The organism is Blautia sp. AF17-9LB, from assembly GCF_003479185.1.
GTDB classification, from domain to species: domain Bacteria; phylum Bacillota; class Clostridia; order Lachnospirales; family Lachnospiraceae; genus Fusicatenibacter; species Fusicatenibacter saccharivorans.
This window is the reverse complement of record NZ_QUGU01000013.1, coordinates 1-57,671: the sequence shown is the minus strand read 5'-3', so window position 1 is coordinate 57,671 and position 57,671 is coordinate 1. Positions and strand designations below refer to the sequence as shown.

At 49.2% G+C, this 57,671-nt stretch carries 44 protein-coding genes (1 of these 44 running past the window's edge); 10 read left to right on the top strand and 34 right to left on the bottom strand.

Features of this window, described 5'->3' with window-relative positions:
- Positions 1-928, bottom strand: the 5' portion of a protein-coding gene (locus DWX00_RS13940) for a cell wall hydrolase (protein WP_118595561.1). Its footprint begins 47 nt before the window's first position; 928 of the gene's 975 nt are visible here — the first part of the coding sequence; its start codon is at positions 926-928; the stop codon falls past the left edge of the window.
- A 562-nt stretch (positions 929-1,490) separates the two neighbouring features.
- Between DWX00_RS13940 and DWX00_RS13935 the strand changes: the two genes are divergently transcribed.
- Positions 1,491-2,618: a hypothetical protein gene (locus DWX00_RS13935; protein WP_118595560.1), complete on the top strand. Its 1,128-nt coding sequence runs from the start codon at positions 1,491-1,493 to the stop codon at positions 2,616-2,618.
- Positions 2,619-2,707: 89 nt separating this feature from the next.
- Here the strand turns inward: DWX00_RS13935 and DWX00_RS13930 are convergent, their stop codons facing one another.
- The 6 genes from DWX00_RS13930 to DWX00_RS13905 form a co-directional block, all read right to left on the bottom strand.
- Positions 2,708-3,433, bottom strand: coding sequence for a glycosyltransferase family 2 protein (locus DWX00_RS13930; RefSeq protein WP_118595559.1), 726 nt, complete (start codon positions 3,431-3,433; stop codon positions 2,708-2,710).
- A gap of 98 nt (positions 3,434-3,531) precedes the next feature.
- Positions 3,532-4,461, bottom strand: coding sequence for a nucleotidyltransferase family protein (locus tag DWX00_RS13925; protein WP_055220899.1), 930 nt, complete (start codon positions 4,459-4,461; stop codon positions 3,532-3,534).
- 15 nt (positions 4,462-4,476) lie between these two features.
- Positions 4,477-5,736: a M20/M25/M40 family metallo-hydrolase gene (locus DWX00_RS13920; protein ID WP_118595558.1), complete on the bottom strand. Its 1,260-nt coding sequence runs from the start codon at positions 5,734-5,736 to the stop codon at positions 4,477-4,479.
- Between the two features lie 38 nt (positions 5,737-5,774).
- Positions 5,775-6,521 carry a copper homeostasis protein CutC gene (locus tag DWX00_RS13915; RefSeq protein ID WP_118595576.1) on the bottom strand — a complete coding sequence of 249 codons (747 nt, stop codon included), beginning with the start codon at positions 6,519-6,521 and terminating at the stop codon, positions 5,775-5,777.
- Between the two features lie 86 nt (positions 6,522-6,607).
- Complete coding sequence (gene spoIIID, locus DWX00_RS13910) at positions 6,608-6,865, bottom strand: sporulation transcriptional regulator SpoIIID (protein ID WP_055220903.1); 258 nt, start codon at positions 6,863-6,865, stop codon at positions 6,608-6,610.
- A 68-nt stretch (positions 6,866-6,933) separates the two neighbouring features.
- Complete coding sequence (locus DWX00_RS13905; protein WP_118595557.1) at positions 6,934-7,773, bottom strand: C39 family peptidase; 840 nt, start codon at positions 7,771-7,773, stop codon at positions 6,934-6,936.
- Between the two features lie 314 nt (positions 7,774-8,087).
- Between DWX00_RS13905 and DWX00_RS13895 the strand changes: the two genes are divergently transcribed.
- Positions 8,088-8,468, top strand: coding sequence for a 4Fe-4S binding protein (locus tag DWX00_RS13895; RefSeq protein WP_022463049.1), 381 nt, complete (start codon positions 8,088-8,090; stop codon positions 8,466-8,468).
- A 221-nt stretch (positions 8,469-8,689) separates the two neighbouring features.
- On the opposite strand, the gene pulA is transcribed toward DWX00_RS13895, so the two are convergent.
- The 9 genes from pulA to DWX00_RS13840 all read right to left on the bottom strand — a co-directional run bounded on the left by pulA (position 8,690) and on the right by DWX00_RS13840 (position 25,624).
- Positions 8,690-12,655 carry a type I pullulanase gene (gene pulA, locus DWX00_RS19720; protein WP_158578870.1) on the bottom strand — a complete coding sequence of 1,322 codons (3,966 nt, stop codon included), beginning with the start codon at positions 12,653-12,655 and terminating at the stop codon, positions 8,690-8,692.
- Between the two features lie 512 nt (positions 12,656-13,167).
- Entirely contained in the window at positions 13,168-14,046 is an 879-nt protein-coding gene (locus DWX00_RS13880) for a sugar ABC transporter permease (protein ID WP_243038022.1), read from the bottom strand.
- On the bottom strand, positions 14,046-15,419 hold the full coding sequence (locus tag DWX00_RS13875) for a carbohydrate ABC transporter permease (RefSeq protein WP_117510162.1): 1,374 nt from the start codon (positions 15,417-15,419) through the stop codon (positions 14,046-14,048). The genes DWX00_RS13880 and DWX00_RS13875 overlap by 1 nt, the downstream gene beginning before the upstream one ends.
- Before the next feature lie 101 nt (positions 15,420-15,520).
- Positions 15,521-16,834 (bottom strand): extracellular solute-binding protein, encoded by a 1,314-nt coding sequence (locus tag DWX00_RS13870; RefSeq protein ID WP_117510163.1) that lies wholly within the window; start codon positions 16,832-16,834, stop codon positions 15,521-15,523.
- Positions 16,835-17,111: 277 nt separating this feature from the next.
- Positions 17,112-18,857 carry an extracellular solute-binding protein gene (locus DWX00_RS13860; RefSeq protein ID WP_117761303.1) on the bottom strand — a complete coding sequence of 582 codons (1,746 nt, stop codon included), beginning with the start codon at positions 18,855-18,857 and terminating at the stop codon, positions 17,112-17,114.
- Positions 18,854-20,584, bottom strand: coding sequence for a sensor histidine kinase (locus tag DWX00_RS13855; RefSeq protein ID WP_158568552.1), 1,731 nt, complete (start codon positions 20,582-20,584; stop codon positions 18,854-18,856). The genes DWX00_RS13860 and DWX00_RS13855 overlap by 4 nt, the downstream gene beginning before the upstream one ends.
- A gap of 1 nt (position 20,585) precedes the next feature.
- The gene (locus DWX00_RS20325; protein WP_117761307.1) at positions 20,586-22,109 is read right to left on the bottom strand and encodes a response regulator; all 1,524 of its coding nucleotides are present in this window, start codon (positions 22,107-22,109) and stop codon (positions 20,586-20,588) included.
- A 220-nt stretch (positions 22,110-22,329) separates the two neighbouring features.
- Positions 22,330-23,901: an AAA family ATPase gene (locus DWX00_RS13845; protein WP_117761311.1), complete on the bottom strand. Its 1,572-nt coding sequence runs from the start codon at positions 23,899-23,901 to the stop codon at positions 22,330-22,332.
- A gap of 148 nt (positions 23,902-24,049) precedes the next feature.
- Positions 24,050-25,624: a carboxylesterase/lipase family protein gene (locus tag DWX00_RS13840; RefSeq protein WP_117510899.1), complete on the bottom strand. Its 1,575-nt coding sequence runs from the start codon at positions 25,622-25,624 to the stop codon at positions 24,050-24,052.
- A 299-nt stretch (positions 25,625-25,923) separates the two neighbouring features.
- On the opposite strand from DWX00_RS13840, the gene DWX00_RS13835 reads away from it, so the two are divergent.
- Positions 25,924-27,285 carry an MATE family efflux transporter gene (locus DWX00_RS13835; RefSeq protein WP_118595555.1) on the top strand — a complete coding sequence of 454 codons (1,362 nt, stop codon included), beginning with the start codon at positions 25,924-25,926 and terminating at the stop codon, positions 27,283-27,285.
- A 114-nt stretch (positions 27,286-27,399) separates the two neighbouring features.
- On the opposite strand, the gene DWX00_RS13830 is transcribed toward DWX00_RS13835, so the two are convergent.
- The 8 genes from DWX00_RS13830 to DWX00_RS13790 form a co-directional block, all read right to left on the bottom strand.
- Positions 27,400-28,110 carry an HAD family hydrolase gene (locus DWX00_RS13830; RefSeq protein ID WP_117801642.1) on the bottom strand — a complete coding sequence of 237 codons (711 nt, stop codon included), beginning with the start codon at positions 28,108-28,110 and terminating at the stop codon, positions 27,400-27,402.
- 311 nt (positions 28,111-28,421) lie between these two features.
- Entirely contained in the window at positions 28,422-29,306 is an 885-nt protein-coding gene (locus DWX00_RS13820; RefSeq protein WP_055220913.1) for a homocysteine S-methyltransferase family protein, read from the bottom strand.
- A gap of 215 nt (positions 29,307-29,521) precedes the next feature.
- Positions 29,522-29,809: a hypothetical protein gene (locus tag DWX00_RS13815; RefSeq protein WP_055220917.1), complete on the bottom strand. Its 288-nt coding sequence runs from the start codon at positions 29,807-29,809 to the stop codon at positions 29,522-29,524.
- 247 nt (positions 29,810-30,056) lie between these two features.
- Positions 30,057-31,466 (bottom strand): SurA N-terminal domain-containing protein, encoded by a 1,410-nt coding sequence (locus tag DWX00_RS13810; RefSeq protein WP_118595553.1) that lies wholly within the window; start codon positions 31,464-31,466, stop codon positions 30,057-30,059.
- A gap of 187 nt (positions 31,467-31,653) precedes the next feature.
- Positions 31,654-35,178, bottom strand: a complete 3,525-nt coding sequence (mfd, locus tag DWX00_RS13805; protein ID WP_118595552.1) for a transcription-repair coupling factor — start codon at positions 35,176-35,178, stop codon at positions 31,654-31,656.
- Between the two features lie 5 nt (positions 35,179-35,183).
- The gene (gene pth / locus DWX00_RS13800) at positions 35,184-35,768 is read right to left on the bottom strand and encodes an aminoacyl-tRNA hydrolase (protein ID WP_022462621.1); all 585 of its coding nucleotides are present in this window, start codon (positions 35,766-35,768) and stop codon (positions 35,184-35,186) included.
- A gap of 220 nt (positions 35,769-35,988) precedes the next feature.
- The gene (locus DWX00_RS13795) at positions 35,989-36,948 is read right to left on the bottom strand and encodes a TIGR03943 family putative permease subunit (protein WP_022462622.1); all 960 of its coding nucleotides are present in this window, start codon (positions 36,946-36,948) and stop codon (positions 35,989-35,991) included.
- 198 nt (positions 36,949-37,146) lie between these two features.
- The gene (locus DWX00_RS13790; RefSeq protein ID WP_118595551.1) at positions 37,147-38,352 is read right to left on the bottom strand and encodes a CobW family GTP-binding protein; all 1,206 of its coding nucleotides are present in this window, start codon (positions 38,350-38,352) and stop codon (positions 37,147-37,149) included.
- A gap of 226 nt (positions 38,353-38,578) precedes the next feature.
- On the opposite strand from DWX00_RS13790, the gene nhaC reads away from it, so the two are divergent.
- From nhaC to DWX00_RS13775, 3 genes are all read left to right on the top strand, one after another.
- Positions 38,579-39,994 (top strand): Na+/H+ antiporter NhaC, encoded by a 1,416-nt coding sequence (gene nhaC, locus DWX00_RS13785; RefSeq protein WP_117761327.1) that lies wholly within the window; start codon positions 38,579-38,581, stop codon positions 39,992-39,994.
- A gap of 73 nt (positions 39,995-40,067) precedes the next feature.
- Positions 40,068-40,943, top strand: coding sequence for an MBL fold metallo-hydrolase (locus tag DWX00_RS13780; protein WP_117510903.1), 876 nt, complete (start codon positions 40,068-40,070; stop codon positions 40,941-40,943).
- A 294-nt stretch (positions 40,944-41,237) separates the two neighbouring features.
- Positions 41,238-42,077: a TraX family protein gene (locus tag DWX00_RS13775; protein ID WP_022462626.1), complete on the top strand. Its 840-nt coding sequence runs from the start codon at positions 41,238-41,240 to the stop codon at positions 42,075-42,077.
- A 143-nt stretch (positions 42,078-42,220) separates the two neighbouring features.
- On the opposite strand, the gene DWX00_RS13770 is transcribed toward DWX00_RS13775, so the two are convergent.
- Positions 42,221-42,724: a GNAT family N-acetyltransferase gene (locus DWX00_RS13770; protein WP_117761329.1), complete on the bottom strand. Its 504-nt coding sequence runs from the start codon at positions 42,722-42,724 to the stop codon at positions 42,221-42,223.
- 215 nt (positions 42,725-42,939) lie between these two features.
- Here DWX00_RS13770 and DWX00_RS13765 point away from each other — a divergent pair, with 215 nt between their 5' ends.
- The gene (locus tag DWX00_RS13765) at positions 42,940-43,401 is read left to right on the top strand and encodes a hypothetical protein (RefSeq protein WP_117805284.1); all 462 of its coding nucleotides are present in this window, start codon (positions 42,940-42,942) and stop codon (positions 43,399-43,401) included.
- Positions 43,402-43,423: 22 nt separating this feature from the next.
- Here DWX00_RS13765 and DWX00_RS13760 read toward each other — a convergent pair whose 3' ends face one another.
- The 5 genes from DWX00_RS13760 to DWX00_RS13740 all read right to left on the bottom strand — a co-directional run bounded on the left by DWX00_RS13760 (position 43,424) and on the right by DWX00_RS13740 (position 48,899).
- Entirely contained in the window at positions 43,424-44,089 is a 666-nt protein-coding gene (locus tag DWX00_RS13760) for an MBL fold metallo-hydrolase (protein WP_179962789.1), read from the bottom strand.
- A gap of 113 nt (positions 44,090-44,202) precedes the next feature.
- Entirely contained in the window at positions 44,203-46,161 is a 1,959-nt protein-coding gene (glgB, locus tag DWX00_RS13755) for a 1,4-alpha-glucan branching protein GlgB (RefSeq protein ID WP_117510883.1), read from the bottom strand.
- 14 nt (positions 46,162-46,175) lie between these two features.
- Complete coding sequence (locus DWX00_RS13750; RefSeq protein ID WP_118595550.1) at positions 46,176-47,537, bottom strand: alpha-amylase family glycosyl hydrolase; 1,362 nt, start codon at positions 47,535-47,537, stop codon at positions 46,176-46,178.
- A 25-nt stretch (positions 47,538-47,562) separates the two neighbouring features.
- A complete protein-coding gene (locus tag DWX00_RS13745; RefSeq protein WP_022461597.1) occupies positions 47,563-48,144 on the bottom strand; it encodes a TetR/AcrR family transcriptional regulator in 582 nt (193 codons plus the stop codon).
- Between the two features lie 551 nt (positions 48,145-48,695).
- Entirely contained in the window at positions 48,696-48,899 is a 204-nt protein-coding gene (locus DWX00_RS13740) for a hypothetical protein (protein ID WP_055220935.1), read from the bottom strand.
- 93 nt (positions 48,900-48,992) lie between these two features.
- Here DWX00_RS13740 and DWX00_RS13735 point away from each other — a divergent pair, with 93 nt between their 5' ends.
- Positions 48,993-50,027, top strand: a complete 1,035-nt coding sequence (locus DWX00_RS13735; protein WP_118595549.1) for a threonine aldolase family protein — start codon at positions 48,993-48,995, stop codon at positions 50,025-50,027.
- Between the two features lie 132 nt (positions 50,028-50,159).
- Positions 50,160-51,008, top strand: coding sequence for an LD-carboxypeptidase (locus tag DWX00_RS13730; protein WP_118595548.1), 849 nt, complete (start codon positions 50,160-50,162; stop codon positions 51,006-51,008).
- Here the strand turns inward: DWX00_RS13730 and DWX00_RS13725 are convergent.
- The 3 genes from DWX00_RS13725 to coaBC form a co-directional block, all read right to left on the bottom strand.
- Positions 50,990-52,993, bottom strand: a complete 2,004-nt coding sequence (locus tag DWX00_RS13725) for an NlpC/P60 family protein (RefSeq protein ID WP_118595547.1) — start codon at positions 52,991-52,993, stop codon at positions 50,990-50,992. The two genes, DWX00_RS13730 and DWX00_RS13725, sit on opposite strands and share 19 nt — an antisense overlap.
- An 85-nt stretch (positions 52,994-53,078) precedes the next feature.
- Positions 53,079-53,849: a TatD family hydrolase gene (locus DWX00_RS13720; RefSeq protein WP_022461123.1), complete on the bottom strand. Its 771-nt coding sequence runs from the start codon at positions 53,847-53,849 to the stop codon at positions 53,079-53,081.
- Positions 53,850-54,052: 203 nt separating this feature from the next.
- Positions 54,053-55,249: a bifunctional phosphopantothenoylcysteine decarboxylase/phosphopantothenate--cysteine ligase CoaBC gene (gene coaBC, locus DWX00_RS13715; RefSeq protein WP_117813435.1), complete on the bottom strand. Its 1,197-nt coding sequence runs from the start codon at positions 55,247-55,249 to the stop codon at positions 54,053-54,055.
- 166 nt (positions 55,250-55,415) lie between these two features.
- Here coaBC and DWX00_RS13710 point away from each other — a divergent pair, with 166 nt between their 5' ends.
- A complete protein-coding gene (locus DWX00_RS13710) occupies positions 55,416-56,201 on the top strand; it encodes a type III pantothenate kinase (protein WP_022461121.1) in 786 nt (261 codons plus the stop codon).
- A gap of 488 nt (positions 56,202-56,689) precedes the next feature.
- Here DWX00_RS13710 and DWX00_RS13705 read toward each other — a convergent pair whose 3' ends face one another.
- A complete protein-coding gene (locus DWX00_RS13705; RefSeq protein WP_118595546.1) occupies positions 56,690-57,400 on the bottom strand; it encodes a hypothetical protein in 711 nt (236 codons plus the stop codon).
- Positions 57,401-57,671: the final 271 nt, after the last annotated feature.

The following is a 57,671-nucleotide window of genomic DNA, read 5'->3' as shown; positions in this document are numbered from 1 at the left end:
TGTTAAAATACAGGCATCCGCCAACCGGGCTCTCGCCGGAAAGTGCTGCCTGTGCAGCTGCATAACAGTCACTTCTTGCTCCGCGGGAAAGCACGCTCTGGAAGGTTCCGGTCGCAACCGGTGTAAACTGTCCACCCTGATAAATAACGTCGGAAACACTGTTCGGAAAAGAACCGCTGTTGACACGGTTTACTACAACCGCTCCGACTGCCACCATTCCTGTGTAGCTCTCGCCGCCTGCCTCGCACTCGATCAGTGCTGCAAGCATTGCCACATCATTGCTGTCTGCGGAAATTACCGATGCACTGCCTGCTGTGGAGGCTGCTGCTGCGCTGCTTGCCGCACAGGCCTGTGATGCCTGGTATTCCTCCATGGAAACAGCACCTTTTAACTCCTCTGAAAGTGTCACATAGTCTCCATGAACGTATGCGCTGCTTCCGCTGTACTGGATCTGATACCAGTCAGCCTCTTCGCCGAATATGCTGACTTCACCATTCTGTGTCAGTGTTCCAACCTGCGCGGAATCTGTGGATGCTGCCTCACGGACACGAAGGCTGTCCGCCTGAACAACTCCGGTGATACCGCACATATTGCGGTAATGTGCTTTTGCCTCTTCCCCAAATACCAGATATTCATTCTTTATGTAGCCTTCTACACCATTGGAAGAGATCTTGCTCCACTCGTCTCCTTTTTCTGTTACAGTAACCGCATAGCCCGGCATCAGAACTCCGACGATCTCGGAATCTGCGTTTGCCTCGCTGCGGATGTTGACATATCCTTCTACGTTTGCTGCAGCCATTGTGCTCCAGTCTGTTTTATTTAAAATGGTTTCTTCCTTTGTCTCTGCTTTTACGGGTGCAGCCATGATGACAGTCAGTGTGAGCACGCTCCCCAGGATGCCCGGCACATAACTTTTTTTGAATGTCATACTTACCTCCTGAACAATTATTACGTTTTTGTTACATCTTGTTACAAACCGATTCTACCAGTGTTACATCTTTTTGTCAACTGGAACATTTCGACAACATTCCTGTCTTTTTCCATCGTTTTTTTCATAGAACCCACAATTTTTCACCACTTTTCCGCTTTTTTGACGAATTGGATCGGTTTTTATTCCCACTTTTTCTTCTGCATGCGGCCTGCCTGGAATACTTTTCCGTGTCTTGTTTCCTTCTTTTTATTTTGCTTTTGTTTCACATTCTGCCCTTTCTGCCCTCTTTTTCCGCAAATATTTTTTAAGAAATTGTGACAGTTCTTTTTCTATTTTTCGACATGCATTACAAACCTTTTCCACTTTTGACGCATTTTCAAATTTTCTTTTAACTTTTTATTTTTACATGATATTTCTTTCTACATATGGTATAATCTTTAAAAAGAAAGAAAATTTATATTTTATCAATTATTTTTCTTTCAATTTATACGTGAAACTTACCGCAGGAAAATAAAACAGACCGACATTAGAAACCGATCAGGTGAAAGGAGGATGTCATATGTTACACAGCACACAGACAACGAAAAAACACACAGGAAATTTGATTCTGAGATTCGGAATGGCAGGCCTCCTGGCGGCCGGATTATTTTTTTCCGCTCCGTATTCGGCAGCAGCCGAGACAGTTCCAAGTGCAGAAAATACAGACGCCGGTGAAATTACCATTCACTTCACCCATTACGATGCACAGGACCTGGAATTCTATCTGAACACCGATCAGGCGGCTCTTGCTTTTACCGATGCTGCCCTGACATTTCAGGATTCCACAATGGATGCGCCGGTCACCATGTCATATCTTTCCGATGATGGTTCCTATGTCCTGTATCAGAACAGCGAACCGGTCGAGGAAGTAAACGGAACGTTCTCCGTATCGATGGTTACGGAACCTGGCTACACACTGGATATGGATCAGATTTCCTTCTATGTTAATGGACAGGCCGTTTCCAATGGCGGTTCCGTTGTGATTACGGATTCTTCGGCGGCGATGACTTCTCTTGTTTACTGTACCGCAATCCCGAAAACACCGGCAACTGACCCGGAGCCATCTCTTCCAGAAGAGCCATCTGCACCGGAAGTTCCGGAAGAACCGGCCGCTCCAGAACCATCCGTTCCGGAACAGCCATCCGCACCGGCAGAAACCCCGACCGTGGTACAGCCATCTGCTTCGGAACAGCCGGCACAGGAAAATATTCTTCCGGAAACCGCAGCTCCTGCATCCAAAACCGCACCGGAACAGGTTCCTGCATCCGAACCGATCGCAGCAGAACCGATTGCCAGCGCAGTTGTTACAGAAGACGAAGAAGTTGATCTTTCCACCATCCACCCGGAAGTTACCGCATCCGCTGTTACTTCTTCCAGCCAGCTTCCAGCTGCAACGCAGATTGTACCATCTGGCAGAACAACAGACCCGGATGCACAGATTCTTACTTCGGAAACTGCAGCTCTTGAAAATGCCGCACAGGCCGAGAATACACAGACTGCACACACAGGAATCGGCTCCTGGTTCCATCAGCGAACAAATCAGATCCTCGCAGTCATGATTGCTGTGATCCTGCTTCTGATCCTGATCGAATCACTTCTGGCACTAAAGGATTCCATGAATCAGGAAAGATCGCATCGCTTCTATTAAAAATAAGGTCCATAATAAAAAATAAGCATACAAAAAGAAGGAACGTATCTCATGAAACATGGGATACGTTCCTTCTCTTATATTATTTTTTATCCTCTTTTTTTCGCAGCCGCTTTCTGAATCTCACAGAAATCGTGCAGCGCCTGACGGCCGATTTTTACGATTTTACGGATGTTGATGGAATTTGTTCCGCCCTGACGCGGCTTGAAGCTGATCGGGATGAAACGGATTTTCCGGTGAAAATACGCTCCGAAGGCAGTCATCAGTGCGTTCGGCAGATTGTAGTTTTCCGGCATCAGCGGCAGATACTCGGCCACGTAGTCTGCTTTCATCAGACGGAACGGGGCATTTGCATCCGGCACGGATACGTGGAAATAGGTCCAGAGCACCGCGCACAGCACTTTTTCCACGACAGCGCGGGAAAAGCCGTCGCCGCGGCTTGTGCGGTTTCCGAAAATGGCGTCGTAGCCCTCGCGGATCTGCCAGAACTTTTCGAACTCCGCCGGATCGGTCTGACCGTCGGAATCGGTCTGGAAGATATAGTCCGCACCGTTTTCAAGTGCATAGCGGTAACCGTACAGAACGGTGGAACCGTGGCCGCCGTTTGGCTTCGTCAGCACGGTGAGCAACGGGCGGGTTTCACACTCTGCTGAAGCAATTTCATACGTATCGTCGCGGCTTCCGTCGTTGATGATCACAAGACGGGACGCACCGCCGCCGTTATGCTTCTCCACGACGGGACACCATTCCTCGATCGTTCTTTTGATATTTTCCGACTCATTATAGGCTGGTATTACAATATATAAGGTATCCATTGGTATTCTCCTTGCATTTCCTTCCATCCATTATACAGGATTTCTTTTCATTGCGAAAGATGCGCTCATGGAGAAAATTTCCCAGTACCGTTCGTTTGTTATTCTTCCCACAGTTTCTGCGGATAACGGCCCTCGTCTTTTAATTTCTGCAGTGCTGCCATGACATTTTCTTTGTCTTCTTTGTATGTTACGCCGTACCAGTTATCATAGGAGCGGAGTACGGTGACTTCCGCTTTTTTCTCCTGCAGCAGTTCATCGACAACGAACGGCAGGAAGTATTCGCCTTTTAACGGGTTGGTTTTGTATACATTCTCGAGGAACGGCAGGAAGCGGCGTTTCAGCTCTATCAGAATGCTCGGTGTGAAGCCCCAGAGGTTCATGGAAACGATGGTTCCCTGCGGCAGTCCGGTCCAGGTTGCGCCGTCATCCTCGGTGTATTCGGCCTGTCCGCCGTGGTTTTCGATTCTTGTGCGCTCATGAATGCCGACAAGGTGGTTCTGGTCGTCTGCGGTGCAGATGCCGCGGGCTACGTGGCCATTGTCGGTCAGGGTTTTGTACAGGTCGTAGGCAACCATCGCGTACTGATAGGTCGCGCCGTCCTGCTCGGTTGTCAGCTGGCGGTAGATCTCCTCGAATGCCGTTCTTCCATAATAATCATCGGAATTGATGACGGCGAACGGTGCGCCGTCGATGGCTTCTGCCGCACAGAGAATCGCATGACCGGTTCCCCACGGTTTGACGCGGCCTTCCGGCACTTCGTAGCCTTTCGGGAGAACGTCGAGTTCCTGGTAAACATACTCTACATCCATGTATTTCTCAATTCGCTTGCCGATGCCCTCGCGGAATGCCTCGTCGATGGCTTTTTTGATGATAAAGATGACTTTCTCAAAGCCTGCCTGTTTTGCATCATAAATGGAAAAGTCGATAATCATATTTCCGTACGGGTCAACCGGATCAATCTGTTTTAATCCGCCGTAACGGCTTCCCATTCCTGCTGCCATGATGACTAATACTGGTTTTTTGCTCATGATGTTCTCTCCTTTTTATTCTCCAAAATAAGCTTTTAATCTCTCCGCAAAGTCTGCCGGGATTTCTCTTTCAAATGGAAATGGTTCTGCATCCGCCAGATACTCGGCAATTTCGCCCAGGACACCGGCGCTCCGGTTCAGTGACCAGGCGGAGATCCAGTCGATCGTATCGTGGCAGGTATGCATGCCGAAACCATCGCGGTTCAGCGTCATCGCCGGGATGCCCTTCCATGCGAAGGTGTTGGAATCGCTGCTCCAGATGTTGTTGATGAGCGATACGCCTTTGTCCGCCTGTTTTAAGTGCTCCATGATCACGTCGCATGCCTCTTTCGTTGCTGCCACGCCAAGCACGGTTCCGCCGATGGCCTGTCCGGCGAGGTCGACGTTCATGTTGAAGCGGTGCTGCGCCAGCTCGGCCTCATGCGCTTTCACATACGCCCGGCTTCCGCAGAGACCCAGCTCCTCCGCGCCGAACCAGATGCATTCCAGTGTCCGTTTCGGGCGGTTTTCGGCGAAGTAGTGTGCCAGCTCCATGATGATCGCTGCGCCCGCCATGTTGTCGTATGCACCAGGTCCCTGCGGAACGGAATCGTAATGAGCCGTCAGCGTCAGGATTTCCTCTGGCTGCTCGGTTCCCGGGATGCGCAGGATGATATTTTTCGACGTTCTCCTGATTTTTTTCTGCTGTAAAACGAGGCGTGCACGGCTCGCTCCCCGTTCTACCAGTTCCATCGCATCAAGATAATGAATGACGGCGCACGGCAGTTTCGGATTTTTTACGCCGCGCAGGGTGCGGTAGTCCGGCAGACGGTCCTCATCTTTGTCCAGCGGCGTTCCGGTCAGGATCAGAAATCCGACGGCTCCTGCTTTTTCCAGTTTTTCATAGTTTTCTGCATTGGCACCGCCGTTGATCAGGACGATTTTCCCTTCTGCATGGGAAAGGCTGACCGGGTCGCCGTTTTCTACGTAGAGGAATGGTGCCTCCACGCCTTCCGGAGCGGTATTGGCTGCCGCGAAGCAGCCGCGGACGGTGTATGTTTTCTCATATGGCTCTGTGACCGTAAAGACAGCTTCGTCAACCTGCCATGTCTCAATCTCGAACGGCTCGCGGCGGATCTGCAATTCGCCCTGCCCCCATTTTTCTGCGATTTCAGAAAGTTCTTTTTCGATCCGGCAGGCTGCTTTTTCTTCGCCTTCCGTTCCGGCTTCGCGGATGTAGTTAAACTGGCTGACGAACGCATACTGCCGCTGGCCGCTGATGGTATTTGCTTTCATAATAATGTTATGTCCTTTTCTTTTCTTTTTTTATTTTCTTAAAGTTCTTCCAGTACCACTCTCGCGCTGCGTACGGCTTTGACGTCCGTGCGGTAGAGGGTGTATTCGCTTAAGGATGGAAGTCCCATGTTCACATTTTCTTTCCGGTACTGCATCGGGCTCGCCAGTTCGATTTTTCCGGACATATGGTAGGCGGTCACGCCGGTTTTCGGATACAGCTCGCGGATCGCATCCGCGCAGATACCGCCGCCCGCCTGAATACGGATGCGTCCCGCCGCCTGGCGCTGCAGTTCGGCGAGAAGCTCTGCTCCTTTTACCGCACTGTCCTGCTGACCGGAGGTGAGAATGGTGTTCATACCAAGCGATACCGCCTGCTCAAGCGCTTCTTTGGGATCGCGGCAGACATCAAACGCGCGGTGCAGCGTCACGGACATGCCGTCGGCTGCCTCCATCAGCTGTTCCATTGCCGCCATATTCATCGTTCCATCCTCTTTCAGTACACCGACCACAACGCCCTCTGCACCAAGTTCGCGGTACATCGCGACTTCCTCGCGGATTTCTTCTAATTCATATGGGGTGTAGCAGAAATCCCCGAACCGCGGGCGGATCAATGCATGAATCGGAATGGTTGTCTGTCTGCGGATCACCTCAAACAGCTTCGGACTCGGCGTTGTTCCGCCGATCACCAGATTTTGACACAGCTCCAGCCGGCTTGCCCCGCCTTTTGCCGCCGCAAGCGCCGACTCCGCCGAGTCCACGCAGACTTCCAGGATATAATCGTTCATAAAATTCCCTCTGTTTTCGTAATTTTCTTTCTCTATCATACCCTATTTGAGGCAATTAGGAAAGAGCTTCTTTGGTTCACTTTCGTTCACTTCTGCTTCTGATGCAGATATTTTTCTCTCGTTGCCATGCCGCCGCGAATGTGGCGTTCAGACTTGTTCACATCCAGAATTTTCCTTGCCTCTGCCGCCAGACCCGGATTCACTTGTACCAGACGTGATGTCAGATCCTTATGCACGGTACTTTTGCTCACTCCGAATTTTTTCGCCGTCTGCCGTACGGTCGCTTTCGTCTCAATCATGTAAATTGCTGTCTCCACAGCACGCTCTTCGATATAGTCCCTCACAAAAAGCCTCCGAAGACGCTGTTTTTACAGTGTATTCGGAGGCTTTGATGGGTATGTCTTCTATTTTATTATTTGTAATATACCCATACCGCTTTTGTCTGTTCCAGCACCTGATCGATATCCCAGGTTTTTTCGGAATTTTTTCTGCTGTTTGGGTCGTTGATTTTCAGTCTGCCATTCTGCAATCCGGTAAGAACGATAAAATGACCGTTGCTGGTAAACTCCCCGGGTCCCATCAGGGCAATGATGGGGTTTCCGGCCTGCAGGTTGTTTTCCACCCGTTCCCGTTCCACAGGGATTTCTTTGCTGGAAAGGCCGATCTGCCGGGCTCCTTCCAGCATCAGGGACCAGGCGGTTCCGCTGCCGTCTACGGCATAGCCGTTCTGTGAGGCAAAATCGGCGACCCAGCGCGGATTTTTTGTGATATCGCCAGTCATGAAAATGGCAACCATGGAAAGTGCTGTCGGTCCGCAGCCGCTTAATCCCATCACTTCACCGGCATATCGGTGATAGCCCCATCTCTGATCCCACTGCAAGAGAAGCGGAACCTCCGATGCGGATGACAGGTCGCTCAGGTCAATCTCCGGCTCCTCCTCTTTTTTCAACGGATATTCTTCGACGAACGTCTCCGTCTCATTGTTTCTCTCGTAAAGCGACAACAGCTCCTCCGGGTACCGATCCATTGAAATGCCGTTTGCTTTCGCATACCGTTGGATCGGATTCTGCCGGAAGCGCCGCACACCGCCCAAAAACAGAAGACAGCCGAACAGCAATAGCAGCCCGCGGATCCGCCATACCTTTCTTTTTCGTCTCCGTGCTCTTTCTCTTCTTTGTATTATCCTTCTTTGTGTCATTCTTTTTTGTTCTGCTATCTCTTGCCATTCCAGTGTATTGTTTTCACGGATCATGAAAAATCCCCCTCCCGATCTTATGGTGTACTCCCAAAATCTTTCTGTGCCTGATTTTGTGAGATGATTGAGAGTACATTCTTCCTTTTCATCATAACAAATTTCCGATTTTTCTTTTTGTATATTTTCCGAAGAAAAACTGCTTTTTTTCCGTCTGCTTTCTTAAGATTTTTTGTATCTGTGCAAAGCCATGCGAAACGGAAGCAAAACCGCAAGCAGGAAAAAGATGGCAAATTCCGGAAATATCATTGAGAAAAAAGTTCAAAAATGGTAAAATAGGAAAAACAACATCTTTAAGCGGAGGATAAAACAAAATGAAAAAACTGAAAGTAAAAAAAGGCAGCACCTGTATGGCTTGTCTTGCCTGTGTGGGAGCATGTTCTGAGGCATTTTATAAGGTATTTGATCCGGACAAGGCATGTCTGCAGATCGTAGAGAAAAAGGCTGTCCGCCCGATCGCCTGTCCGCAGTGCGGTAAATGTGCCGAGGCCTGTCCGGAAGGCGCCATTACCCAGAACCCGAAGGGCGTTTACATGATCAACAAGAAAAAATGTACGGGATGCGGAGCCTGTGCGAAGGCCTGTCCATTTGGCCTGATCGTAAAAACCGAGGGAAATCCGGCTTCCAAATGTATCGCCTGCGGTATCTGCGCGAAAGCCTGCCCGATGGATGTACTGGAAGTTGTGGACGAATAATGATCCGAACTCTTAGATATCGCCAGGATCTCGTGTAAGCACAGATCCTGACTCATTGCTCACATAAACATAAAAATGCACTGTGGAACGTCGTCGGACAATTCCACAGTGCATTTTTCTGTTAAACGAAAAACAATTGATTCCCGCTCGCCGCCTGGCAGAATGATCGATGCCCGTTTCCACAGACAGCATTCCGACAAAAAGGGACAAAATTTACAATTTTACTCCCGCGCCAGCAGAACCATCGATTTTGCCGGAAGCATCATGCTTTCTTTCATCTCTGCTCCATCCTCTGCACAGCGTTTTCCATCGCAGAGCAGTTTCCAGTTTCCTTCCGGGAGTTTCTGCAAAGCTTCTTTTTCCCATGGATTGTAGAAGACGCAGACTGCGCGGCCATTCGGGTATTCCAGTTCGTAACCTGCGATCTGGTTTTCACGGAAAAATGTCTTTTTACAGTCCGGCTCGCACGTTCCGTATGCCTGAAATTTTCGGCGCAGAGCGAGAAGACCACGGTAATAGTCCACCAGCTCTTCCTGCTCTAAGGCGCGTGTCCAGTCAATTTTGTTGAGCTGCCACGACGATTTGAAGCTGTTTCCTTCGCCATGCTTCGTGCGCGCAAATTCCTCACCCGCCTGGAAAAACGGCATTCCCTTGCAGGTCATCACAATGCCCGCCGCCAGACGGTTCATCGAAAGCGTCCGCTCATCCATCTTGTCAAAATCCGGCTCCGCATCCTCCTTCCGCTTCGGATCGGACAGTTTTAATTTATCCCACAGTGTATAATTATCATGTGCCGACACATACGGAATCAGCTGGCTCGCATTGCGCGGCTCATAGGCTCCTTTTCCGTCCAGCCAGCCGTCTGTCGCGGAAAGTATTCCTGCTGAAAGACGCTCTTTTCCATTGACATAGCCTCCCTCTGCGGCAATGAAAACACTTCCCTTGATGGAATCTCTCGTATCGTCACAGAACATGGAAATGCCATCCATCAGCTTTCCGATATTCTGTTTATCCGAAGGGAAATATCCCTCCTGCATTGCGCTTGCCGCTGCTTTCCACGGTTCACCGTAAACCAGAATCTCCTCGCCGCGCGGCATCCGGTTCAGAGCTGTGCGGATCGCATTCATGGTCTCCGTGTCATGCAGTGCCATCAGATCGAAGCGGAAACCGTCGATATGATATTCCTTCGCCCAGTAACAAACCGAGTGAACCATAAAGCGGCGGAACATCTCCCGCTCACTTGCCGTCTCGTTTCCACAGTCGGAGCCATTGGAAATCGTGCCATCCTCCCATTCACGGTAATAATAATAAGGAACTGTTTTCTGAAGCGGCGAATCGAGATTATACGTATGATTGTATACCACATCCATAATCACGCCGATGCCGGCCTTATGCAGCGCCTGAACCATTTCCTTCATTTCCCGGATACGTACCTCTCCGTGGAAAGGATCGGTTGCATAGGATCCCTCCGGCACATTGTACTGCACCGGGTCGTAGCCCCAGTTAAACGCTTCCGCATCATCTTCCGGCACACTGCCAAAATCGAAAACAGGAAGCAGATGCACATGAGAAATGCCAAGCGATTTCAGGTAATCGAACCCCGTCGCATGAATCCCGTCGCCGTTCAGCGTCGTGCCTTCTTCCGTAAACGCCAGAAACTTTCCACGGTGTTTATCCGAAATACCGGAATGCGGATCACTCGAAAAATCTTTCACATGAAGCTCATACACACAACGATCCTCCGGCCGGATTTCCGGTCTTTCATCCTGCTCCCAGCCTGCCGGGTCCGTCTCTGCAAGATTCACCACCATGCTCCGCTCCGAATCAATACCGGAAGCCACGCCGTACGGATCTGTCGTATCAAAGACACCATCCGAGTGCAGGATATGATACGTATAATACGTTCCATACCGCGCTCCCTGCACTGCACAGCTCCAGACACCCTTTTCGCCGCGCGTCATCGCAATCGAGGCTATTTTTCGGTCCCCGCGCTCACGGCTGCTGCCGCAGGAAAACAGTTCCAGCGAAACCTCCATTGCTGTCGGCGCCCAGAGCTTCCATTCTGTCACAAACTGCTCATCCTTTTTCGGCATCTGCCAGTTTCCATCACATTCCCTGCTCTTTCTCACCGAGACACCGAGGTCATCTCCTTCGTACGTAAAGTTTTCCACAAATTCTTCCGATTCAAAAAAGCTTTTCCACTCCGCCGGCGTTCTTTTCACCACCGCATTCATCTTCTTTCCCTCCATTTCTTTGTAAACCCGCAGAATCTCTCCGACACTCCACGCCTGCGCATAGCAGCCCTTCGACATCACCGGCGCCGCACCATCATAAATCTCCGCCAGATGAAACAGACATCCTTCCTGCATCCAGCTCGCAAGACGGTCCAGTCCGCGGCGCACTTCCTGTTTTCCCTCCTTCGGGAAATAGTTCAGCACCGCACGGAAATACGCCCCAAGCGGAAATCCCCAGACTGTCCCCTGATGATATGCCCTGTCACGCTCCGGCTGGCTTCCGCCGATCCATGGATGAAACGCCGGATCCTCCATTTCCAATGACCGCAGTCCTGCTGTCGTATACAGCTTTTCTTTGACCGCCTGTAAGATCCGCTGCCCCTGCTTCTGACTCACCATCTGAAACGGAAGCGCCAGCACAAAGACCTGATTGCATCGGAACTGCTTCTCTTCATACGTGCCGTTCAGCACATCCTTCAGATATCCTTCCTCTTCCATCCAGAACTTTTCGAGAAAACTCTTCTTCACCTGCTCCGCAAGCTTCCCATACGCCGATCCATCCTTTCCGACAAACGGTGCCAGCTCTTCCAGAATCCTCAGACCATTATACCAGTACGCATTAATCTCCACCGGCTTTCCGTGACGCGGTGTCGGCAGCTCCTTGTCAATCCGCACATCCATCCACGTCACCTGCTCCAGGCCGCCCCCGGCCATAATCAGCCCGTCACTGTCCATTTTAATATGGAAATCCGTTCCCTTCTGATACCAGAACACAATATCCTCCATCACAGGAAACGCCTCGCGCACAAACTCCAGATCTCCTGTTTCAAGGTAATACTCATACACCACATCCAGAAACAAAAGGGCCGCATCCACCGTATTATACATCGGAAGCGCATCCCCCTCCGGAAACAGGTTCGGCATCAGTCCTTCTTTTGTATATGCCATAAAAGTCCGAAGAATGCTCTTACACGCCTCATACTCCCCAAGTGCCAGCGTGCATCCCGGGAGCGAAATCATCGTATCCCGCCCCCAGTCCGCAAAATAAGGAAAGCCAGCCATAATACTCTTCCCGCCTGTCGATGCCCGTTCCGTAATATACTGACTCGCACTCACCGCCAGCCGCTTTCCCACCGGATCAGAAATCCCGGACTTTTCCGCAATCGCCTCCTGCCGCTTTTCTTCCTCTTCTATCCACAGCGCAATCCTTTCCTCATCCCACTTATCCACATCATCCGCGAGACTATACACAACAAAAAAGACCTGCTCCCTGCCGTCTCCCGTCATCTCAAACCGAATCCGGTGATTCACGACAGCACTTCCGATGCCATCTCTTCCATCCCGTGCATCCTGCTCAAAAAACAAATCCCTCCAGACCTTCTCCTTCTCCATCTGAAGCTCCCCATTCGTTCCATAAGAAAGAATCACACCGTTGCTCGCAATACACTTCCGGTCCACCGCAAAATCCTGCCCCTCCTGCAGCTGCTCCCCCTTCGCCGCAAACCGCATCACCGGCCGAACCGAAAAACTCCCCTTCTTCCCACTTCTCACCCGATACCGGACAAGAACCGTATTCTCCCCCTGAACCATCCCAATCGTCTTCTCAATCTCAACCCCCTTCACCCGGTAAAACCATACCGGCAGACTCCCCATCTCAAATCCTTCCAGAAACCGAACCCCCTCCACATTCTGCGTCCGATTCACAAACTCCTGTGAAAACAGCTCCGTTTCCTCTCCATCCACCTCCAACGTCTCCCAGACATTCGAAATCAGATGCTCCCGCACCGTAGGCGCCTTCAGTGCCCCCATCAACAGCGCCTGATCATTCCTCGCCGCATTCCCCATCACCGTCAGCGAACAATAACCTCCCAGTCCGTTCGTCAGCAAAAAACACTTCTTTTCTCCACTCCGGAAATCCATCCACTCCGAAGCATTCAGTCGAATCCTATCCATGCCCCAAAACCTCCATAATTCGTACAATGTGTTCCCGGAACTTTTCTGTTCTCATAAATCAATCACAAAAAACTCCGAAAATATTTTTTTTCATTCTATCTCCAAACTTTGCACTAGTCAACAAACTCACGCCGATTCGCCCTCCGGGCGAATCCAGCCCATTCTCCCGTCCTCCAACCCCAGGATCTGGCTCCGGCGTCGTGGCACCTGCCGCGCAGACGGGCGCATTGGCATCGGCAGCATGCGGATGATGCACGCGTGGGAGGCAGTGGAGTGAGGATGACGGACGGCCATCCAGGCCGGAAGTCAAGAGGCTCTGAGACGGGAAATCATCAGATTTCCTGTCGAATAGCCTCGGTTCCTCAATCCACCGCCTCCCACACGTCATCATCCGCCCGCCGATGCCACCGCGCCCGTCTGTGCGGCAGGTGCCACGGCGCCGGAGCCAGATCCGTCCCTCCCCCCCCCACACACAAATAGAGCAGCCGACCCCTCATCGGCTGCTCCACAAATCATCCTTTGACGGCTCCTGAAAGCCCATCTGTATAATATCTCTGCATTACAACAAACAAAATCGCAATCGGCACCGAAATGCAAACCGCTCCCGCCGCAAAGCAAGTATACCAGCTGTCGATATACTCCTTCTCCAGCATCTTCCACAGACCCAGTGCAACCGTATAATACTTCGCATTCGCCCTGCAGATAACCTTTGCGAAAATAAAGTCCAGCCACGGTCCCAGAAATGCACTCAAAGTCGTGTACACAATAATCGGCTTACTCAGTGGAATTGTCACCTTCGTAAATACCTGGAATCTCGTTGCTCCATCCAGATAAGCCGCCTCATCCAGTGCCTTCGGAACCGTATCAAAAAATCCCTTTGCAAGCAGGAATCCCGCTCCGGAACCGCCCGAGTACACCAGAATCAATGCCACACGGATCATCGATCCCTCCGAAAGGCCAACTGCCTTTAAAATATAGTAGACAGCAACCATCGACATAAATGCCGGGAACAGACCTAAGATCATCGCGATGTTCATGTAAGTCTTACGGATTTTAAACCGCATTCTCGACATGCAGTAAGAAATCGAAAGCACAAATATTGTAGAAATCAGACAACTGAACACCGCAATGATAAATGTGTTCTTAAACATCTGCGGAAAGTCTAACACCTGCGTATCTGTAAACAGACGCACATAGTTATGAAGCGTATATCCCTTTGGGAAAAAGCTGGTAACATAAGATCCCTTCTGCGTACTGAAGCTTAAGAGTGCAATCCACAGAACCGGAATCACCCACACAATCGCAAGCAGTGCCAGAACCACATGTACAATCACATCGGAAATCATTCCGCGCGCTTTCATGGAGTGTGTTTTTTTCTCTTTGTTATTCATTATTGGAATCCCTCCTCGTTCTTGTAAGAACCAGTATTCCGGTACGTGATCAGTGAAACCACAGCCAGAATGACAAAGGTAAGAATACCGACAACCGCACCAACGTTAAAGTACTGTAAGTCAACCGTCAGCTTGTACAGCCAGGTAACCAGAAGGTCCGTCTTTCCTGCGGTTGCTCCGACCGGAACCGGTGCTCCTGCAGTCAGCAGATAAATAACGTTGAAGTTGTTGATATTACCCGTAAACGTTGTAATCAGATACGGAGTCGTGACAAACAGCATATACGGCAGCGTAATTTTAAAGAAAATTGTCACAGGGCCTGCGCCGTCCACACGGGCTGCCTCGTAAAGCTCACCCGGAATGTTCTGTAAGATACCGGTAACCTGCATCATGGTAAACGGAATACCAACCCAGAGGTTGATGATAACAACCGTCGCTCTCGCCCAAGTCGCATTTGTCAGGAACGGAAGCGGACTGCTGATCAGCCCGGCCTGAATCAAAAGATTGTTGACCAGGCCGTTGTCCTTTAACATCGTACGCATCAGAAGAAGAGAAACGAACTGCGGAATTGCAGCGGAGAGCATAAAGCAGAATCTCCAGAATCCCTTGATGCGGGTCGTTTTACGGTTGATGACAATCGCAAGAATCATACCAAAAATATAGTTCAGGAAGGTAGCGAGCACAGCCCAGATCAGTGTCCATCCAAGAACAGACCAGAATGTCTTGCCGATCGAGTTGCCCATGCCAAGAACCGTACTGAAATTTTTCAGTCCAACCCAGTGGAAAATCGTCAGATGATCGCCGACTTTACTGTAGCTGGTGAAAGCCATACAGATCATAAAGACCAGTGGAAGGATTGTGAAAATCACAATACCAAGAATCGGAAGTGTCAGCAGGGTCCAGTGCAGTCTCTTGTCAACGAGTGCTTCCAGATCCTCTTTGATGGTGTTGATATGTTTCCCTTCCTTTGCACGGCACTCTACCTCGTAAGCGCTCTTCATATTGACACGCCAGATCATAAAGAAGAGAACCGTAATAAAAATCGTTGCCACTCCGTAGAGCAGGAACAGAATTGTCATATCGCCGCCGGTATATTCATAAATACCCTTGGCCTCGTTCCACACCTCTTCCTGCGCACGGCCGCCCAGGGTGATGAGATGATAGAGATTGTTGATACCGCCCTCGATCATAAACAGGAGATACGCAATTTCTACTGCCAGAAATAAAATACCCTTTACGATCTGTTTGTGAGCCAGATTTCCCAGTCCCATGACAAGCATGGAAAGTTTCGTGACCGCATCGCCCTTTGTGATGGCTTTTGTCACCGGATAGGGAGTCTCAAACTCTTTGGCGCGTTTTTTCAATGATGCCATAATCTATCCTTTCCGAAAGACAGGCATTGTCAATCCTGGTGTCTGACAATGCCTGCGGTTTCAATCCTGTTGATTTTCGAACGCTTCAGAGCCGGTTTTACTTACTCGACTGCAGAAGTATTCATGCTTGTGTTCAGTTTCTCTGTCATTTCTGCAGCGTTATCATGGGTAACTTCACCGTTGACCAGAGATTTACCAAAATTCTCTGCCGGAGTCCAGTAGTTGCTCATATTCTTAACGAACGGCTGGATGATAGAAGTATTGTTGAAGGTATCGTTCTGAGCAGTTACCAGTGCATCGTCTGTGATCTGGGAAAGCAGCTCTTCGTTACACGGAACTACGTTTCTCATTTCATAGTGTGCTTTCTGAGCATCTGCGCTTCCGAGATATCTTGCAAGAGCAACTGCAACCTGCGGATATTCACAGTTCGGATTCACACCGATTGCTTTAGAACCGGAGAAGGATTTCATCTGTTTCTCCTCGCCGTTGATGGTGATGGTCGGAAGCTGTACAACACCGTAATTATCACCGAGTGCCTCTTTAACTGCGGATGCATCCCAGGAACCGGAGAACATTGCTTTTACAGAACCGTCACGCAGACCGGAAAGACCGGATCCGTCTGCATCAGATACGAAGTTCGGATTGTTTACCAGGTCAACCAGGTAATCGGTCACTGCTTTTGCTTTATCGCCTTCGAAGTCAACGCCTGCTGCCTCGTCTGTTCCGTCCTCACCGAACAGCGTACAGCCGTTTGCTACGTAGAAGGAAGCAATGTACCAGGAGTTTGTAATCGGGAAGGAAATCTTGTCTTTTGCGATCATGGTATCCAGGTTTTTCACTTCATCCTCAGTGAATGCAGATTTATCATAGTACATAAACCAGGTGTTTGTGGTGAATGGTACACCGTAGATATCGCCGTCAACGGATACGGAATCTACAATTGCCTGAGAGTTGTTCTCTTTTACCTCCTCAACTGTCTGTCCGCCGAGTTTTGAAATTCCGTTTGCAGCGATCAGGGATGTCAGGTTGTCGTTTGCAAACATGTAAACATCTGCTGCTCCTTCAACGTCCTGTGTTACGGTATCTTTTGCATCGCTCTCTGCGCATACACCGTAATCAAAGGTAATGTGCCAGGATGGATGCTCCTCTGCAAACTGATTGCACATGGTCTGCAGCCACTCACCGCTGTCGCTTGCCTGATCCTCTGATGGAGACCATACGGTAAGGGTTGTGGTAATTTCCTCTTCCTCTGCTGCGTTGGAAGCAGATGCGCTTGTGCTTCCTGCCTCGGATGTGCTCTTGGAATCGTTTCCGGAAGCGGCATTTGAAGAACCGCTGTCGCTGTTTCCGCATCCTGCCAGCATGCCAACTGCAAGTGCTGCGGTCATCATAATAGATACTACTTTCTTTTTCATATTGAAAATCCTCCTTATATGATTTTTCTTTCTGGAACGTCTGCTGTCATATCGCATTTGCTGCTTGGTATCTCTCGTTCTTATTGATTTTATTATAGCAGTTGGCGGATTTTTCTGAAATATCAAGAATCTATGATCTATGTTGGATTTCTACGTTACATTTCTACACCGGAGCGTATCCGGAAAATCATTTCCGCAATCTGCAGAATTCTTTTCCGCAACAAAAAAAGAGGCCGCGCACCGTTTTTCCGGTGCGTCCTGCCTCCTCTTCTGTTTTTTATTCCGCCTTCTGCTCGGCTTTTTCTTCTGTCTTCTGATTTTCCTGTGAACTCAGGCTTTTCCTTTCCTGAATCATCTCCTGAATGATCTCATTTCCGCCTTCCTCCTGCCACTCTTTTACAAAGTCGTCAAAAGAAGAAAGCTCAGACTCGCCCCGGATAATTTTTAAAAAGGTCTCCGATTCCAGTTCTTTTAAGGTGTAACGATATGTTTCTGTGGTCTTCGTCCGGGTCGGATAAATCGTATTCACTCTTTGAATCTTTTCGTCGCTTAAAAGCGAGCAGGCTGTGATACGGGATAAATACGCGCTCCACTCCTCCGCACTCGCTGTTTTCGGGTTCTCCAGATAGGCGCGGCATACCTTTTCGAACGATCTTTCCAAAATCTCCAGCTCATCCTCCGATTTTTCCCCGTTCAGTGCCGCCTGCAGATTTTCGTAACAGATCGTCAGTGCCTGATTATAGTCGAGATTGATTGCTAAGGGGCGTGCCGTCGGATCGATATTTCCCGTATAATATTGCTGAAATTCTCCCCTTGGATCATCGTAGGAATAGCGCATATAATCAAACATCACCGACAGAATCTTCGGCACAATCTCCGGATATTCATACCCTTTTCGCACTACCACATAATTTCCGGTCAGCTTTTCGTTGCAGTATCGCACACTTCCATCCTTCCCGGTCCGAATCAGAAACGGCTGCCAGTCGGCCTCCGGATCCGTCTCATGACAGCGCCAGAGCGGGTTGTTCGGTGCCCACCACGGTGCGAAGAAAATGCCGCAGCGTCCCTGGGCAATGAGCTCGGCAATGTCATCCTGTGTGCGGATCAAAAAGTCCCGGTCAAGGACGCCCTCCTGGTACCAGTCGGCCAGCATGCCAAGTGCGTCTTTTACATTGGGCTGAACGGAACCATAAACCGGCATTCCTTCCGCATCCGTCAGCCATCTTCCCGGATATGCACCAAATGAGGCAAAAATAAGATTCATGCCGTATTCCGAAGAAATGCCCGTGCCGCCGTACAGAGTTGTGCTGACTGCAAGACCGATGTTACCCATCTCCTGGTTTGCCGGATTCTCCTCTGCAAACGTCAACGCAATATGTTTCACATCATCGATCGTTTCCGGTACGGAAAGTCCCAGTTTTTCCATCCAGTCCTTCCGCACCCATAGAAGATTCGGACCGTCCGAAATGTTGGTTTCCGGGAATGCCATCAGCTTTCCGTCAAAGGTACAGCCCTGCAGAATCTCCTCACCGTAGCTTGCATAAATATCCTTGATACGGTCGCTGGCACAATTTGCATAAACCTCTGTAAGATCGGCAAGCTGATCGTTTTTCTGCATGGCATTCATCGTTTTTTGATCCACAACCATGATATCGGCAATGTTTCCTGTTGCAATCATGGTAGAAATGCCAACGTTATAGGTATCACCGTAGTTTTCATAAACATCCTCGTTCTGTACATTAATGATTTCGCGGATCAGGCGTGTATAGGCATTGTCCTCATAGGTTTCTCCCTCCGGGAGATTGGAATTATTCACACCCGTCATTTTTGCCAGCGTGTACGTGATGGTTTCCGGGTAACGTCCGTACGGCGTTGTTTTCGCTTCCGTAAGAGCCGCAGCCTCATTTCCGGCAGCATCGGAAACAGAATCATTTCCTGCTGCGCCACTTTCTCCACAGCTGCTCAGCGCCATTCCCGCTGCCAGCAGTACAGCAAGGCCTGCCGCAAGTTTTTTTTGCATCATGCCTGTACCTCCCTTTCCACGCCCGGAATCCGCACCGTCACTTTTGTTCCCTTTCCCGGCTCACTCTCAATCGAAAGACCATACGCTTCTCCGTATTCGAGCTGAATCCGGGAATTGACATTCCGCACACCGTAGCCGCTGCTCTTCTCCGTCAAAATTGTCTGTGCTTTCTCCTGTTCCATACCAACACCATTATCTGCCACGGAAAGTACCACACAATTTCCGTCACGCCGTCCGCTGATTGTGATCACGCCGGGCTCACTGCCGCGCCGCCGGTCAATTCCATGCGCAATCGCATTTTCGGCAAGCGGCTGCAGAATCAGGTTCAATGTACGGTAATCCAGAATATCCTCCGCTACATCCATTTTAACCGTAAAGCTGTAGTCATGAAACATTTCCTGAATTTGCAGATACGAACGCACATTGTCGATCTCCTCGCGGATGGACATCGTATTTTTGCCTTTGTTCAGGGAAGTCCTGTAGTACCGCGAAAGCGCCAGCGTCGCCTTGCTGATATCATCCGAACCGATTTCCAGCGCTTTCCAGTTGATCAGCGACAGGGAATTATACAGAAAATGCGGGTTAATCTGTGCGCGGAGCGCCGTCATCTCATACTGTTTCTGGCGGATGCGGCTCTCATAGACTTCCTGAATCAGCTGACGGATGCGTGACAGCATCTGATTAAAGCCACGCGTCAGATCACCGATTTCATCCCTTTCTGTAGAAACCAGTTCCACTTCCAGATTTCCTTCTTCTACCTCGGACATTGTCATTTTTATCTTTTCAAGGCGGTGCGCCATGTTTCCGGAGAATTTCATAATCACGACCGCAGAGAAAATAACGCAGCCTGCCCACATCAGAAGAACCATCAGAAGAATCGGCTGCATCGGACTGATGATGCCTTTTTTCGGCAGATAGCACGCGGCATGCCATCCATTCTGCTCAATCTCCTTTTCCAGGAGAATGTAGTTCGCTGTATTCTGCTTCTCTTTTTTTTGTATCTTCTGAAAGTCTGAAAATTCCATCTGGTATTTTGCATTCCTGGTCATCTTCTGATTTTCATACAGCACTTCTTTGTCCTCATTGTAGACGAAAACACCGTAATCCTCATTAACTGTAAGCTCCATGGAGCCAAAAATCTTACTGTAGTCCATGGAAATGTATAAAAAACCGCCTTTTCCGTCATCAATCAGCGGCATAGACCGCACCAGCGTCACCGTTCCCTGATCCATATCAGCATACCAGTGAACATCATTGTCTGCCGGTGCTGTCCATTCATCATTTTCCATTTCCCGCGCCGGACGCAGATACGTGCCGTGCGGAATGACGAAATCACGCACATAGACCGTAGACTGTCGGATTTCCGGGTAAAAATAACTTAAGGAATCCATCATCGGATCAAACTCTTTCACCATGCGCTCGTATGCTTCGAAGCTGTTTTTGTCTTCTGCCTTTACAATCTGAACAATTGTCTGGTCGAATGCCAGATAGTCCGACATACTCTGGTGCAGCGCAAGCTCCGTATTCACATCGTCCACTGCCTGATCAAAGGTGGTTTGCAGATTTTTGATCTCACGCTCGACAAGTACACGACGCATCTGGGTGTAAAACAGTGTGAACATCAGGCACATTGGGAAAAGTCCTGTGAGAACGTAAGCCACGATAAGCTTCCGGTGTACCTTCATATCTGAAAATGCTTTTTTTATTCTAGCGGCAAATGATGTCATCTTACTCCCCCTGATCCCGGTATTTCTGCGGGCTGATTCCAAAATATTCGCGGAAGCTCTGACAGAAATAGGACACATTCACAAAACCGCACTTTTCACAGATTACGCCGATTTTTTCGTTTGTATTTTCGAGCATTTCCCGTGCGCGCTCCATACGGAAACCTTTTAAGTAGCGGCTCAGGTTTTCTCCTGTATTTTTCTTGAAAATGCTGCTCAGATAATTCGGTGTCATGCCAACCTCGCGCGCAAGCTGGTCAACACCCATGCCACTGTCAGAATAGTTCTCACGGATATACTGTTTAATCTGCTCGACTTCTCTGCGTTTCGCAACACCGCCGTCTGCGCGGAAGACCGTTTCGAGCCGGTCAATACCCATACGGACCGCTTGAATCACACCGGCCATGTTGCTGCTGTGATACAGGGCGTCGATCTCACGGTCCAGCTCTCGCTCATCTTTTCTCTCGAGATTGTCGTAAATCTCTTTCAGCAGATTGGAAAACATAAACTTAATGTAAATCTGGGAGAAAATCGTCTGATGTTCATACTTCTCGCAGAACTGGTCAAAGTGTTCACGCAGGCTCTCCAGATCCTTCATGCGAATGTCCTGCTGGATCTGGCGGATCAGGATTTCAGCATCAATCTGCACCAGCACCTCGGACTGCTCCTCCTGAAAAGGAAGAAAAACATGGTTTCCCGTGTGATAAAAGCGCCGCTCCATGAGCTGCTCCGTCTGTGCAAATGCATCGTAAAGCTCACCGTCCGGCGTGATCTCGCCCGACACGGCCAGAAAGCATTCCTGGTCCCACATTTCACGAATATAATGGTACAGCTTCCGTCCGAACGCTTCCCAGCCGCCATCCGGCTCCTCGCTAAAAAACAGGATGGACTGCTGTGGGTTCAGGTTCAGATAGTGAAACGGCATCTGCAAATCGCTCTGCATCTTTTCAATCTGTTCGCTGTTTACCTGTTCAAAATAGTTGTTGGCACACTCCAGCAGTACCATACGGCAAAAATCCCGGACAAAGCTCATATCGAGAAGCGTCTGTGTTTTCTCCTGCATTGCGTTGCGGCTCTGCCCATTGACCATCAGATACAGCAAATGTTCCCGCAGAAACTCCATACTTTCGTCCTTCCGTTTTTCCTCACGCTCACTCTTTGCAAGCTTTTCGTTGATTTCACCAACCACCTTTTCAAATTCTTCCGGGTTGACCGGTTTTAAAATATAGGCGGAAACCCCATAGGAAATCGCCTTTTTTGCGTAGGAAAACTCATCATACCCACTGAAAATCACAGTTTCCGTCCCCGGATACTCCTCATGAATCCGGGAAAGAAGCTCAATTCCATCCATGAACGGCATATTGATGTCGGTCAAAAGCACGTCAATTTTCTCTTTTTCAAACACCTCCAGCGCTTCCTCTCCATTGGAGGCCTCCAGAATATTCTCCCGGATATTCATCCGCGAAAGCAGCATCCGAATGCCCTTTCGCTCTATCATTTCATCATCTACAATCAGATATGTGTACATGCATCGATCCTCTTTCTAAGCAGCCTGCCTAAAGCGGCGCATACTGGTTTTATTATACCATTCCCGCGGCAGAATTGCATAGCATTTACCGCTCAAAACCGTTACCGGAAACGCAAAACCAGAGCCGGTGAAAACATTCTCATCCGACTCTGGTTTTTCTATTACATGATTTCAGGACACCACTCATCCTGTCCCGAATCAGGCCTTCGTCCTCTCCCTTTTACTTCTGATATTCCTCAATTCTGCAAACATGTTCTTTTGTCTTTTTATTATAATTAATTCCTACCAGAAGCAAGTTTCCCTGATATTCTTCCAGACTTCTGCAATATTCTTTGTCCTTAATCTGCGCAAGCGCACCCTCTGCTGTTTTGTCCCATTTCAGTTCTACAACCAGCGCCGGTTTGTCCTGGTATCTTTTTCTTGGTACGAAAACAAGATCCGCAAACCCTTTTCCCCCAGGCAGTTCACGGTAAACCGTGTAAAAATTCCGTGCTGCATACAGCGCCAGTGAAATCGTATAGCTCAACGCATTTTCATCATTGTACTGAAGCTGTGACGTTTCAAAATGTGCCAGCCGAATTCCCTCTGCTACCTGTGTTTCCTGTTTTTCCCACACAGCCTGCAGAAGATCTGCGGAATTTTTCAGTGCCTTTGAAATATCTCCCCATTGGGAAACGGTTACCGCACTGGCATATTCTGACTGTACCTCGGCATTCGGAATAAAAACATATTTATTCTGTTCCTCATAACCAAGATATCCAAGATGAATCAGCAGTGTCAGCACATCATCCTCTGTCCGGAAAGTTGTCATATCATTCGTAAAACTGCCCGTGTTCACCGGAATCTTTTTCCCTGCCATCATCTGCAGTACGTCATCCCGCAGGCCGTCAAAATTCAGATCAATATACCACTGTAGTGCTTCAAATGTTTCTGTCTGATTCCAGTAATTGCCGATTTTCCGGAATCGCATGGCATTGACAACCGAACGCGGGCTGTAAACCGAACTTTCTCCCGGGAACGAATAGCCGTCATACCAGTTTTTAATTTCTGCCAGATCCATCTGATACCGGCCGCAGAGTTCTTCTACTTCCTGCTCCGTAAATCCTACATATTCTGCGAGCGGCCCTGGATCAAGCATTGTAAATTCATCAAACATATTCAGTGCAGAATGGGTTCCATATTTTTTGATCGGCAGAATACCCGTCAGATAGGCAAGTGCTACGTAAACCTTATCTTTCAGAAAATCCCGCAGGAAATCAAGATACTCTTCCTGTGCTTTTTTATCCTGCTGATATTCCCGGAAAACACAGTCCCATTCATCAATGATAATGACAAACGACTGTTTTGTTGCCGCATAAATATCCTGCAGCGATTCTACCAGATCCGTATCGTCAAAGTAGTCCACGTCCGGATAACTGTTTTTCAGTTCCCGCAGCAGCATTCTTCGAACACGGTCAATCACCTGGCCAATTTCCTTGCTCCGGCTCAGAAATTCCTGCATATTCAAAAAAATCGTAGGATATTGATTTAAGTGCTGTGCAAATACAGCATTTTGAGAAATTTTCAATCCAGAAAAAAGTTCTCTGGAATCGCATTCCTTCCCATAATAAGCCGTCAGCATATCCGCCGTCATAGATTTTCCAAAGCGCCGCGGACGGCTGACACAGACATATCTCTGCACAGTATTAATCACCTGATTGGTATACTCGATCAGCCCTGTTTTATCCACATAAATTTCGGACTGAACCGCTTTTGCAAATTTTTCATTTCCCGGATTCAGATAAACTCCCATATTCCACCTGCGCCTTTCTCTTTCTACCTCTATCATACGATATTCTTGCCTTAAGTTCAATTTAGCATAAGTTGAAAAATGCCAGAATGTTTTTAACTGAGGCAAAACATTCTGGCTGTTTTTTCTGGGATTGCTATGAGTCAATTAATTAATGAATAAAGAACGCGTCCTCTTCCTCGTCTTCCACAACCGGTGTCATCGGGTTATACTCGGTTTCCACCAATTTTTTCACCAGCTCGTGATCGAAGTTGCGGCGAATTTCACAGGTTCTGTCGAAAATCATGGTTGCTTCATCCCCTGGGGTGCATGCCGGCCAGTTCGGGAGGGATGGGGTTTCCGGGCTTCCGTAGCGGGCAAAGTTGATCCAGGCGGTGGCCATACGCTCCTGCAGACGGTCTGTTTCGCCCGGGACATTGCATACGGCGATGCGGTCGATGTTATGGAATACGAACGGAATCTCGGCACAATGCCATGCGGCTTTTCCGCCATCGATCGGGAATTCATAGGTAAACTGATAGGAATAGGTCGGCGCTTCTGTAAACTCCGATTTCTGACGAATGAATTCGATCGTTGCCGGACGGAAGAACGTATCCACAGACCACAGGTCGGCAATTGTTTTGTCCGGATATGCTTTTTCAAAAAGAGAAATCAGTTCCGGCGTTGCATCACCATATTTTCTCGTCAGGAACGCAATCTGTTCCTCACGGTTCATCTCATGTTTTCCCGGCACAACCGGTCCAAAATCAAACTCACCGATGTTGGTTCCTGCCAGCACAGGAATCGTTTTGGCGTGATCCGTAAATCCGCACTTGATCGGATTTCCGCGGAACCAGCCGTTCTCCATCGGTCCCTGTCCGATATAGCAGCCTTTCGCAGCAACCTCTGCCTCAACTTTATTGTACGCATTTGACAGCTCATAATACGGGATCGTCTCAAGCTTCTCCACCTCGGATTCGTCCAGATTCAGTTCTTTTAACAGAGCCTTCACAATCGCGGTGCCGTCTCCGTCCTCTTTCTGATAAACCTTTGCCTCATAAACACCGCTCTCGATGATACCCTTCTGGAACAGGCCGTCTGCTGCCGGCGTATTCATCAGCGTTGCCACCTTCATACCGCCGCCGGACTGACCGAAAATCGTAACATTCTCCGGGTCTCCGCCGAATGCCGCGATATTGTCATGTACCCACTGCAATGCAGCTACCATATCTGCGTTTCCTGCATTCGCAGAATTTTTGTATTTTTCGCCAAACGGCGAGAGATCGAGATAACCGAGGATATTCAGCCGATGGTTCACGGAAACAACAACGACATCACCGAACTCGCTTAAGTGATCCCCCTCATATGCCACATGCTCAATCGCAGAGCCGGCGCTGAAGCCGCCGCCGTGGAGCCATACCATGACCGGCTTTTTCGCACCCGGATCAAGACTCTGTGTCCAGACATTCAGGTTCTGGCAATGCTCGTCCTGCGGCCAGTAGCGATGCGGTACCAGCACCTCCATGTTCGGCTCATCCTGCTTTAAAAGCGGGCATACATAGCCGTATGCCAGTGCATTTTTGATTCCTTTCCACGGTTTCACCGGCTGCGGCATCTGGAAACGATCCGCCTCGGCGTAATGGATTCCATGAAAGGCATACGTCGTGTTCAGTCGGAAACCGCGTACCTTTCCTGCTTTTGTCTCTACTACCGGATCTGTTTTACTGCATACAAAATAATCTCCCATATTTCAGTTACCTTCTTTCTATCCTGTTCTGTGACGCGCAGTTTCCAAAAAACCACCGCAAAATCCCCCTGATCTTTCCGTTTTTGCACCGGTCTTTGAAGCATCTGTTGTTTTTGCATTTACGCATCTGCTCCTTATTATACCAGACAATTTTTTCAGAAACAATTCTTTTCACTTTTATTTTCGGCTGTTTATATCAATAAAGTCCGAAAATCGCGTCAAAAACTGATATTTCCATCACAACTTCAAAGTGCTACAATAAAAAAGAAGGTAAAATCAACGTAAAAAAGGGGACTACTATGACGAAAACAGTACAAAAGAGCAAAGCCCGCGATATGACCCAGGGCTCTATCTGGAAACAGCTTCTTCTCTTCTCGCTTCCGCTGATGGCCGGAAATCTCTTCCAGCAGCTTTACAACACCGTTGACAGCATCGTTGTCGGCAACTTTGTCGGCAAGGAAGCACTCGCCGCCGTCGGCTCCGTCGGTCCGATCATCAATTCTCTGATCGGCTTTTTCATGGGACTTTCCACCGGTGCCGGTGTCATTATCTCTCAGTATTATGGCGCAAAGGCGGATGAAAAGGTCAGCCGCACCGTCAGCACGACACTGGTGATGACATTTTTTCTCTCTATTGTCTTTACTATTCTCGGCATCTTCATTACACCGTACATGCTCCGCATGATGAGTACGCCGAACGACGTCATCCGCGAGTCAGCAACGTATCTTAAAATTTACTTTGGCGGTGTTGCCGGTCTGATGTTCTACAACATGGGCTCCGGCGTTCTCCGCGCTGTCGGCGATTCCCGCCATCCGCTGTATTTCCTGATTTTTTCCGCTGTTGTCAATACCGTGCTCGATCTTTTGTTTGTCGTTTCCTTCGGCATGGGAATCGAGGGTGTGGCGCTTGCAACCGTTATTGCACAGTGCCTTTCGGCGGTTCTGACGCTGTATGTGCTGACCACAACAGACGGCCCATACCGCATCTGTTGGAAAAAGCTCTGCATGGACTGGTCTTTGCTGTACCGCATCGTCTGCGTCGGACTGCCGGCAGCGATCCAGCAGATGGTGACTTCCGTTTCCAACGTTTTCGTGCAGTCCTATATCAATGTATTCGGCTCGGATGTTATGGCAGGCTGGAGTGCCTGCATGAAAATCGACCAGTTTATGATGCTGCCGATGATGAGTGTTGGTCTTGCTTCGACCACCTTCACCGGACAGAACGTCGGTGCCAGCTACATTGACCGTGCAAAGAAGGGTGCTACAACCGCATTCCTGCTTGCTGAGCTTGTAACCATTGTGATGATGATTCCTCTGCTGATTTTCGCCCCGCAAATGGTCTATCTGTTTAACCAGGAGACAGCTGTGATTCGTTATGGAACTCTGTTCCTGTATCTGCTCTCCCCGTTCTACATTCTCTGCTGCGTCAACCAGGTTTACTCCAACGTCCTGCGCGGCGCAGGAGACACCAGAACACCGATGATCGTGATGCTCGGAAGCTTCGTCGTGTTCCGCCAGATTTATCTGTTTGTGATGTCTCATATATTTGATTCCATCATTCCGATTGCACTTGGTTATCCGGCGGGATGGCTGGTATGCAGTGTTCTGATCTATGCCTGCTATCGAAAATTCCGGTGGGATAAAGGAATGCGGAAAAGCTGAAGGATTCCTTTCCTGACATAAGCAAAAGGGGCTGTTGCACTAAGAAAATGAACGTAGTGCGACAGCCCCTTTTTTCGCATTATTTTTTCAGGAGTGCTGCTGAATGCTCTTCAGTTAAAATAACTCCGCAATCGCCGCGATCTTCTCACAGTTTTCCGGCAGCGGGTCGTTTATTTTCGGTGACTGGCGCGTTGCCACGTAACGGCTTGCAATTCCGGCAGAGGCTGCACCGTGGCAGTCAGCGATATCGTCATTTCCTGTCATCAGGCATTCTGCCGGATCGAGGTGATACTGCTTCAGCAGCATCTCATAAAACGCCGGATCCGGTTTTTTCACACCGGCATCCGATGAGAGCAGGATTCCATCAAAGTATTTCGTAAGGCCGAGCAGGGAAATTTCCGGCGCGGTGAAAAGCGCCTGTGCGTTGGACAGCAGAAAAACCTTCTTTCCTGCGTCTTTTAAACGCTGCAGCATTTCCGGCACGCCGGGGAACAGTTTCAGTTCTTCTATCGAAATCGCACGGAACATTTTCGCCAGATCTGCAATTTCTTTTTCCGTTACCGAAACAGCTTGATCCTCAAACAGCTGCCGGAACACATCCGCAATGTCGATTTCCGGTACATGGCTGCCGCGGCATTCCATTTTAAGCGCAGCTTCCTGCTCTTTGATTTTTGTCTCATACGCCATCCGGAGTTCTTTCGGCTCATAGGCGGCCCCTTTCATGCCGAAGAACAGGCTCATTTTTTTCCAGAGATACGCTTTCTTTTCATTCGTATGTATATCTACCAGAGTTCCATATAAATCAAAAATATAATTCTGATACATCCTTCATCATCCTTTCTTACGGAAAGTTTTCCACACGACACGTATTCTACCAGACTTTTCTCCACAATTCCATGTCTTTTTTCCAGACTTCCTATCTTTTTTTCTCCACCCAGACTGTCCACCAAACCAGATCGTTGAAACCTGTTTTGTCTTGCTCTCTGTAAGAAAGAATCCTGCCCGGAGGGCTTTTTACTTTATCGGAAAATTCAACGAAGTTTCCGGTAACGTAAAAAAATTCCCCCGTACAGATTTTGTCCGCAACAGGGGAATTCATTACATCTCACAGTCTCCTGCGAATTGTAATCTTTGATTTACTTTCTCGCATCCAGCATTTCTTTCACCAGACGAATATACTCCGGTGTCGTTCCGCAGCAGCCGCCGACAATGCCTGCACCCGCGTCTACCAGAATGTTCATATATTTTGCAAACGTCGGCGCATCCATGCTGTAGATTGCCTCACCGGTCGGCGTGATTTTCGGCAGGCCGGCATTCGGTTTTACAATAACCGGTACTCTTGCCACTTTTTTCATGGAATTTACGACTGCCTCAAGCTGATCCGGTCCGACCGAGCAGTTCAGTCCTACGGCGGATGCTCCCATTTCCTGCAGTGTCTCAACTGCTTCCACAGCGTTTCCGCCGAACAGGGCAGAACCGTCTGCTTCCAGCGTCAGAGAACACATAATCGGCAGATCGCAGACAGAAAGTGCAGCATCCATAAAGACACACGTTTCGTCTACGCTCAGCATCGTCTCCGCTACCAGAAGATCAACGCCCGCATTTGCTACCGCTGTTACCTGCTCTGTGTAGGATTCCAGCAGCTCTTCATAAGAGAGATCGCCTTTTGGCTGCAGCATTTTTCCTGGTGTGGAAAAATCTCCCGCGATCAGCGCACCTGTTCCGGCAAGCGCTTTTTTCGAGATGTCCACCAGGCGTGCATTCAGCTCCTCCACCTCGTTTTCTCTTCCATAATCCGCTAATTTCAATCTGTTTGCACCAAAGGTCGGCGCATAGACAATCTGGCTTCCCGCCTCCACGTAAGCCTTCTGTAAATTTGCCAGAATATCAGGGTGCTCCAGAACCCAAAGCTCTGTACTGACTCCTTTTGGCATTCCCGCTTTTGTCAGATTTGATCCGGTTGCGCCATCCAATAAAATGACACCTGCTCCGGCAAGCTGTTCAAATTCTTCTCTTGTCATTTTCTTTTCTCCATTCTGCCCGAGTTACCTGCAGCACATGTCCGCGTATACTGACAAATCCCGGCTGTTTTTTCTGAACCTGCCGCGCTTTTCGCGTCAAATTCATGTTCAGTATAGCATTGTATTGTTTTCCCGACAAGTAAAAAAAGAGGTATCCGTTTTGGATACCCCTTCGTCTGTTTCTGTTCATGAATGTTCAGCAAACCCCGACATTCTCAATCATGATGCGCGTCTGAATGATGTGTCTCCGAATGATGCGTCTCCGAATGATGTGTCCTGCCCGAGCTGTTCCCCCCACCGGACGGGATATTCTTCGGTGACCCCGGAGACAAATTTGTTCCCTGGTTCACACGGGTTGCTTTCTGTCCATTTTCCACCTGCGAGGATGCCGATACCGTTGAAACACCCGAATCGGAACTGTTTTCCGTTGCAGCATTTTTTCCACACGCAACGAAAGCCAATACTGCTGTACCGACAAGTACGGAAATTACTGCCTTCTTCATTTCTCCACCTTCTTTCCTGGTACATCGTTTTCGCCTGAACATTAGAGCGTGTCCGAAAAATTATTTCCGCAATTTGCGAGATACACTCTGGTTGTAATTTCATTTTAAATAAGCTTCTTACTATTGTCAATTTATTCTACAAATTCCCTATTATTTTCTTTTTTTTGTTCCAAAATATTTTCAGACACAAACAGCAGCCGGACCCCTCTCCCGGATCCGGCTGCCGTTTGTCCTGTATCGTATGCTTTTATTCTGCAGTGCTTGAAGACGTTGAAGCAGTGCCTGTGCTGCTTGTCGATGTCGTTTCGGTACTGCCTGATGTCGTGCTGTCAGACGTTGTACTGTCCGTTGCGGTACTGTCCGTTGTTGTACTGTCGGTTGTGGTTCCATCTGTGGAATCTGTAGAAGCGCTGTCAACTGTCATCGTATACAGATCTGCGTCCGTTACTTCAAGTTTTTTCCAGTTGGATGCGACCTTGATATCGCTCTCCTTTACCCATCCATCCAATGTATCGTTGTACTTATCCGATTTGCGGTTGGAAATGATAGTCTGTCTTCTGGACTCGGTTTTGTCCTCGTCGAATGCTTTATCTACACGGATCACATAATATGCATCGTCGCCTTCGATGACACCGTCATAATACTCGCCATCCTTCAGCTTTGCTGCTTCTTCCGCTACTTTATCTCCAAGAGAACAGGTATCGTCATCGTCTTTCTCCGATCCGGTTCCAAAGGATGTCTCGGAAGAGGTCAGATAAGAAACCTCAGAGGAGGAATCGCTGGCGGAACTGCTCGATGTGCTCGCGCTTGAAGCGTCGGATGCGCTTGTGTCGGAAGCATCGGAAGAAGAGCTGCTCTCATCGGAGCTGTCGGCAGAATCGGTGGAATCTGCGGTATTCTCCGCATTTAACTGATCGTTCAGCTCCTTGCGCAGATCGGTAAACGATGCGGCTGCAGGATCCTCAGACTCTTTTAAGAGATCCAGGAATCTCTGTGCGATTTCTTTCTTTGCCGCTTTTTCCTCGTCCGTCAAATCAATCGTTTTTCCATCGTCATCCTTCTCGGTTCCTGCTGTGGATACCGTGATGTAGCTGATGGAGGTCTGCTTTGCCTCTTCATCGGATACCTCGGTATCTACATTTGCGATGATCGGATCATAAATTTTGGTTTGAATAACATACAGCTCCAGTGCATCCTGGATGTCCTCAACGGTTGCGTGCAGCTTTTTCATCACATCGTCACCGTTCTTATCTGCGAATGCCTGTGCAGCCTCTTTCGCCTGCTGTTTTTCCTCGTCTGTCAGGGAAATTCCGTATTCCTCTGCGTGCTGCCGCATCAGAAGCTCTTTTTCGATCGTATCAAGAGACTGCTCCTTGAACGTTTCCCCGGTAGTCTTTCCATCGTCGCCTTCCTTGTCGTACATCTCAGACGGCATCTGCATTCCGTACATCGAGTACATCTTGGAATAATAATTGTACATGGTTGCCTGCTGATATCTCAGCATGAAATTTGCCTGTCCGAGTGTAATCGACTCGTCATTTACAGTAATTGCCGTTTTTGTTCCGTCCACATTGTCGGAACCGCAGCCAGTCAGTCCCATCGCTGCCATCGAAGCACTCAGCATAACGCAGACTGCTTTTGCTTTTAAATTTTTCATTACTTCCTCCTCATGCAGGGCGAAATGTATGCTCAAAAAGAGTTTTTCTTTTTACACGTTCGAATTTCCGGTCCTGCATCGATTTTTATAAACGCTTTTCCTATTATACCCTTTTTGTTGATACAGGGCAACTTTTTTCTTCCCTGTTCACGCCTTTTTCACACGATCTTGTGGTTATGCGAGTATTTCACTCCTGTGTGATCTGCAGCAGATCTTCCACCAGTGCATGGCTCTTCTCCAGCAGATCGATCTTTTCCTTTGAATTTCTCCGCCGCGGCGTGTAGACAAACGCCAGCGACTCCATCTGGAATTTCAGTTCGTCTCGGTATTTCTGCAGCAGCTCCGGAATCCGCGCCACATCGATTTTTGCATGCTGCTGTAAGGTGACTCGTACCGAATCGCCCATCTGTTTCAGCTCCGTCACATACGCACAGTGCGCCAGCGCTTTCAGTTCTGCAACAGCCAGAAGATTCTGTACATTTTTCGGCGGTTCCCCGAAGCGGTCGGTCAGCTCCTCCGTCATGTCCTCATACTCTTCCTTATTTTCAATCGCCGCAATTCGCTTATAGGTGTCAAGCTTCAGAGACTCGTTGCTGATGTAGCTGTCCGGAATATAGGCACTGACATTCAGATCAATCGTTGTCTCGAACGCTTCTGCCGGTGCGATGCCCTTCGCCTCCTGGACAGCCTCTGCGAGCATTTTACAATAGAGATCGTATCCAACCGATTCCATATGGCCCGACTGCTCTGCGCCCAGCAGATTTCCGGCGCCTCGGATCTCAAGATCACGCATTGCAATTTTAAAGCCGCTTCCCATCTCCGTAAATTCACGGATCGCATGGAGACGCTTCTCCGCCACTTCCTTCAACATCTTGTTTCTGCGGTACATCAGAAATGCGTAGGAAGTCCGGTTCGACCGTCCGACGCGGCCGCGGAGCTGATAGAGCTGTGACAGTCCCATCTGGTCGGAATCATGGATAATCATGGTATTGACATTCGAAATATCGAGTCCTGTCTCAATGATCGTTGTTGACACGAGCACATCGATCTCTCCGTTGATAAAGCCGTACATGATCTTTTCCAGCTCACGCTCTTTCATCTGTCCGTGCGCAAAGCCTACATTTGCATCCGGCACGAGCTTCTGGATCGTGTTCGCCATATCCGCAATCGACTGGACGCGGTTATAGACATAGTAAACCTGCCCGCCCCGCGCAAGTTCACGGTTAATCGCCTCGCGGACCATTTCTTCATTGTATTCACAGACAAAGGTCTGGATCGGCTGGCGATCCTGCGGTGCTTCCTCGAGCACACTCATATCCCGGATGCCGATCAGGCTCATGTGCATGGTACGTGGAATCGGCGTCGCCGTCAGTGTCAGAACATCCACATTTTTTTGCAGCTGTTTGATTTTTTCTTTATGCGTCACGCCGAACCGCTGCTCCTCATCGACAATCAGAAGGCCAAGATCTTTGAACTTTACGTCCTTCGACAGAACGCGGTGTGTTCCGATGACAATATCCACGAGTCCTTTTTTCAGATCCTCCAGCGTTTTTTTCTGCTCTGCCGGCGTGCGGAACCGGCACAGAAGATCAACGCGCACCGGAAAGTCCTTCATGCGCTCAACGAACGTATTGTAATGCTGCTGTGCCAGAATAGTGGTCGGAACGAGGTAGACGACCTGTTTGCTCTCCTGTACTGCCTTGAACGCTGCACGGATTGCAACCTCGGTTTTGCCGTATCCGACATCGCCGCAGATCAGGCGGTCCATGATCTTTTTGCTCTCCATGTCCGCCTTTGTCGCCTCGATCGCCGCAAGCTGATCGTCCGTCTCCTCAAACGGAAACAGTTCCTCAAATTCCTTCTGCCAGATCGTATCCTTTCCGAACTGATAGCCGGATGACGCCTGCCGCTCGGCATACAGCTTCACGAGATCCTGTGCAATATTTTTTACCGCATGGCGAACCCGTGTTTTCGTCTTATTCCATTCCTGACCGCCGATTTTATTCAGCTTCGGCACCTTTGCAGCTTCGCCGGACGCATACTTCTGCAGCGTATCAAGCTGGGTGGCCAGCACATAGAGGTTCGATCCGCCCGCATACTCGATTTTCATGTAATCACGCGTTACGCGGTCCATCTCAATTTTTTCGATACCGCGGTAAATACCAAGACCGTGGCTCTCGTGCACGACATAGTCACCGATCGAAAGATCCGCAAAATTTTGGATTTTCTGACCGGAATACTCCGATTTCTTCCGGTTTTTCTTCTTCTCTTTTCCAAAAATATCCGTCTCTGTAATCAGCACAAATTTCTGCATCGGATATTCAAAGCCTCTGCGGGCCGCGCCGTGGATCAGCATGACCTCGCCCGGTTTCAGAACACGCTCCGCATTCTCGCTGTAGAAGGCCGGAATCTCCTCATTCTGCAGGTCCTCTGCCAGATGCTGCGCCCTCGTCCGCGACGGACTCGCCAGTACAATACGGTAACCCGCTTTTTTCCAGGATTTCAGATCTTTTACCAGAAGCGGGAACTGATTGTTATACGAATTGACCGATTTCACCGTCACACTGAATTCGTCACGGATATTCCACTCGCCCTTCTGCGGCTCCATCAGCGATACGGCAACACAGCCGCGGCGGTTCAGTTTTGCCACAAGCTCCGCCGTACTGCACATCAGCTTCGCCTGTCCCGGCAGGAGGTATCCCTTTTCGAGACGGTGGCTCACGCTCTCCTGAAATTCTGCTTCCAGCGCATCGGCACACTCGATGATGCGGTTCGGCTCATCGAGGAAAATGCGGCTGTTCTCCGGCAGATACTCAAGAAACGAGACGGTCTCCGGATAAAAATAATGAAGATACTGCTCCGCTCCCTGCAGAATTTCGCCCTCGCCGATCTGATCGCAGATTTCCTCTGCCGCATGGCGGATACGCGCCGCTTCCTCCGTCATCATCTTGTCGCGGAACTTTGTGCTTTGCGCTTTTGCCTCTTTTTTAATCGCTTTCACACCGCGCGCAATCGTATTCTCTGTTAAAATCAGCTCCGATGCCGGATAGATTGTGATTTCCTCGAGGTTTTCAATCGACCGCTGGCTCTCCGCATCGAAGCTTCGGATGGAATCTATCTCATCGCCCCAGAGCTCAATCCGGATCGGGTTCTGTTCCGTCAGCGGATAAATATCGAGAATGCCGCCGCGGACGGAAAACTGGCCGGTCGACTCCACCTGAAAGGTACTCTCATAGCCGAGCCGCACCAGCTCTTTTCTTATTTTATCCAGATCGAGTTCGCTGTCATTGCGCAGATGGATGCAATGTTTTTCGAACACGCCAAGAGGCAGAAGAAAGTCCATACATCCCCCTACACTGGTGATGATGGTAACTTCCTTCCGCTCAAGAAGTGCCTGGATCACCTGAAGCCGCTGCCGGATCAGCAGATTTCCGTGAATGTCTGCCTGATAGAAAATCAGGTCCTTCGCCGGATAATACAGCGTCTCCGCATCGTACAGCCGGTAATCCTCATATAATTCTTTTGCTTTTAATTCATTTTCCGCGATCAGAAGCCGCACCGGGGCATCCTCGGAGAGACCTGCAATCATGTGGGCTTTCTGGCTTTCCAGACAGCCCGAGATCACCGTCACACCTGCGGTTCCTTTTTTCAGATCACGGAACAGCTCGTCAAAACGGGCAATTTCTTTGATCGGTTCTAATAACGCTTTCATTTTCCTTACTCTGCCGGGTTTGCAGATTTGCGGTTATACTCATTCATAGCTGCGTCCACATCCCCGTTCAGCATCTGCTCGATTGCTTTTGCCGCATGCTCGATCGCCAGATTTACAAGGGGACGTTCGTCTTTCGTAAACGGACTTAACACGTAGTCCGCCAGATCCCAGTTTTTCGGTTTCTCACCGACGCCGACCTTCACACGCATAAAATGGTCGGTGCCAAGATTGGCGATGATGTTTTTGATGCCATTGTGGCCGCCCGCGCTTCCTTTTTTGCGGATACGGATCTGTCCCGGCGCCAGGCTGATATCATCGTAAACCACGATCAGCTCGCTCTCCGGATCCACTTTGTAATAGTTCACCAGCTCCCGCACAGACTCACCGCTCAGATTCATATACGTCATCGGCTTTGCAACGATAACCTTCTGACCTGCGATCATGCCTTTTCCGAACAGAGCCTTGTGGCCTGTACCGGAGGAAGGGATCTGATATTCATCGATCAGATAATCGATGGTATCAAATCCGACATTGTGCTTCGTCCCTTCGTACTGGCGCGTTGGATTTCCCAGACCTACTATAATATACATAAATTCTCCTGTCATCAGACCATTTTCCGGCGCAGTTTTTGTTCACGTCACGGTCAAAACGGATATTCTCCATCCACTTCGCTACTTGCGCATAACCGAATAGCTGCTTCGCCGCACCGAAAAATGATATATTGTTTTTCCATCTGTCATAAAGAAAGAACACGAACAAAAGAGCAGCCTTTTTCCTGCTCTTTTATTCGCTGAAATGCTTCGGCAATGTTTAGTTAAAGTATACCAGTTCGCTCTCCGGTTTCTTGGCCGGTTTGATTTCTTTTGCATACAGAACCGGGCCTTCGCCATCGTAAACCTTCATATAGCCCCATTTTACCGTTGCAGTCACGTCAACCCAGGAACCCATTACGAGAGATTTGGCGCTTGCGCATTTGCAGACATAGCCGATAAAAGAAGTATCATCTGCACAGCAGGTCATTGCCATACGACCCGGAACAAAGAAATCGGCTCCGACATCCTTGCTCTTTAATACCATACCGCGGAAATGAACAGTCTTGCCCTCGTAACGCTCCGGGTTGTCGCCCATATCGACATACCAGATTCCGTAATCGGCATCGTCGATTTCGATCACATCGGCATCGGTATCAAACGGCATCTGATCCTCAAAAATGTTGTCAATTTCGCCTTCTTCATTCTCAAACAGAACGTCGCACGCCTGGTTGACTACTTTGATGCTGCGGCGGAAGGATGGAAGCGGATCTTCCGGACGGCAGCGGTTGAACATGACCATATCGGCATTTTTTGCCATCTCCATGAAGACGGATTTCATGTTCTGCATATAGATCTGGAAGCAGCTTGCGTCGACGGTCACGATCTCCTGTACGATGCCCCAACCGCGCGGCAGTTCCATTTCTTCGAGTTTTTTTACGCTCCAGAGCGGGTTGTATTCGAGAATGATTCGCTCCGGGCGGTATTTGCGGTTCAGTTTTTTCAGGTAATCCAGGGTAAACTGCTCTGGTCCTTCTACGATTTCCAGGACGGTGTTGTGTTTGAGCAGTTCTTTTTCGTCGTACTCTACTTCACCTTCTTCGGTTGTGATCAGAAGGGTTGGTCCGTCGATCTGGAAATAGTCCTGTGCTACGGTAAAATTGATAAAAGAGGTTTTTCCACTCTCCAGAAATCCTGTTATGAGATAAATCGGAATTTCTACTTCGTCTTCTTCGTACATTTTGTACCTCCGTTGTCTTTGACGTACTCCCGGAATCTTTCTGCACTTGCTTTTGCGGCTGAGATTCCGGGCGTGCCTTTTGCTTTGTCTCTAAATCAAGAAAAAAGCTGCCACATCGGATTTTGTTTCTGATGCGGCAGCTTCACTACAGTTCACAGGTACCCTGCGGACCGTAATTTTCGCAGCTACTTTGTATTTTTACAGTCCGAACAGCTCTGCCAGCTTATCTTCTGCTAATTTGGAACCGATGACACAGATTCTTCCGGTGAATTCCGGTGCTCCGTCACGTACTTCGTACTCTTCCGGAACCATATCGAAATAGATCCACTGTCCATCGGCGCCTGCTACCATACCTTTGGCACGAAGAACCATACCATAAGCGGTATCCTCGGAAAGTTTCTTTAAGATGCCTTCGATCTGCTCTTTGGTAAAGGTCTTCACAGTCTCCTGACCCCAGCTTGTGAAAACTTCGTCTGCGTGGTGATGATGGTGATGCTCGTGACCGCAGCCACACGCATCATCGTGATGATGATGCTCATGGTCGTGATCGTGACCGCAGCAGCATTCGTCATCATGGTCATGATGGTGATGCTCGTGTTCCTCGTGATCGTGACCGCAGCAGCATTCGTCATCATGGTCGTGATGATGGTGCTCGTGCTCCTCGTGATCGTGACCGCAGCAGCACTCGTCATCATGATCGTGATGATGGTGCTCATGCTCCTCATCGTGGTCATGGCCGCAGCAGCACTCGTCGTGGTCATGATGATGGTGATGATGCTCTTCCTCTTCTACCTGCGCAAGGTTGATGATGGCACCTTCCATCGTATCGAGTACTTTCTTACCACCCAGTACTTCAACCGGTGTGGTAATAATGTGTGCTTCCGGATTCAGTTCGCGGAGCATTTTTACAGCTGCCTCTACTTTTTCGGTATCGGCTTTATCGGTACGGCTCAGGATGATGGTTCCTGCGCTCTTTACCTGATTCTCGAAGAATTCGCCGAAGTTTCTGAGATACATTTTGCATTTCATAACGTCGACTACGGTTGTTGCGGAATTCAGGGCTACGCCTGCTTCTTTTTCTACACCGTCTACAGCCTTGATGACGTCGGAGAGTTTACCTACGCCGGACGGCTCGATGATGATGCGGTCCGGGTGATATTTGGTGATAACGTCTTTTAATGCTGCGCCGAAGTCTCCCACAAGAGAGCAGCAGATGCAGCCGGAGTTCATTTCACGGATTTCGATACCGGCATCTTTTAAGAAGCCTCCGTCGATTCCGATTTCACCGAATTCGTTCTCGATCAGGACAACCTGCTGGCCTTTCAGTGCGTCTCCGAGGAGTTTTTTGATCAGGGTTGTTTTTCCTGCGCCCAGGAAACCTGAAATAATGTCTATTCTTGTCATTGATTTAACCTCTTTATCTTGTTGATTCCGTTTATAGTTAGCTGCAAAAGGGCCGAAGTTTATCCTCCGCCCCACACTCACGCTTATTATAGCAACCATAGAACAAAAAATCAAGAGAATTTCCCTTGCTTTTTCTGCATTTCACCATTATAATATATTACATGTCTTTTCTACTTTAACGCGTTGAACGGGCAAATCATTTTACCTATGAATGGGGGATTTTTTTATGAGCGGAACGAAAGAAAAAAAACTCAATCTGCCACAGTCACTGCTTTTGCTGCTGCTGATCATCGTATCCGTCGCAGTCTGTATCCGCCTGAAAACCGGCGGTCCTATGATCGGCCTGTTTGCAAGCTGGATTTTTATCTATCTGTTTTGTAAAATTTTCGGTATTTCTTACGCCAAAATTGTTGCCGGCGCATACGATGCCATCCGTATGGTCGTCCCGACGCTCTGCCTTCTGATGGCCATCGGTGTCATGATCGGCACCTGGCTGCAGAGTGGCACCATTGCCACCATCATTTCCTGGGGCTTAAAAATGATTAACCCGTCCTGGCTGCTGCCTCTGACGCTGCTGTTCTGCTCCATTTTGAGTATTGTAACCGGTACTTCCTATGGTTCCGTCGGAAGCGCAGGTGTTGCCATGATGGCGATCGGAAACGCCATGGGTATCCATCCTGGCATGGTAGCCGGTGCTGTCATCTGCGGTGCCATGTTCGGTGACAAATTAAGTCCTCTTTCCGATACCACAAACCTTGCTCCGGCCGTTGCAGATGCCAAACTTGGCGATCATATCCGCTCGATGCTCTGGACCACCCTTCCAACGTATGTAATTACCTTAATTCTTTTTACTATTCTCGGTTTCCAGCAGACCAGCGGAAGCTATACCGAGGGAAGCATTACCGTTTACATCGATGCTTTAAACGGTGAATTCCAGCTCGGATGGATTACCATGATCCCTGCCATCCTGATTATTGTATTGCTCCTCTGCAAAGTAAATGCGATCTCTGCACTTGGTCTTTCCAGCTTCGCTGCCGGATTTGTTTCCTATTTTGTGCAGCACGATACTCTGCAGGGCATCATCCGCACAGCTTACAACGGTTACACAACCACAATCGAAGAACCGGTATTACAATCCATCTTAAACCGCGGCGGCATGGGAAGCATGCTCCAGTACGTAGCCATTATCTGCTTTGCTGTCGGCATGGGCGGCATGCTGGAAAAACTCGGTGTACTGGATCACATTCTTCAAGCGATTGTAAAGAGAATCAACAGCGATGGAAGTATGATCCTTGCAACGATGATTGTCGGTTACGTGACCAGCCTCATCAGCTGCTCCCAGCCGATGGCACACGTTCTGACCGGCCGTCTGATGGCACCTGTCTTTCAAGAGCGCAAGGTTGCACCGGAAATTCTTTCCCGCTGCCTCGAAGACTCCGGAACTATGGCTGGTCCTATGATTCCATGGCATGGCTACGGCGTATACATGGCCGGCACACTTGGTGTTGCATGGTCGGCATTTTTCCCGTACTTATTCCTGCTTTACCTGACCCCGGTTTTCAGTATTTTCTATGGATTTACCGGAATTTCCATTAAGCATCTTCCGGAAACCCAAAACAATGAATCAAAAGAAGAGAAATAAGGCAAAAGCAGAAATCGTAACAGAAAATCATAAACAGAAACAGAAACAAAAAAAGAAAAGGAAAAGAGAAAGAATGCAGACAAAACTTGTTCTTCTCGGAACCGGCACACCAAATGCGTGTCCGAATGCCAACGGACCTTCCTCCGCTGTCGTGGTCGGTGACCGTGCTTATCTGGTAGATTTTGGCCCTGGCGTTGTCCGCCAGGCCTCAGCCGCCTATTTTAACGGCGTGGATGCCCTGCGGCCGGATCTTCTGACCGTTGCCTTCTGTACGCACCTTCACACAGACCATACCGCAGGGTACCCGGATCTGATTTTCACTCCGTGGGTGCTGGAGCGCCCGGTTCCATTGAAAGTTTTCGGGCCAAAGGGCTTACAGCACATGACCGATCATATCTTACAGGCCTATGAAACCGACATTGATTTCCGAATTCACGGTTTCGAAAAAGCAAACGAATCCGGCTACCGCGTTGAGGTAACAGAAATTGAATCCGGCATTGTCTACCGGGATGACCTGGTTACGGTGGAGGCTTTTCCGGTCAGCCACGGAACACTGGAATGCTACGGCTATAAATTCACCACACCGGACCGCACAATCGTCATTACCGGCGATACCGCTCCGCTGGATCTCGTGGCAGAAAAATCGAAAGGCTGTGATATCCTGCTGCACGAAGTGGAATACGCCGCCGGAATCTCCTGCCGCGAACCAAAATGGCAGAAATACCACCGGGAAGTGCATACGTTAAGCACGGATCTTGCCGGTGTTGCAAAAAAGGCAAATCCGAAACTGCTCGTTACGTATCACCGGATTTACCATATGAATGTACAGGATAACCACAAAAACCTTGCCGCCGAGATGGCATGGCGCGATGCCGCGATTCTGGATGAAATCCGGGATGCAGGGTATGACGGATATGTCGTGAACGGAAAAGACCTGGATGTATTTTAAAATACGGGGCAGCGTACCAATTCTGGTTTACGAATTGGTACGCTGCCCCGTTCGTTTTGGGATGAGCCCGGAGACGCTTTCTATTTTCATTTACCCGACTGGCAGATTCTACCATACTCTGCGTTATTTCAGAACTGTTTTTTCTTTGACATTAACCTCCTCAGAACGTATAATCATAGTATTACAACTCTGGCAAAACAGCAGGATTTTCTGCTGTTTGTCGTTACAGGAACCTGATCCGCAGACGGCTTGCACAGTCTGCCTTTCGTTTGCGTTCCAGAAAGGATGTTTTATATGGCAGCTACTACTGCGAAACCCGTAAAAAGCGCCGGTAAAATTCCCGGCAGTACCTTGAAAATCATTGCGATGGTCTGTATGCTGATCGACCACACTGCAGCTGTACTTTTCGACCGAATCCTGATTTCCCGTGGTCTTCTGGATGCGGTGAACGCTTCGGACGGAGGCGCATCATTTCTCTCCACAGGAAACACAGCTGTGATTTATTACGCGGACATGATTATGCGTGCCATCGGACGAATCAGTTTTCCAATTTTCTGTTTTCTGTTAATTGAGGGATTTCTACATACACATGATGTGAAAAAGTATGCTCTGAATCTTGGTATTTTCGCACTGGTTTCAGAAGTTCCGTTTGACCTTGCATTTGCGGGAAAACCGTTTTATCTGAATTATCAGAATGTATTTTTCACTCTGTTTATCGGCCTTGTGATGATGATTTTCCTGCAGAAGATTGATGAAAAAACGCATCAGGACGGTACAAACTGGCGGGGAGCCAACTGGAAAGTTTCCATTGGAAAACTGCTGGTGATCGTAGCGGCATGCACTGTTGCTACACTGCTGAAAACCGATTACAGTGCGATGGGAATTCTGACGATTGTTCTGATGTATAACCTGCGTAACAATAAGATGTATTGTATTGGAATTGGCTGCGCCGTACTTACGCTGCTGAGCCTGAATGAAATCACCTGTTTTCTGGCGATGATCCCGGTGCATTTTTATAACGGAAAACGAGGATTGAATCTGAAGTATCCGTTTTATGCGTTTTATCCGGTGCATCTGCTGGTGCTGTTTGCGATTGCGGCGGTACTGGGGATGGCGGGGGTTGCGGTTGTTTAAAAAACGGACACCCGGAAGTGCACCTGCGCCGCCTGGGACTGTGCCCTGGGGCACAGTCCCAGACGACACAGACGCACTTCCGGGCTGACATTGAGGCGGGCGGTGGGGAGGTCTGGATTTGCTGCGCAAATCGGCGTGAGATTCTACTTAATATACTTCTTAACTTCCAACGGATACCCCAAAAGCTCTTCGCTGCGAATCACTTCAAAATTCTCCGGTTGAAAATCTTTGCGTAACGTCACAGTGTTCAGGCAATGATATCCCAATCTATGATAGAGTTTCATCGCTCCAAAATTTCGCGCAGCTACCTCAAGATAGACAGATTCAGAATACTTTTTTATCTCGGCTTCGACCAGCGCAATCGCATGACTTCCGTATCCGTTTCCCTGGTATTCCGGAAGTACGAAAAGATCTTCGATCCAGTCAACTTCCGCCCCGCGGCTTCCGAGATGCACAAATCCAATGGGGATCTCTTCTTTTAAGATAAAATAAAACACATGCCCTTTGTCTGTCCAGGCAGCAAGATTCTCCGCGGCCTCTTCGTCGGTTATAACATAATCACCATGAGCCAGCCAAAAGCCTCGAATCAGCTCTTTTGCAAGTTGTGCTTCGTTTTCATATTTCTGTAAAGCTATAATTTCATTCATTTTTTCATCTCCCTTGTTTGTTTAACCGAATCAAGTAAGTCCCAACCCCCTGCTTATTGCTTCGCGCAATGGAAGCAGGTGACTTGCTTGATTCGGTTAAACTATGATATACTCAAATCATCATGATACCAGGCTCAAAAAGCTAATGCAAGCTCGCTTGCAAGAGGATTTTTGAACTCTTGACCTGTCAAAAACATGACGAGGAGTGCAATGATATGAAAAAAGCGACAAATTTGATATCCTTTCTGATTTTAATGATGGTACTGGTCGGCTGTAGCAAAGAAACGGTCCATATCGACTTTCCTTTTGAAGTTGGAGATGTTGAAAATATCGAAATGTACCACTATGCGGGAGCACCGGTATCAGCAGAAAAGAAAATAGTCGTTGCAAAAACTGATATAACAGACTTGTATCATATGTTTGAAAACTTATCATTGACAGACAAACAAGTCGAAGAAACCACAGGCGCAGATGTGACCAGTTTTCGATTTAACCTTTCGGATGGGACAAACTACGAACTGGTTTATGTCTGCAATGGAGTCAAGAACGGAAAGCTGAAATCTTCCACGGGCAATTTTGAATACTTCACAAGTTCAGATATCGGCTCATATTGGTCAAATATGGATCTTGAATCAGTTCCAGTGAAAGAAAGTGAATTGCCGAAGTGGCATAACTGATTCAGCCTCGAAGGACTCCCTGTCATACGCGCTGGGGTGTTTTTATATATGATTCATCTCGTTTCCGTTTCTCATAAATCGCTTCCATCCATTCCAGCACATCCTCTTTGTTCTGCTGAAACGGTTCGCTGTGGCTCAGGAGAAAATACGGCGCACGCACGTTTTTCAGAACTCGGATTTCTGCCAGCAGGCGCTCGGCATTATAAACGGTCTGTCCGTTTTTCTGCGTCGCATATGCCGCATCCCCGAGAAAGCACCACGTCTCATCCACTTCCAATGCAAGCGATCCTTTGGCATGACTCGATGGAATCGGAAATAAATGTAACCACACGTCACCGTCCTGAAACCACGTATCTTCTTCTATCACAGTTCCTGTTTTTGTATAACGAAACGTATTTTTCCCCTGGTAAACCGCTTCGCACGAAATCTCCGACAGATTCCCGATATGGTCGGGATGAAAATGGGATAAAATCACCCGAATTTCTTTTCCTGTCTGTTCTGACTTTTTCTGCAGAATTTCTGAAACCGCAGGATGATTTCCCACGTCATATACCCAGAAAAATGCATCACCCTCGATGATCACAACATTTGCCGAAAGTGGATGTTCTGTCGGTGTAAGATAGGAAATGTGATCGTTGATTGTCTGGATGTGCGGAATCTGTATCGGCTCTTTTCTTTCTTCTTTCATCAAATCAACACCTCTTTTCCTTCGAACACAAAACACAATGACCGACAGATTTAAGAAATCTCTTTCGTTCTCTGCCGGTCATGATATTAATGAAAATTAGTAGCTATCTTATTTTAGAAGCTGAACACCGCCACACCATACGCCGGAAGTGCATATGCAATCCGATATGGCTGGCCATCGCATTCTCCCTCTTTGGCACGGTAGGCTACCTGGCGTTTTTCGGTCGGGCCGCCGTATTTCATATCGGAGCTGTCGAGTATCAGGCGGTACTGTTTTTTGCGCGGTACGCCACACATATAATCCGGACGCTCGACCGGTGTGAAATTGCAGACGAACAACAGGTTGTTTTTTCCTGTCGGTGACCAGCGGACGAAGCTGTAAATGCTGCGGTCGCCGTCGTTGGCATTGATCCACTGGAAGCCTTCGTAGCCGCAGTCGTTCGCGTAGAGTGCCGGGTACTTGCGGTACATTTTCAGCAGGTCACTGAAGAAGGTCTGCAGATGCTGATGCCCCTCATCTGCCAGCAGGAACCAGTCGATCTCGCGTTCCTCGCTCCACTCGCGGAGCTGTCCGAAATCCTGTCCCATGAACAGAAGTTTTTTGCCCGGGTGCCCGAACATGAAAGCATAGCCTACCATCAGGTTCTGGAATTTTTCCTCCAGATCGCCCGGCATTTTGTTGATCATCGAGCATTTCAAGTGGACAACCTCATCGTGCGAGAGCACCAGAATGTAGTTCTCGGAAAATGCATAGGTCATGCCGAAGGTCATCTTGTTATGGTTGTATTTGCGGAAGTATGGATCGAGCTTCATGTAATCGAGGAAGTCATGCATCCATCCCATGTTCCATTTGTAGGAGAAATGCAGGCCGCCGTCCTCTACGCTTCCCGTTACCTTCGGCCACGTTGTGGACTCCTCGGCAATCATGATGACACCTTTGTTTCGTCCGCGCACCAGGGTATTCAGGTGTTTGAAGAACTCGACGGCTTCAAGATTTTCATTTCCGCCGTTCTTGTTCGGCACCCACTGGCCCGGCTCTTTTCCGTAGTCGAGATACAGCATCGAAGCAACAGCATCGACACGGAGACCGTCTACGTGGTACTCTTCTACCCAGTAAAGCGCATTTGCCAGCATAAAGTTTTTCACTTCATTTTTGCCGTAATCAAAGATCTTCGTTCCCCACTCCGGGTGCTCGCCCTTTCTCGGGTCGGCGTACTCATACAGCGGCTGGCCATCAAAATCAGCAAGGCCGTGCGCATCTTTCGGGAAGTGTGCCGGTACCCAGTCCAGAATAACACCGATTTTATTTTTATGCAGATAATCAACAAGATATTTAAACTCTTTCGGTGTTCCGTAGCGGGAGGTCGGTGCGTAATAGCCCGTTACCTGATAGCCCCAGGAACCGTCAAACGGATGCTCTGCAATTCCCATCAGCTCTACGTGGGTATAGCCCATTTTTTTTACGTAATCGGCAAGCGAATGTGCGAACTGAACGTAATTGTAAAATCCGTCCGGGTTGGATTCGGACCACGGATGTTTCATCCAGGAGCCCGGGTGCACTTCGTAGATGGAGAGCGCGGATTTCTGAACGTCAAATTTTTTGCGGTTCGTCAGCCATTCGCTGTCACCCCAGCGGTAGCCTTCGATTTCCGCTACTTTTGACGCGGTACCCGGCCGTTTTTCGGATGCAAATGCGTATGGATCTGCTTTGTACAGTTCTCTTCCGTCCGGTGTGCGGATGTAATATTTATACATCATTCCCTCGGTCACGCCCGGAATGAACACTTCATAAACGCCGTCCTCGCCGACTTTCCGCATCACATTGGCATGGGCATCCCAGCCGTTGAATTCGCCGATGACAGATACTTCCGCCGCATGCGGAGCCCATACGGTGAACCAGGCTCCTACTTTGCCGTCTTTTTTGTCCAGGTGCGCACCCATTTTCCGGAAAATATCGTAATGGGTTGCCTGGCCAAATAAGTACTGATCCAGTTCAGAAAATCTTGGCTGATAGCCCGCCGGTTTTTTTGGCGCTTTTCTGGTTTTCGCTGTTGTTTTTGCAGTTTCCTTCATAGAAAAAATCCCCTTTATGATTCTTTTTCAATCAGAACACAGCCGCACGGAGGTACTTCAACAAAAAGTTTTCCATTTTCCGGAGAAATGGCTTCTCCGGTTACCGCGTTTTTCCATGTTCCGTCGCAAGATGCAGGAATCCAGACTCCCGCACTCTGGTTTTCATCATTATTTACTGCTGTGATCAGAGCGTCTGTCTCATCCAGGCGTGCAAAGGCATACTGGCGGTTGGTCAGCATGAGTTCGCGGTATCTTCCCGTTCGTGCTGCAGGATGTTTTTTTCTGACGTCTGATAATGTTTTGATCCATGCCGGAAGTTTTTCTGCCGGCGGATTTTTCTCCAGTTCTTCCAGATTCAGCGCCGGACGCAGCGGATCGTCGTTTCCGCCTTCTTTTCTTCCCTCGATGCCGAATTCCGATCCGTAATAGATGGACGGGATGCCCGGCAGGAAGTACAGCAGCGCATAAATTGGAATCATGTTTTCTTTTACGTTCAGCTTGCTGGCCAGACGGTCTACGTCGTGGTTGTCAACGAAGCTGTACAGTTTCTTTCCTTTGTAAATGCCGCCGTTTTCGTCAAATTCGCGGCGGATCGTATGTGCAATTTCGAAGTAGTTATGATCGTTATGTCCCGAATAAAGTCCTTTGTGAAGCTCGTAGTTTGTGACACTGTGCAGCAGATGCTGGCCGTCTCCGATGTAGCGCGCATAGTCGCCGTGGATGACTTCGCCCATCAGCCAGAAGTCCTGTTTTTTGGCGGATGTGCGTGCGCGCATCTGCTCCATGAAGCCGAAATCCAGGCAGTCGGCGCAGTCGAGACGGATGCCGTCGATGTCGAATTCGTCGATCCAGAAGTCGATGACATCAAGGAGATAGTCGCGGACCTGCTGGTTCTGGAGATTCAGGTTGACGAGTTCGAAGCAGTTTCTCCATGCTTCGTAGGAGAATCCGTCGTTATAGCAGGTGTTTCCGCCGAACCAGATTCCTTTGCACCATCCGCAGTACGGGGACTGTTCTCTTTTTTCCTGAATGTCGCGGAAGGCAAAGAATTCGCGGCCGGTGTGGTTGAAGACACCGTCTACGACGACTTTGATGCCGAGTTCGTGGGCTTTTTTTACGTATGCGGCAAAGTCCGCGTTGTCGCCTAAGCGGCGGTCTACCTGTTTGTAATCTTTTGTGTCGTATCCATGTGTGGTTGATTCAAACAAGGGGCCGATATAGATTGCGGTACAACCGAGATCTGCGATGTGCGGAAGCCACTGTTCCAGTGTGGAAAAGCGGTGTACGGTTTCTTCCGATTCATTTTTTCTCGGCGCGCCGGTCAGTCCGATCGGATAGATGTGATAAAATTCTGCCTCTTCATACCATGGTGCCATTTTGTTTGTCCTCCTTGTTTTTGGGTTATGAGTAAATTCCATACATGAACTGGTGTACCAGACGGTAGACTTCTTCGTCCCGGACGACGAGGTTGGAAAGATCGGATTGATCTCCTGCTGTCATCATCAGGTAGTGCATCAGGATTCCGGAGAAGCCTACGGCGAATTGTTCCTGACGGCCGTTCATGTTGCCGAGTTCGGCGCTGGCGTTGTCGAAGACGTCGACGCACAGGTGATAGAACCGGTCAATCATGGGGTATACGGTGCGGAAGCCTTCGCTTTTTCTTCCGGAATAGAACAGTGCCATCATCAGCATATGGAATTTCGGGTCTTCAGAGGCTCCGTTGAAGAAGGCACGCGCGATGCGGTACAGTTTTTCGGGGATGTTTTTCCCGGTTTCGGAGGCTTCGATGAGTTTTTGTTCCATGGGCTGAAAGTGCTCGTTTAGCAGGGCTTCGAGGAGGCCTTGTTTGCTTCCGAAGTAATAGTACAGGGTTGGTTTGGATACTCCGGCGGAGTCTACGATCTGCTGAACACCGACGGCGTCGTACCCGCTTTCGTAGAAGAGGGTCAGAGCTGAGTTCATGATTAGCTGACGATTGTCCATTTTGAATCCTCTTTGTTGCGGAAGGGACGCTCTCTGGAGTTCGCCTGGCCGCGGTGTGTTTGGGTGGTTGTTTGTTACGTGTGAGTTGGCATTTGTTTTGGTTTAAAATGCTTTTGTTGATTTTGTATTTAAGAAGTCTGCTTTTGTGTGTGATGGTCGAATTGCGTGAGTTTTTGGCAATTTTGACGAATTTTATTGGATTTTGCAGGTTTCTTATGTGTGTTTCTGTTATCATTATACCAATCGGTATATAAAAAGTCAATGCGAAATATATAATGGATGAAAATAGATGCATAGAAAAAGAACCGGCGGGGAAATCTTTAGTTTAGTTCTCAGATTTCTCTGTCGGTTCTTTTCTTATTTTCTGATACTGTTTTTATACGAACTGAACCTCACATGACTAAAGTCACGTGCTTCAGACCGCTTTAGGCGGCAGACAAAATATCGGCGGATCCGCCTGTTTCTTAGATCTTGCGCGGATACGCGCTTCTTCCATGCCGGATACGGCAGGGCTCCACATAACAGGTAGTCCACGGGATATCTGCCTGTGTTTATGCTGCTTTTCGCAGTTCCATTTCTGAAATTAAGTCTCTCAAATCCGCATAAACACATGAGGTTCTACTCTTTACTGCAGGAACTTTTGCCTCCAGCAAAGACCTTTCCGTTGCCGGTAAGGGTTTTAAAATTTCACGGATAAAATACCTTGCTCCAATATTGTACGATGCAGATAATCCTCCTTCTGCATTTTTTTGCATTTTCTCTTTTTGTTCTCCAATTGCTGTTTTCCTTCAGATGCCGTATAATGGAAACAGCATTTTTCAAATTCAAATTAAGGAGAACATAAACTGATGATACGATTTAATAATGACTACAATCACGGTGCGCACCCGGAGATTCTGGAGGCGCTGGGGGCTATTAATGGGAACAGTTATGGTGGATATGGGGAGGATGAATGGTGTGAGAAGGCTGCGGAGCTGATTCGGGAGAAGATTCATTGTGCGGATGCGGCGGTTCATTTTTTTCCGGGGGCGACGCAGGCGAATTTTATTGTGACGGCGGCAGCGCTTTCGCCGGTGCAGAGTGTGATTGCGGCGGATACAGGACATATTAACTGCCATGAGGCGGCTTCGATTGAAAATACCGGGCATAAGATTCTGGAGCTGCCGAATACGGATGGTAAAATTTCGGCGGAACAGATTGCGGCGTGTGCGGCGGCTTATTATGAAGGCGGTGAGCCGGAGTATCTGACGGAGCCGAAGATGGTATATCTTTCATTTCCGACTGAGCAGGGAACGCTGTATTCGCTGCAGGAGCTGACGAAGATTCACGAGGTCTGCCGGAAGTATGATATGTATCTGTTTGTGGACGGGGCACGGCTTGGATACGGGCTTGGATCAGAGAAGAATGATGTTTCTCTCGAGGATCTCGCTGCTCTCACAGATGTTTTCTATTTCGGCGGAACGAAATGCGGTGCGCTGTTTGGTGAGGCCGTTGTGCTTACAGCTGACTCGCTGAAAAAGCGGTTCAAAGCCTACATGAAACAGAACGGCGCTGTCCTCGCAAAGGGATGGCTGCTCGGACTGCAGTTCTACTGCCTGCTGGGGCATGATCTTTATTTCACTGCGACACGCCGCGCCGATGAACTTGCCATGAAACTCCGCAAAGCATTTGCGGCGCAGGGGATTCCATTCTGGGTGGAGAGTTTTACGAATCAGCAGTTTGTGATTCTCACCGATGCGCAGAAGGAAACTCTGGAAAAACGCTATATTTTCGAGCCAATGGGGAAATCCGCGGACGGCGGAAATATTGCGCGGTTCTGCACCAGCTGGGCAACAACGGAAGAGGAAGTACAGACACTGATTGATGACCTCAAAGCTTTATAATTTTTGTCCAAAACGGCATTCTGCAAACACCGGCGATCTCTAAATCTGCTTTGCAAATTCAAAGAAAAAGCTGTACTGGTGTGCCACGAAAATGCAGATTTTGCCTTGTTTTACTCCGAGAAAGGAATCTTTATGTCTCATAAAATTGGTATTACCGCCTGCTCCAACCCCATGCATCCTTCCTTTTCCGCCGATCTGGCGCGTCTCTGTCAGATTCTGCGGGAGCTGGGCTTCGATCCTGTTTTAAGCCCCTGCCTCTACGACAACGGTTCCGGCTTTTCCGGCACGGGCGCGGAGCGGGCGGATGCGTTGATGAACCTTTACTGTGACCCAGAAATCACGGATATTTTTGATGTTTCCGGCGGCGATATGGCGAATGAAGTTCTGCCGTATCTGGATTTTTCTGTCATCGCCGCCTCCGGCAAGCGCTTCTGGGGATACAGTGATCTCACGACGATTGTCAATGCTGTCACGACTGCGACTGGAAATGAGTCGATGCTGTATCAGGTTCGAAATCTGCTGTACGACCACAGCGCCGAACAGATCACTCTGTTCCAAAACGCTTTTTCCGGGCAGTCTCCCAGCCTCTTCGACCTCCCTTGCACATTTCTGCAGGGCGATCACATGGAAGGGGTGATGATCGGCGGAAATATCCGCTGTTTTCTGAAGCTCGCCGGAACGGATTTTCAGCCGGATTTCCGCGGAAAAATCCTGCTCCTCGAAGCCATGGGCGGCGGCGTTCCGCAGATGGTTACGTTTCTGTCCCAGCTGAAAATGATGCATGCCTTTGAACAGATCAATGGTATTCTCCTCGGAACATTTTCCCAGATGGAACGCGACCAGCTGACGCCGGATATGCCGCAGCTTGTCCGCCAGGCGGCCGGACCGGATCTCCCGATTGCAAGGACTCCGTATATCGGCCACGGCACGGATGCACATGCCGCCGTGATCGGCAAATTTTATCAGATTTCTTCTGACTGATATACATCCGCGTAGCGCACGCCGAACTCCTCTGCGTCTGCATGGCGTTCCATATAGATATCAATGTGGCCGTACGGCGTGCCGCGGTCCTCGACCGTATAAATTTTTCCGCCGATATTCAGCTTCGTTCCAAACGGCAGAACGCCGGTTGCAATGGTCCGGCCCTGCACCGGCATTTTTCCGGATGCGGTCGGGCCGCCCGCCCAGCGGCCACAGCAGACGGCGCAGTTGCAGTAAGCGGTCAGTTTAAAATTGCCGAGATATTTTCCCGAAGCGCTTTCCAACCGATCACCTGCGGTACTGTTTTCTGCACTTGTATTCTGCACATTTTCTGCTCCCGCCTTCTGTTTTCCACCATTCCCGTTTTCTGTTGTCTGGTTATCCACAGAGTTTCCTTCTTTTCTCCCATTATCCACATCTCCCGTTTCTATTTTGCTCTCACGCATTTCCTTCGAAATCACCCGCACAGCAAATTCTGTCGATTTCTCATAGTTAAAATCTGAAATCAGAATCCCCGTCGCCTCGCTTCCAGCGTGGATTACTTTTCCATCACCGAGATAAATCATGACATGGTAAATAAACCCGCTCTCCCGCTGGTAAAACAGCAGATCACCAGGCTTTGCCTCCTGCACCGGAATGCGTGTTCCAGCTTTCGCCTGCTGGCGTGAGGTTCTCGGAAGGGTATACCCGAAATTAGCAAAAATCTGCTGGGCAAAGCCGGAACAGTCGCAGCCGTTTGTAAGACTCGTCCCGCCCCAGACGTACGGATTTCCCAGGAATTTTTTCGCGTACTGCAGGACCTCGCCGCGCGCTTCGTCAGAAGAAAGAAGTGTTCTCGTCGTTGCATATGTATAGGTGTACGCCTTATTATTCCATGGCTTCACCCACATTTCCGCCATGGGAAAACTTTCCTCCTGCCAACGGTTTACCTCTTTTTCAGCCTCTTCTCCGCGCAGGAGATACCGCGCGCAGACAAATCCACGGACATCGCCGGATTCCACATAAACCCAGTCAGAATCCGCATCCGCTAAAATATAACAGAGGCTTCCCTTCGGCAGGATTCCGACGATTTTCTGATTTGTGCCTTTTCCTTCGCGGACGTGAAGCCAGGAATTCACATCGGCGATAGCATATGTTTTTTCAACCGTATGAAACAGCCACGGCATACGGGAAATCGTGACTTTTTCAGCTTCTGCCGCCTGCCACTCACTGTAGCTTTCCCGCGTGCGCTCAGCTTCCTGCTCTGCCGAAAAGACGGGTTCAGCCTCGGCGGCTGGCGGTTCCGCAGACTGTGATAAATCAGAATCCGAAGAGACTTCTGCCGTCTTGTCCCCACCAGTTGCATCATCACTTCCTGCAGATCCGTTTTCTTCCTCCGGCGGTTCCATCTGCTCCCCATCTCCGCCGCCGATTTCTTCCTGCCCCGGCCATGGATCGTTGGAAATATCTTCCCCTTCGCCCGGCCACGATCCATCCATTTCACTGTTTCCCGGTGTTTCCGGCATGTCTCCCTGATCTCCCGGTTCTGGATTTTCCGGCTCCTCTGGCTCTGTCTCGCCTGCCTCTCCCGGTTCTGCATTTTCCGGCCCCTCTGGTTCTGTCTCGCCCGTTTTTCCCGGTTCCGTCATTCCTGCATTCTCTCCGCCGTCAGGCTCCTGCGGTTCCGGTTCCTCCGGGACTGTCTCATCTTCTTTTCCCTCGGATCCACTTTCCTCTTCCATCTCATCATTCTGCGTACCTTCCGGTTCTGTCACCTCTTCCGCTTCCGCAGGTGCCTCCTCCGCCGCATCTTCCTCCACGCAAAAAGAAGCAGCCCCAACGGCTGCTTCCCCTGCAATCTCAATTCCAATCTGTCCCGGATCGGCCGTTTCCTCTTCTGCTGCATAAACGGCTGTCGGGTTTCCCAGTGTCACTGCGAGCGCACCGATCATCGCGGCGCGCACCAGCTCGGCGCATTTGTCGCCCATCATTGTTTTATCAACCATTTTCGCTTTCTCCTATTCAATTTGCCCGGCCAGACGGAATTGATCCGAACAAATAAAACAGAAGAAACACCTCTGGTATCGCTTCCTATTCCTCTGCTCGAAACAGTCTGACCGCATTTTTTTCTGTCGTCTCAATGACTTCTTCTTCCGAAATTCCCTTGAGTTCTGCGATCTCCTGCACAACGTACGGCAGATACAGAGATGAATTTCGTTTTCCCCGGTACGGAACCGGTGCCAGATACGGACTGTCTGTTTCCAGCAGAATGCGCTCCATCGGAGCCATCTGAACCACTTCTTTGATCTTCTTTGCATTTTTGAACGTCACCACGCCGCCAATGCCAAGATAAAATCCCATTTTCAGGTATTCCTCTGCCATCTCCACAGAGTAGGAAAAACAATGAATGACGCCGCCGATCTCCTCCGATTTTTCTTCTTTCATGACGCGGAGCGTATCGGCCGCCGCCTCCCTGCTGTGAATAATCATCGGAAGTTTTTCTTCCCGAGCAAGCGCAATCTGACGGCGGAACCAGTATTCCTGCTTCTCATGATTCTCCTTGTCCCAGTAATAGTCAAGGCCAATCTCACCGACCGCGACCGCCTTTTCCATGCGGCAGAGTTCCCGCATCCGCGCCATCACGTCCTCGTTCAGATCGCCCACCTCATCCGGGTGAAGGCCGAACGCGCCGTAGATGAACGGATACGCTTCCATCAGTTTTCTTGTATTTTCCAGTGATTCCAGATTTGCCGAGACATTGATGATACGCCCGATCCCGTTTTCCTGCATCGAGGAAAGCAGCTCTGCGCGGTCTTCATCAAATTTCTCATCGTCATAATGTGCATGTGTTTCAAATATCATATCCGAATTTCTCCTTAAAAAAACGAAACAGAAACGGAAGAAAGCTCTGCATAGCCTTCCCCTGTTTCCGTTTCCACGTTTATCCATCCTATCGTTCGTTGTTTTCGTAAAAGTAAAGTGCGCCGCTGCGCCTGTGCTTATTATAACGCATTCATTTTTCCCGCGTCAACCAGGAAACGAAAAAAAGTCACACTTCAACATGATCACCGCCGCGCCGCAATCTCATCCAGCAGGCAGCCCGCCACTTCGTCTTTTCCCATGAGCGGAAGCTCCTTGATGCCGTCCTTCGTGATCAGCGTCACCACATTCGTCGCCACACCGAAGCCGGCACCCTCTGTCTTCAAATTGTTTGCCGCGATCATGTCCAGATGCTTCTTCTCCAGCTTTGCACGCGAGTTTTCCACCATGTTCTCGGTTTCCATCGAGAAGCCGCACACAAACAACCCCGGATGACGGTTCTTTTCCACCCATCCCAGAATATCGTCGGTGCGCTCCAGCGGAATGCTCATGTCACCGTCCTTCTTTTTGATTTTCTGATCCGCCACCGTCACAGGCCGGTAATCAGCAACCGCGGCCGCCTTAATCAGAATATCCGTCTCCGGCAATGTCTCCCGCACCGCCTCCAGCATGTCCTTCGCCGTCGTCACCGGTCGCATCGCAACGCCTGGAACCGGGGCTAATGAAACCGGGCCGGAAATCAGCGTTACCTGCGCGCCGCGGAGCATCGCCTCCCGCGCAATCGCGTATCCCATGCGGCCGCTGCTATGGTTCGTCAGATACCGCACCGGATCGAGGGATTCCTGCGTCGGGCCTGCAGTCACGGTGACACGCACACCAGCGAGCGTCTTTTCGCGGGCAAGCTCCATCGCGATATAATCGAGCAGCACCTCCGGGTCCGGCAGTTTTCCTTTTCCGACGTCCTTGCACGCCAGCATTCCCACGGTCGGCTCGATGATGCCGAAACCGTATTTTTTCAGCGTCGCCAGATTATCCTGCGTAATCGGATTTTCCAGCATCGCCGTATTCATCGCCGGAGAGACCAGCTTTTTGCACTTCGCTGCGAGCACCACCGTTGTCAGCATATCATCTGCAATGCCGTGTGCCATTTTTGCAATCACATTGGCGGTAGCCGGGGCAATCATAATCAGATCCGCCGCTTTTGCCAGCGAAATATGCGTCACCTCATATTTAAAATCACGCGCAAACGTATCGACCACGCAGCGGTTGTTGGTCAGCGTCTCGAACGTCAGCGGGGTGATGAACTGCGTCGCGTTTTCGGTCATGATGACATGCACGTCTGCTCCGGCTTTCCGAAGACCGCTCGCCACATTTGCCATTTTATAGGCGGCAATTCCGCCCGTCACACCAAGTACAACACATTTTCCGTCAAGATTTTCCATTGTAACTCCGTTCTGCTGCCTCGAAGCAACTTTTTTCCTATGATAGTTTTAAGTATAGCAGACAGAAAAACAGATTACAACCAATCCTGTTTGCCATTGACGCAAAAAGGCTTTATAATAAAAGGACAAAAGAGCTCTACTTTTAAAATAATCGCGAGGTATTTTTATGATTTTAGCCATTGATATCGGGAACACAACCGTTACGCTCGGCGGCGTCCGGATCGCACCGCAGCAAGCGTATTCCCTCGAATTCACAGCCCGGATTGACATCAACCACACCTGGTCTGCCAGCCAGTATGAATCTGCGATCGAGCAGCTTTTTGAAGACAAGAATCTTTCCCCGTCCGACTTTCGGGGCGTCATCATTTCCAGCGTTGTTCCATCGGTTCTGACGCTTCTGCAGGAATGTGTCCGTAATCTGTTCGGCACAGAACCGCTGCTCGTCACATCCGAAAGTGATCTCGGCATGACATTTTCCATCCCGGAACCGGAAAAAGTAGGCCGCGACCGCCTCGTTGATGCAGCCTGGGCCGCCGCACATTATCCGCTGCCGGTCATCACCGTGGATCTTGGAACAGCGACGACCTTCAATGTCATCCGGGAAAACAGCGTCTTCTGCGGCGGCGCCATCGCACCGGGACTCGATATGGGACTTGGCGCCCTCTCCGAGCGGACCGCCCAGCTCCCGCGGCTCGACCTCCAGATCCCGAAACGCATCATTGGCAGAAACACCGAAGAATGCATTCTCTCCGGCACCATCGTCGGCATGGCCGCGATGCTCGACGGAATGGTCCAGCGCATCGAAGCCGAACTCGGCTCCCCCGCCACCCTCATCCTCACCGGCGGCGCGGCACGCTTCGTCGAACCGCTCGTTTTACATCCTCATATCTATGACCCGAACCTTCTGCTGAAAGGGCTGGCGTTCCTGTGTGAGCGGAATTGTGCAAATTAAAATCGTACTTCCAAATATTCATCAGACTTTTTCATTCTGCATGACGTTAAAAAGCGTGTCTGTTCTCCAGGCACGCTTTTCTCTATTTTTCTATGGAATCGCAACCCTTCTTTGTGTTGCCTCTCCGCTTTTCAGTTTTTCCTGATTCTCCTCTTTCAGGTTTAAAATACACGGGCGAATCACCTCTCTTCCAAAACAGACATTCCGGGAACCTTCCAAAAGTTGAATTTTCTCTTTTCAGTATATCATGAATTTTTCCGGGACACACTCTTTTCCCTCTCCCTATGCACGGAAAAACTCCCGGCACTGCCGGGAGTTTATGACTTTCTTATTTCATAGTAACTATTCAGAACCCCATCTCGATTCCGCTTGCGCTGCATCTCGATGTTGCTTCTCGCCATATGAAATTCCAGAAAACCGTTCATTCATGCAAGCATGATTCACGATTTTCTTTCATTTCGCATGGCTCTGAATAGTTACATTTCATATTACTTTTTCACCTGCTCATATACCAGTCCCGGATAAGCTTCGAGGCTGACACCGTTTTTTTCAAACATTGGAAATGCTTCTGCGCCGGATGCGCATACGGCGGTTGCCATGCTTGTCTGTTCAGTGTAGCTCTCCCAGTTGTCGGCAGTAAGGCCAGGCTGGTATGCTTCCCAGGCAGTTTCGTATTCGGTGCTCTTATCGGAAGGAATCGCATCTTTCAGGCTCTCGCCGGACCAGACGGCAAGCTGATCTGCTTTTTTGTAAGTATATTCCGGGAGCTGATCGTCGCCCAGCGACTGGTACAGCTCATAGCGGGTAATGGAGTCTTTGGAACTTCCGTAGGATTTTTCCATCTCTTTTTTCACGGTATCCATATCGGCATCATCCGGGTAGGTGATGTCTACTTCGCACAATACTGGTTTTCCCGTCGCTCCGGTCTGATCGAGGTTGATAAACTGAAACATGACTCTGGAAGTTTGCTCGCCGAAAACAGTGGCTTCTGTATCTACTGCGATCGCGGCTGCACTGTTAGTTTCGGAGAAAATTTCCACCTGGTCCCGATCCAGATTCCAGTCGGCAAGCACTTCATCCACCGTTTTCCCCCATCCGGTATCCGGCGGCGTAATTTCCTTGCTGCTCTCTTTCGCTCCCTGACATCCAGTCAGCAACAGAGCACACATTGCAAAAATACCTGCTAATTTTTTATTCATACACCTGCATCTCCTTTCCGCTTTGTTATTTTTTTCACATACTTTTTTTGTTAGCCCTATACTACCATATATTCTTCTGAAAATCTATGACGTTTGGTGAAAATTTTCTTACATTTTTCTTATGCATTCGATTTAAATCAAAGAAAAAGCAACAACATCCCTTATAGAAATTCTCTACCGCTAGTGAACCTCACATGACTAAAGTCACGTGCTTCCGGCCGCTTTAGGCGGCAGACAAAATATCGGCGGATACGCCTGTTTCTTAGATCTT

Coding starts and splice junctions, on each gene's coding strand:
- DWX00_RS13935 (WP_118595560.1), top strand. CDS start 1,491: ATGTTACACAGCACACAGACAACGAAAAAACACACAGGAAATTTGATT.
- DWX00_RS13930 (WP_118595559.1), bottom strand. CDS start 3,433: ATGGATACCTTATATATTGTAATACCAGCCTATAATGAGTCGGAAAAT.
- DWX00_RS13925 (WP_055220899.1), bottom strand. CDS start 4,461: ATGAGCAAAAAACCAGTATTAGTCATCATGGCAGCAGGAATGGGAAGC.
- DWX00_RS13920 (WP_118595558.1), bottom strand. CDS start 5,736: ATGAAAGCAAATACCATCAGCGGCCAGCGGCAGTATGCGTTCGTCAGC.
- DWX00_RS13915 (WP_118595576.1), bottom strand. CDS start 6,521: ATGAACGATTATATCCTGGAAGTCTGCGTGGACTCGGCGGAGTCGGCG.
- DWX00_RS13905 (WP_118595557.1), bottom strand. CDS start 7,773: ATGATCCGTGAAAACAATACACTGGAATGGCAAGAGATAGCAGAACAA.
- DWX00_RS13895 (WP_022463049.1), top strand. CDS start 8,088: ATGAAAAAACTGAAAGTAAAAAAAGGCAGCACCTGTATGGCTTGTCTT.
- pulA (WP_158578870.1), bottom strand. CDS start 12,655: ATGGATAGGATTCGACTGAATGCTTCGGAGTGGATGGATTTCCGGAGT.
- DWX00_RS13880 (WP_243038022.1), bottom strand. CDS start 14,046: ATGAATAACAAAGAGAAAAAAACACACTCCATGAAAGCGCGCGGAATG.
- DWX00_RS13875 (WP_117510162.1), bottom strand. CDS start 15,419: ATGGCATCATTGAAAAAACGCGCCAAAGAGTTTGAGACTCCCTATCCG.
- DWX00_RS13870 (WP_117510163.1), bottom strand. CDS start 16,834: ATGAAAAAGAAAGTAGTATCTATTATGATGACCGCAGCACTTGCAGTT.
- DWX00_RS13860 (WP_117761303.1), bottom strand. CDS start 18,857: ATGATGCAAAAAAAACTTGCGGCAGGCCTTGCTGTACTGCTGGCAGCG.
- DWX00_RS13855 (WP_158568552.1), bottom strand. CDS start 20,584: ATGACATCATTTGCCGCTAGAATAAAAAAAGCATTTTCAGATATGAAG.
- DWX00_RS20325 (WP_117761307.1), bottom strand. CDS start 22,109: ATGTACACATATCTGATTGTAGATGATGAAATGATAGAGCGAAAGGGC.
- DWX00_RS13845 (WP_117761311.1), bottom strand. CDS start 23,901: ATGGGAGTTTATCTGAATCCGGGAAATGAAAAATTTGCAAAAGCGGTT.
- DWX00_RS13840 (WP_117510899.1), bottom strand. CDS start 25,624: ATGGGAGATTATTTTGTATGCAGTAAAACAGATCCGGTAGTAGAGACA.
- DWX00_RS13835 (WP_118595555.1), top strand. CDS start 25,924: ATGACGAAAACAGTACAAAAGAGCAAAGCCCGCGATATGACCCAGGGC.
- DWX00_RS13830 (WP_117801642.1), bottom strand. CDS start 28,110: ATGTATCAGAATTATATTTTTGATTTATATGGAACTCTGGTAGATATA.
- DWX00_RS13820 (WP_055220913.1), bottom strand. CDS start 29,306: ATGACAAGAGAAGAATTTGAACAGCTTGCCGGAGCAGGTGTCATTTTA.
- DWX00_RS13815 (WP_055220917.1), bottom strand. CDS start 29,809: ATGAAGAAGGCAGTAATTTCCGTACTTGTCGGTACAGCAGTATTGGCT.
- DWX00_RS13810 (WP_118595553.1), bottom strand. CDS start 31,466: ATGAAAAATTTAAAAGCAAAAGCAGTCTGCGTTATGCTGAGTGCTTCG.
- mfd (WP_118595552.1), bottom strand. CDS start 35,178: ATGAAAGCGTTATTAGAACCGATCAAAGAAATTGCCCGTTTTGACGAG.
- pth (WP_022462621.1), bottom strand. CDS start 35,768: ATGTATATTATAGTAGGTCTGGGAAATCCAACGCGCCAGTACGAAGGG.
- DWX00_RS13795 (WP_022462622.1), bottom strand. CDS start 36,948: ATGTACGAAGAAGACGAAGTAGAAATTCCGATTTATCTCATAACAGGA.
- DWX00_RS13790 (WP_118595551.1), bottom strand. CDS start 38,352: ATGACAAGAATAGACATTATTTCAGGTTTCCTGGGCGCAGGAAAAACA.
- nhaC (WP_117761327.1), top strand. CDS start 38,579: ATGAGCGGAACGAAAGAAAAAAAACTCAATCTGCCACAGTCACTGCTT.
- DWX00_RS13780 (WP_117510903.1), top strand. CDS start 40,068: ATGCAGACAAAACTTGTTCTTCTCGGAACCGGCACACCAAATGCGTGT.
- DWX00_RS13775 (WP_022462626.1), top strand. CDS start 41,238: ATGGCAGCTACTACTGCGAAACCCGTAAAAAGCGCCGGTAAAATTCCC.
- DWX00_RS13770 (WP_117761329.1), bottom strand. CDS start 42,724: ATGAATGAAATTATAGCTTTACAGAAATATGAAAACGAAGCACAACTT.
- DWX00_RS13765 (WP_117805284.1), top strand. CDS start 42,940: ATGAAAAAAGCGACAAATTTGATATCCTTTCTGATTTTAATGATGGTA.
- DWX00_RS13760 (WP_179962789.1), bottom strand. CDS start 44,089: ATGAAAGAAGAAAGAAAAGAGCCGATACAGATTCCGCACATCCAGACA.
- glgB (WP_117510883.1), bottom strand. CDS start 46,161: ATGAAGGAAACTGCAAAAACAACAGCGAAAACCAGAAAAGCGCCAAAA.
- DWX00_RS13750 (WP_118595550.1), bottom strand. CDS start 47,537: ATGGCACCATGGTATGAAGAGGCAGAATTTTATCACATCTATCCGATC.
- DWX00_RS13745 (WP_022461597.1), bottom strand. CDS start 48,144: ATGGACAATCGTCAGCTAATCATGAACTCAGCTCTGACCCTCTTCTAC.
- DWX00_RS13740 (WP_055220935.1), bottom strand. CDS start 48,899: ATGCAAAAAAATGCAGAAGGAGGATTATCTGCATCGTACAATATTGGA.
- DWX00_RS13735 (WP_118595549.1), top strand. CDS start 48,993: ATGATACGATTTAATAATGACTACAATCACGGTGCGCACCCGGAGATT.
- DWX00_RS13730 (WP_118595548.1), top strand. CDS start 50,160: ATGTCTCATAAAATTGGTATTACCGCCTGCTCCAACCCCATGCATCCT.
- DWX00_RS13725 (WP_118595547.1), bottom strand. CDS start 52,993: ATGGTTGATAAAACAATGATGGGCGACAAATGCGCCGAGCTGGTGCGC.
- DWX00_RS13720 (WP_022461123.1), bottom strand. CDS start 53,849: ATGATATTTGAAACACATGCACATTATGACGATGAGAAATTTGATGAA.
- coaBC (WP_117813435.1), bottom strand. CDS start 55,249: ATGGAAAATCTTGACGGAAAATGTGTTGTACTTGGTGTGACGGGCGGA.
- DWX00_RS13710 (WP_022461121.1), top strand. CDS start 55,416: ATGATTTTAGCCATTGATATCGGGAACACAACCGTTACGCTCGGCGGC.
- DWX00_RS13705 (WP_118595546.1), bottom strand. CDS start 57,400: ATGAATAAAAAATTAGCAGGTATTTTTGCAATGTGTGCTCTGTTGCTG.